The following is a 57,471-nucleotide window of genomic DNA, read 5'->3' on the forward strand; positions in this document are numbered from 1 at the left end:
ATATTTTAGGGTATATGCTGAATCCCGGGTATGCCGATGAGGTAAAAGAGTGGCATAAATCCCATCCCGATCAGGAGGCTCACTTCTTTTGGGACAAGAAAACTGCTCCTCCGGTTTTTCGGGTAAACGATCGTTTAACTTTCCACCGGATTAATGATGTCAAGTTTTTGGAGTATATGCAAGGCTGTTCGGGATATGTCACGACCGCCGGGTTTGAATCCGTCTGTGAGGCAATGTATTTGGGAAAACCGGTGATGATGATTCCTACCCACGTGGAGCAGGAAATCAATGCCGCCGATGCAGTTGGAGCCGGGGCGGGAATCGAGAGTACGACTTTCGATGTTTCCCGCCTCGTGGAATATATTCCGAGCCATAATACAGATTCTGGGGCTTTTCGAGATTGGGTACAATCTGCTGAAGAGTTGTTTATCCGGCATTTGACGACGCTGGTGTGAAAAGTTACAAGGGAGAAATTATTCTCTTGCTTTCTGTTTGTCCTTTTCTGTAGATTTTTTCTTTGTTGTTCTTTTAAAAAATTACTTTTTTAATGTGTCCCAAGTTATTTTCTTGATTCTCTTTTTTCTCTCATTTTTCTTCGGTTTTGTTCATCGATGTAAAATTCTTTACTTAATTCTTTCATTTCTTTCTCCCGTTTAAATAGTTCCTTTTGGGTGCCGAAGAATGAAACATTCTTCATAGCATATATATAGTCTTCATTGAAACTTTCAGGATCGGCTAATTTTATTTTCTTTTTAATCTCTTGCTCTATCATGTAGAACGTGTCAGGAGGAATAGTTTGCCAAGCAGGATGATCCCAGATTGAAAAACTAATTTCTACAATGTCGCCCTGTCTGTTTGCAAGCATATGAATAAATATAGTCAATTTTGCATCAACTAATTCTTCCATTTCTTGTTTCAAATGTCGATATATAATTTCTGCGGTAGTCATTGGATATTCGAGTAACCTTCGTCCATTTTTTCGTTGGAATTTTTTGTTGTCAAATAAATCATGTTTGTTGTTTATATTTTGTAATCGAACTGGCTTCATAATGGGGTGCCCTTCAATTTTTTCCATTATGACGAATAATGAATCTTGAGAGACGTGATAACTTGTTTTTTTCCCGTGTGTAGTTTCGCCATATTTGTAATAGGGTTGTTGGCCCAAGAGTTTTCCTACAGAGAGGAAAAATAGTAATAATAAAAGTAAAGCTTTCATTGTAATATATCTTTTAATGTTTTGAATCCACGCAATGTCCATTCTTCTGTTCTTCCGCCGTATTTAGGCATTTTCTTTAATAGTTCAACTGCTTCTAAATAAAGTCGTTCAAGATTTTTTGTATCTTTAGGATTCTTTAAGTTTAAATTTGAGTCGAGCATCTCTAACATACTGTATATAACATCAAAAAAAGGTTGTGTTTCTGAATCACCAACAAAACTTCCAAGACTTAATTGTGCCATAAAAGCGTCAATTTCATGATTTATTGGAGACGTGTCCGTGGAATGTTGAAATATATGGACAAATTCATGCATTAGAATACCAGCCCAAGTTAAACTAATATTGTTAATATCATTTTCAAGTAATAGAGCGCAGTTGCGGCTTACATATATTGTCGTTCCATCTGTCTCGAAATCGTAGTTTTGAAGGTCGACATCAACACTAATATAGAATATTCATTTACTTGCCTTTCAGTTGTTCTGCGATTTTCTCTCGTAAGGCATCATCTCGGAGATTCTTGGCGACAATTACATTATTTTCGTCTAGCAAGAGAGAATGAGGGAGGTTTTTCACGAAAAACAGGCGAGCGATTTCAGACTGTTGGCCTTTCAAGTCCGAGCCGTTTTCCCATATCATTCCATCCTCTCCTACGGCTTTAAGCCATTCCATCCTATTGTTGTCTAGAGAAATACTAATAATTTCCAGACCTTTTGTATGATATTTCTGATAGATTTTTAACAGGCTTATATTTTCTTGGCGGCAAGGAATACTCCATGATGCCCAGAAATGAATTAATTTTACTTTTCCTTTAGTATTTCTGAGAACAATAGAGTTTCCATCGGTTTTTTTTATTGTAAAATCGGGGGCAACATTTCCTTCCGTGAGTTTTTCCTGTTGAGCAATAAGATTTGCTATTGCTTGTCCGGGGATTGTTGATTTAGCATTCTCTCCTAGCAAAGAATACCTACCTTTCAGTGTTTCTAATTCCATTTGTTGCATACTGGAAAATATCACATAGGCAGCGACATAAGTATCGGCATATTCTTGTAATAGTTTTTTTTCTTTTGCTTGTGCATTTTCCAAAAACTGATTGAATTGATTGATTAATGTTTGTACTTTCGAGTTATTCCCTTTTTGTTCTGTAAGTTGAAGTTCTGTTTGTGTTTGCTGTTGTATGATCTCTGTATTGATTTTACAGAACCGATTATAGATTTCTTGTTGAAAACCTCCTTGTATTATTACTCCTGAGGTCCCTGCAAATATGGTGAAATTTGCATTTTCAAGGATGAGAGGAATGATTCCTTGTTGATCGGTTGTTGTGATGTAAGCCCCGATCGGTTTGTCGGTCGTACCGGTGAATTCGAAAGCCTCGTTTATTATTGGAGTTATTCCTAGTGTATCTACCATCCCTCGTTCTTCACTTATTAATAAAAGGGTTCCGTCGGCCATCCCCTCGATTTTTCCGCTTATTTTGTAATTTTCTTGAGCTATGGTGGTAATAGAAGTCCCTATTACCAATACAATTAGTAATAAAAGTTTCATCTTTTCTGTGTTTTATGGGATTTCTTTGATTTGTAAATGTACATGGAAAAGGAATATCCGGGCTAAACCGGATAATCCTTTTCTAATGAAAATAGTGCGTGTTTTTTACTTGATAAAGTTAAAATACCCCGATTTCTGCTAGGGATACCGAGAAATTTTGTCCATAAACTTGGTCATTAACAATGAATTTGAAGTATCGGACATCGGGCGAATTGGGGAAATAGAGAATAGTTGTTTCTCCATTCGTTGCCCCGATCGTGTTTTCTTCCACGTATGTAGCATCCTCCCAAGAGATCTTGTTTGTTGAGACTTTAACTTTTATCATGCCAGGCATTAGGCTCGCACTTTGAGAATCTGCTTTGTCAAAAGCTTTTTGCACAATTTTAATGCCGTGTATGGTTTGAACTTGTTTCATGTCTACCGTGATTTCGTAAGTACGAGCTAAAGTTGAAATTAATTCTGGTTGCCACCAGTTATTGAGTTGTCCATCAAATAGATTTTCAAGATTTGAGTTGTAGGGATATTTATCCTCTTCCGAACAAGTATATTCCCAAGTGCTGGCATCCAAACACGTTAATGCTGGTTGCGTGGGATTACTTTTTTTCGTTACATAAGCAGGTAAATTTTCATCCGGAATATAATGCTTGTTATAACGATCGACAGCTAGTCCACAGACCGTGTTGGCTACATCCAGAACAAAAAGACTACGTTCCAGATCATATAATTCGGATTGAGGAACTTGGTCTGCCATGTCTGTTCGCAAGTAACGATTTTTTCCTAGAACTAATTTTTCTAGATTAGGAAGATTCAAGATGTCTTCAAAAGAAGAGAGCGAATAATCATATTCAAGTTCTCTTAAAGATTCAATGAACTCTTCCGAGATCTCACTTTGTCCGTATTTTGCTTTAAGCCAATGCTTGAAATCACTGGTGTATAATTTATCCCGGGAAAGTTGATACGGGTCAAAAACAATTAGGTCATCACATCCTTCGACTTGACCTTCCCGATTTAGAATTACCGGCTTGTCGGGGTCAATTTCTTCTGGTAACAAGTAATACTTTTTTTGCATTAATTCGGATGTTAATTCCAGGGTTTTGACATTCCCGTCTGCAGTATAATAATTCAATTGGGCGGAAGAAATGTTCTCTTGCCAAGTTGAAAAGAAAAGCACTAAACGTTTCTTTACAAAGTAATGTTTGGAAATCAATCGAGTAAAGGATATTATTGTTTCATGCGTGGGTGTATAAGGACGTCCAAAAATTGGGTTGGCTAAAGACTCATTGCCATTTTTGTCAATAGCACATACTGTAACCTCGTAATTTCCATCTTCTAAATCGGGAATACTATACTCTGTTGTATTTGGGGCTAGAAGAATAGAATCTTTCATATCATTTACTTGCCAGCGGACTTTAATTTTATCGATAACGGGATCCACATTATTTACCCATTTCACGATTAATCTTTTCCATCCCGGAGCTACCGATACTTTGGTACATTTCCCTAGATAACGAATGGCTCCATCACCTGCATAATCACTATATGTATCTTCCAAACTCTCGCAACCAGCGACAAGGACGAGAGATATAAGTATCCATAAATATTTTTTTATTGCCATAACTTAGTCTTTTTTGGTATAAACCTCGAATTCATGAAATGTTACATATTGGCTTGCGTTAATATCTCCAGCCCAGCCGGAAAATAGTCCGAAGGTATCGTTTATCACAACCTTAATGAAACGATAGGAACTTCCGGTTGCGGCAAATGGGATTGAAATGTATTGGGGTTTGGCCGCTTTGATTTCTTCCAAGCTATTGAGTTCGTCTACTGTGTTCAACAAAGGACACTTGGAACACCAGCGGAGATTGTTAACAAGTTCCCTGTATTGTTCAAAATGGCCAAGTTCTTTCCACGAGTTTTCGTCATCTTTATTATTAGATGCGTAAATGGTGACATTGCAAGGAAGCTTGTTGAAAATTCTTCCTGCCCACACGTAACCGTATTTCCCCGGATTAGGGTCCCATGCTGAAGGTGCTGATGGGAAACTTTTCTTCGTGTATAGCATGCTGTATAGTCGAACTTCCGATATTAGTTTGTCCTCTTGAAGGTCAAGAATAAATAGTGGCTTACCGAAACAATCTGGTCCGGCTAGATAAGTTCCATAGGTATTCTTGTCTGTCCCGAAAGATGTTTCCCCTTTCGTGTCCCCATCGAATAAATATGATTTACTCAATTTTGCCTCTGCGTCTTCTATGGCTAGTCCTTCTGGATCTAAAAAGTCAAATTTTGAAGGAGATAATAAAGCTGTATTGTAGGCTTCGATATTTTCCCAAACTTGCTGTTTTACCATGTAACCTCGAAAATCTTCCGTACGAATTACAACCGTGTTCGTGGCGGCGGATTGTTCAAGGGGGAATGCTAAGGTGTCTGCTCCGGCCGTGATTTGAAAACTATTTATCAATAATGTGTCCGGTTCTTGTGTTTTTGGATCTTTACCGATATAAAATACGTGAGCCATACCGTTTGCATTTTGGGGGACATCGTATGTGAGCATGAATCCGTTCCAACTTGGTTTTACTTCCAGTTGTTCAAAAAAGGCAACAGGGCCAGAATCTTTCGTGTCAAAAGCGATCTCCAACGGGGCCGATTCCACGTTATTTCGATTGCAAAGAGTGATCGACGCCAGAACTCCTTGCCGGGCTTCGTTGAATCCGACTAAAAATAAAGAATCACAAGCATAACTACCCGTTCGTAGTATTTCTTTACCGAACGCATCTTGATAACGGACTCTGATGGATAGAATGTCCGGATCTGCTGGTAATCGATAACGCATAATAGCCCCCCCGGCCGTGGGTTGAAAAGAAATATTTTCTTGTGGTATGGTAATGTCAAAACCGACTTCTTTGTCTTCTTGACAGCCATAAAATATGCTTAATGTCAATAGTATATAAATAAGTTTTTTCATAATTCTATATTTATGTATTAGACTATTTGTTACCAACCTGGATTTTGAACACAACCGGCAACCATAACTTCCTCGCTACGAATGGGGAAAAGATAATCTCTAGGAGCGACGAATTCCCGTTTTGACCATACAACGACAGGTCCATCAAAGTTATTATAGAATTGATGTGCTGTTTCTCCTAAAATATTCCATCCATAAAGATCTGTATTTAATTCATCAGCAGCGGTTAACCAACGGCGTAAATTCCAGAAACGACGCCCTTCAAATGCAAATTCAATGTTCCATTCTTGACGAATGATCTCTCGCATTCCTGTTTTCGTTTTTACCTTGTCTGGGGTTTTTGAGTAATTAGTCCATGCGGATTCTACGTCTGGAATTCCTGCGCGTTCTCGTACTGCATTTAGAGGATTATAGACGTGTTCGGCATCAGGTGTTTCTAAATATTCATTCCAAGCTTCTGCTTTCATCAGGTATAGTTCTGCTAAACGGAAAATAATAGCACCTTCTTCACGATTATCGATAGCTGAAGAATAATCACGTGTTGAGACATTAGAGTAGCTTCCCTTTTTCAACCAGTAACCACTTAAGTTTTGCGGATAGGAGTTATTGATGATGGGGGTGTGCGTACCGAATTGTTCTCCCCGATAAGCTTTCACGATAAGATTCTGCGCTGCATCTTTTCCTCTTTGCCAGTAACAGCGGTCGGCGGCGATACTTGCATAGAAACGAGGTTCTCTGCGAAGATGTAGTCCCAGTACATCAGAGTTTAACGGAATGACATCTCGATATAGAGGACTACTTTCTTTTCCCATTTGGTAGCGGGAAGAATAATCCCATTCTTTGTCAGCATCAATTGGTAATCCATGTTCCGTGTAATACATTTCGACCATTTTTATGCTTGGAGAGATACAACCTTTCATTGATGCATTATAATTAGCATAATCAGTACTTTTGAAATAGGGTAACGTCCAAGAATACCAGAAGTGTAAGCTCTGACCTTGTGGGCGAATCATGTATATAGCCTCGTTGTTGGCATAACCTGGCGCTACCACTGAGTTTTCAATATCCATCATGGTATTGAGCAATTCTGTACTTTTAGACATATTTCCCGTGACAAGTTGTCTTCCTCCATCTAAACAAAGTTGTATCGCCTCGTCTGTCGCTTCTGCTGCACGTTTCCACTTTTCATGATCATATGTTGTGTTAAACAGTTGTTCTCCCTTTTTATTTTTGAAATTGGTATATGCAGGATTCCCGTTAAAAAGGGGTGATGCGGCATATAGCAGAACTTGTGCTTTTAATGTTGCTGCGGATTCTAAACTATGATATGTCCAACGAGATTGATCTTTTTGCATGAAAGGAGGTAATACTTTCATCGCTTCATCCAATAGCCTGACAATCGTGTTTACACAAGTGTCAATAGGAGAACGTGGTTGTTGCATAATCTCAATATCTGAATTTACTTCAATATTTTCAGGAACTAAAATGATTGGTCCATACCGGCGCATGAGTTCGAAATACAGTTGTGCTTTTAAGGCTTTTAATTCGGCTACCCATAAAGCTTTTTCGTTGTCAGGCATATTGTAAACTCCACCGATCTTTTCGAAAAAGATATTACAATAACGAATGGCAGCATAAAATAAGTCTTTTTTCCAAATATTGGCATATGGTTCTTGAACCATTTGTAGACCGTCGCCGATAAATAAACCGTACCATTGCCATCTATGTTGAGTTGTGAGAAGTTGTCGCGTATATTCTCCGGCAACGACTTCGTCTGTCCCGGTAAAAGCGGGATTTACGATGACGGAAGAAACCGGATCGGTCATGAGAACATAACAGCTTTTTAACCATAGTTCGGCTTGTTCTCGTTTTTCAAAAATGGTCTCGATTGTCTCAATATCATTCTCGGGTACTATATCCAGATAGTTACTACAACTAGAAAAGAATATTGATGTGACAATCGTGCTATATATAATTAAATGCTTCATAATAGTAATTTATTAGAATTAGAAACTGAAATTTAAACCGATAGCATATGTCTTTTGTATGGGATAATTAAAACCGTCTTCACCTAATTCTACATCCCATACTTTAAAGTTGGTGATTAAGAATGGATTATTTGCCCGGACGAAGAGTTTGACATTCTGCAATTTCCATTTATCCATCAATTTTCGAGGCATATTGTAAGCTAATTCCAACGAGGTACAACGTAAAAAACTACATTCTCGCATAAAGTAGGTACTTTTACGAATTTCTGCATTATTTTCATTATACCAATCTTCTTGTGGATTGTGTTGTGTTAAGTTGTAAGTTGATAATCGTGGCCAGAACGGTTTGTTTGACATATTGTCTTCTGACCAATGGTCGTTGTAAATAGCCTTTAGCATGGCGTGGTCATTATCAAATGGAGATATTTTTTTAGGATCCATAAAGAATCCTCGTTTCCCGGAACCTTGGAATGCAAAACTGAATTCGAAACTCTTGTAGTTGATAAAGCCTTGGAAACCATAAATTAATCGAGGAGTTTCTGGGAATCCGATGTAAGTCGCATCTTCCACGTCAATCACTCCATCACCATTCAGGTCGCGATAACGGATATCTCCGGGCATTACATCCCCACCTTGAACCGGAGAGTTGTCTATTTCTGCCTGGTCGCGGAACAAACCTTCTGCAATATATCCTACTTGTTGAGAGATTTCATGACCAACCTTACGTTGCCATACTGGTTTATCCGTTGCCTCTTCAATTTCCAAATATTTTGATTCGGAATAAGTGGCCGTGGCGTTTAAGATGACCCACAAGTCATTTGTGAAAGCGTGTTGGATTTTGCCAGAAAAGTCTAACCCGCGCGTTCGTGCTTTACCAATGTTATCTAAGGGGGCAAGCTCTACACCCATGGAAGAGGGGATTGTGGTACGATTGGCCAAAATGTTATGGCGTACTTCTTGAAAAGCATCTAAAGTAAATTCAACAACACCTTTGAATAACTTAGCCTCTAGTCCCAAATTTACTTGTTCTGCAATCTCCCATTTTATATTTTCATTAGCATAGGAAGAAACTCGGAAACGATTAATATTTTGTCCATAGGGCATTGGATCTTTATATTGAAGGCTATTAGGTTTTTCGATGAGTGGCAGAAAAACAAAACGAGGGGTTGAAATGATTCCGTCGTTTCCAACCTTCCCATATGAAGCTCTGAATTTTAAAAAGGGTAGCCACTCTGAAGTGGATTGCATGAATGGTTCGCTGGATATAACCCAGGCAATTCCTCCGGCTGGAAAAAAGCCCATTCGGTTCTTGTCCGCGAAACGTTCGGAGCCATTGTACCCGAAACTACCTTCTATGAAGTACCGATCTTTGAATCCATAACTTCCGCGCATGGAGAATGTCATGTTGCGTCGGGGCATACCGTCTAGGACGGATTGGATGGGAGTGTAGGTTCGTTCTTGCATTTGAAAGACTCCTGTTAATGAAGTCTGGTGATCTCCCCATGCTGCGGTATGTAATGCCCGCCCTTCGTAAGTCACTTGCGTGTTGGTTGTAGAACTGTTAGATGCGACTTCTAGTGTTCTACGGGCAGATACCGGGTTTATAGCATGTAGGGTATGCTTACCTGTTTCGAAGTTGTAGTTTTCAAGAGAATATAAAAAAGGTGCAGTTTTAAAACCAGTTGTGTAGTATCCGGATTGAACAATGGATACGCTGGCTCTAATCTCAAGACCTTTGATTAGAGAGGAAAGATTATGGATGTATTCTGCTTTGTTTGTGGTAGAATACCGGGTGCGTTTCATGTATCCTTTTTGAATCTCCATGTATGGATTTGTCGTGTATTCATCTACTGCTCCAAAACGAAGATGGGGCCAGTTGTATGTATCATCTCCCGGATAGGTAGGTGCAAAATCGACAGGGGAAGCATTAAAGGCTAATTGGTACGCTTGGGTTACATCATACAACGGTCCATTATATTTATCTAAAGTGGTGGACGAGTTGATTAATAATTTGATACCCGCCTTTAAATCAATGTTCAGGTTTGCCCGGAAAGAGGTTTGATTGTTTATGATGTTACAATCATAATCATTTAATTTATCTGTTTTTAGCATACCTTGATCTCGGTTGTAATTTACAGAAGCGTAATATTGTACAACCTTTGAACCACCCCTAATACTGATCCCGGCATGGTGGTTTACGTTAAAACGTTTAAATAAAACATCGTACCAGTCGTTTTGAGGGTATAGCCAAGAAGGATATTTTCCCGAGAGGGTTCTGTTGATTGTTTCCTCGCTGTATTTGGGTGTTGAAGCTTGTGAGCGTCCCATTAATGCTTGGTTGTACATTCGCATATAAGTGATGGGATCTACCACGTCAATTTCTTTGGTGGGCATGGAGAATATGGATTCATAACGTAAAGATGCATACACGCTGCCTTCTTCCCCCTTTTTCGTGGTAATCATGATTACTCCATTTGCCCCGCGAGCCCCGTACATCGCTGTTGCCGAGGCGTCTTTTAATACCGAAAAAGTCTCGATGTCTTCGGGTGCAATTCTGGCTAGTTCCAATTTTGACGATTCTACCCCGTCGATCAAGATTAATGGGTCAATATTTGCTCCTGTCTGGAAAGACGTGATCCCGCGAATATAGAACTTCGTATTCATCTCTTCTTCGGTCAACGCTCCCGGAATTCCTCCCGTTTGCCAACCGATAATACCGGGGACACGTCCCGCTAGGCTTGTTGTTAAGTCACTGTTAGAGGATTTTAAATCCATGGGGCGTACCGTGGAGATTGCAGATACTACACTTTCTTTCTTCTGTGTACCAAAGGCAACAACGGCAACTTCTTCAATGTTTTCGGCTGTTGGATTTAATGTTACATTCACGGTCTTTTTTCCTTTGATAGCAACGATTTCCGGTTTGTAACCGATGAAAGAAACTCGTAAAACATCGTCAGGTCTAACAGGAATCGTGTACCGTCCATTGGCATCTGTGGCAACTCCTTGGGTTGTCCCGTGGATAATTACTGTGGCTCCGGGAATAGGATTTCCTTTCTCATCTGTAACTTTACCACTAAGTCTGATTAATTCTACGATCTTTTTCTCTCGAATGGAGATCAAGCTTTGTGAAATGGCGTATTCTAATCCCAGCTTGGGAAGAATCTCGTCTAAAAGTTGTTTTACCTCCTTGTTTTTAGCCTCTACTGAAATTTTTCCTTTGGATTTGGCCAACTCACTGTTGTAGAAAAAGTCATAGTCGGTTTGCTTTTTTAATTCCTCGATGACTTCGTTTAACGTGACATCTTTCAAATCTAAAGTAACCTTTGTTTTCTTTTGGGCCTGTGCATTTGTCGGGAGGGCAAAGCACACACCTAGCAACAAGATTACTAGAAAATTTTTAAAGATTAACATCTTCTGCCATGAATTCCAGCATCTTGGCAATGCATAGTCTCGCTTTTTTTTCATAAATTTGTAAATTAATTTATTAAACATCTATACTTCCGATTCTTGCAAGGACTCCGGAAAGTATTGAGAATAGGAACAGGTTGAGGATTGATCAAGTCTTCAACCTGTTATATTTTTATTTTCTTTGTATTATAATCTTGTCTTCAGCAATGATGAAATTGACGTCACGAGTGTATTCCAGCATCTCGAATAATGGACGGAGATCCTCGTAACGTTTCAATCGTCCACTGAATTTTATCTCTTTGACTTTTGGGTCTGCGAACTCGATATTAAGATTGTACCATCGGGTAAAAATTTGCATTAATTCCTCCAAGGACATATCCTCAAATTCATAGTAACCCTCCTTCCAAGAGATGAATTGTTGTACATTTACCGGAAAATAGTCCGATTCTTGTGTAGTTTTATTGTAAGCAACTTGCGTACCGGGAGCCATGATGATATTTTTATTTCCACAATGGGCCTCCACCCGCCCTTCTACCAAGGTCGTTTTTACCCACGCCCCTTCAGCATAAGCGTTTACATTGAAAGAAGTTCCCAATACCCGAATTGCAACATCCGATGCATGAACGATAAATGGGTGGAGGGAATCAGATTTAACCTCGAAATAGGCCTCTCCGGTTAAAAATACTTCTCTCTTATCCCCGATAAATTGATCCGGATAGCGCAATGTGCTACCTGCGTTGAGATATATCTTCGATCCGTCCGAAAGTACTAGATTGTATTCTGCCCCGTAGGGTATGTTTATAGTGTAATACTCGGTCTCTCTCGTTTTAATGGTATTGGATTCAACAATTAGAGTTTGTTGGTCCGTGCGCATTTCCCTGTTACTGTCAGAGACAATAACCGCTTTTTTCTCTTGGCTAAGTAATCGCTTTCTGCCATCAGGTAAAATCAATTCTGCCGCGGGTCTTTTAAGTGCTAAACCGGAGATATACGTTTGATTGATCGTTTGTGTTCTCGTGACGGTGTTCTCCGGACGGAGAAGGAAGAAAAAACCGATAAATAGGATAATTCCTGCTGCACAGGATGACCAAAAGATCAATTGACGTTTTCTTTTGCTTTGTTGGACTTGGTGTTGAACTTTGTTAAATACGACTTGATGTGATTGATGCCGGGCTAATATCTGTTTTTGTTTCTCTAATTTCACTATCAGTTTTCCTACTTTCTTGTTATGGACGGAAGAATTCTTCCATACCTCGAATTCCTGTCTTTCCTCCTCGGTCAATGGAGCTTTATTTAGGTAGGCAGCTAGGATGTCATCAATGTCTTTTTTCATATCTCTCCCTTTGTTTTTTTATATATTGCTAAAAGGAAGAAAAAGGGTGATAAGAAATTAATCTTTTTTTGTTAAAAAAAGTAAAAGCGTGAAAAACAATTCTTCTTGTAAGTTTTCCCGTAAAAATTTGAGTGCTGTCTTCATTTGAGTCTTCACGGTATTAATGCTTGTGCCTAGTTCATCGGCCACTTCTTGGTAGGTTTTGTCATTCAGACAGGCCATGAGGAAGACTTTCCGGCATTTTTCGGGGAGCTTGTCTATTGTTTGGTATAATAATTCGATCTCTTTGGAGGACTCGTCAAGCGTGTCATAATGAGAGATTTCACTTTCTTGGGAGAATGAAACTTGTATATTGTATCTTTTCTTGTATTCCCGGAGAAAAAGGAAAGCTTGATTTTTAACCATTTTGAAAATGAATCGGTCCAGATCGCCCGAGAATGAATGAAGGCGCTTGCTATTCCACAGGTTGACGAAACAATCCTGTACAATGTCTTCGGCTGTTTCCAAATCATCCAATATATGATAACAATATAATAATAGATTATCATAGTACCGGTCAAAAAGAAGTCGGAATGCACCGCTTTCGTCTTTTTTGAGTAAATCTAATATGGATTCTGACGGATTCATGCACACTTTTTTGTACTTACAAATATAATGAACTCCAAGACGGATGCAAATTTTAAAAGAAATTATTGTTTGAAATGTTTGTTTCCGTGAATATAATTAAAGGAGATTAGAGGAAAACCTAAAGAGAATTAGAGGAGATAATCCTCCTTGTTCGAAACTTTCTCGATGATTCCACGGAGCTTATTCATCCCGTGTTGGATGAGTCACGAGTGATCTTCGAATGATCTCTGAAGGTGGGGGATTATTTGGGTTAGATCACTTCTTTATCACGGTAGGATTTGGTAATAAACAGGGGAGAAGTATGGTCAAAAAGAAAGGGAGCCCCGTGGACTCCCTTCTTCTGCCTGATGGCATTTTATTATTTCTTAGCCAAGTCGATCAAAATTTCAAGAACTTGGATAGCACTTGTCGGAACTTTGGTACCGGGACCGAATACGGCGATGGCACCTGCGTCGAACAAGAATTGGTAGTCTTGGTGAGGAATAACACCACCCACGTAAACGAGAATATCTTCACGTCCCAATTTCTTCAATTCTGCGATAACGGCAGGTACAAGCGTTTTATGACCGGCTGCCAGAGAAGATACTCCGACAACATGAACGTCGTTTTCAACGGCTTGTTTAGCGGTTTCTTCCGGGGTTTGGAACAACGGTCCCATATCCACGTCGAAGCCAAGGTCTGCGTAACCCGTAGCAACAACTTTAGCACCACGATCGTGTCCGTCCTGACCCATTTTAGCGATCATGATACGCGGACGACGTCCTGTCATTTCTGCAAACTGGTCTGCCAGTTCTTTCGCTTTCTTGAAGTCTTCGTCTTCTTTAGCGACACTTGAATATACTCCACTCACGGTTCTGATAACTGCTTTATAACGTCCGGCAACTTTTTCACATGCATCTGAAATTTCACCTAAAGATGCTCTCTTCTTAGCTGCATCAACAGCTAATTCAAGTAAGTTTCCTTCTCCTGTTTCTGCACATTTGGTGATTGCAGCTAATGCAGCGTCAACCTCAGCTTGGTTACGGTTAGCTTTCAATTCTTGCAAACGACGGATTTGGGCTTCACGTACAGCGGTGTTGTCAACCTCAAGAATATCGATCGGGTCTTCTTTTTCCAAACGATATTTGTTGGTTCCCACGATCGTTTGAGCTCCACTGTCGATACGTGCTTGTGTACGGGCAGCAGCTTCTTCGATACGGAGTTTTGGAATACCGGATTCGATAGCGGCAGCCATACCACCCAATTTCTCAACTTCTTGGATATGAGCCCATGCTTTCTCAACCAATTCTTGAGTTAAGCTCTCAACATAGTAAGAACCTCCCCATGGGTCGATTGATTTACATACGGTAGTTTCATCTTGAATATAGATCTGGGTATTACGAGCGATACGAGCAGAGAAGTCAGTCGGAAGAGCGATAGCCTCATCCAATGCGTTGGTGTGCAAAGATTGTGTGTGTCCCAAAGCAGCTCCCATAGCCTCTATACAAGTACGACCCACGTTGTTGAACGGATCTTGTTCGGTTAATGACCAACCTGAAGTCTGGCTGTGTGTACGTAATGCCAAAGATTTCGGGTTTTTCGGGTTGAATTGTTTAACGATCTTAGCCCACAATAAACGTCCGGCTCTCATCTTGGCAATTTCCATGAAGTGGTTCATACCGATAGCCCAGAAGAATGACAGACGAGGTGCGAACGCATCGATATCCATTCCGGCATTAACTCCGGCACGTAAGTATTCCAAACCGTCAGCCAAGGTGTATGCCAACTCGATATCAGCGGTAGCACCTGCTTCTTGCATGTGGTATCCGGAGATAGAGATAGAGTTGAACTTCGGCATATTCTTGGAAGTGTATTCGAAGATGTCAGCGATAATCTTCATAGAGAACTTCGGCGGGTAGATATAAGTGTTACGCACCATGAACTCTTTCAAGATATCATTCTGGATTGTTCCTTGTAATTGATCAAGAGTAGCACCTTGTTCCAATCCGGCAACGATATAGAATGCCAAGATAGGAAGTACGGCACCGTTCATCGTCATAGATACAGACATTTTGTCCAATGGAATTTGATCGAACAAGATCTTCATGTCCATGATAGAGTCTACGGCAACACCGGCTTTACCCACGTCACCGATTACACGCGGGTGGTCTGAGTCATATCCGCGGTGAGTAGCCAAGTCGAATGCTACAGACAAACCTTTTTGTCCGGCAGCCAAGTTACGACGATAGAATGCATTTGATTCCTCTGCGGTAGAGAATCCGGCATATTGACGGATTGTCCAAGGACGCATCGGGTACATCATGGAGTACGGACCACGTAAATATGGAGGGATACCGGCAACATAATCCAAGTGCTCCATCCCTTTTAAATCTTCAGCCGTGTACACGGGTTTTACCGGTATCAGCTCGGGTGTCAACCAGTTTTTCTCGATGTGATTAGCTTTTTCCCATTCTGCAGCGGCAGTGGTAGCTTTCTCTGTTGACTTGATATTTATATCTTTGAAATTTGGTTTCATCTTTCAATTTTTGATCGTCAATTACTTAATTCCCAATTTTTGTTGGTATGCTTTCAAGTCTTCCAGCACGTTACATTTCACGTGAACATAGTTCTTGATGCCAATTTCTTCTAGTTGGGGTCTGCATTCTGGGTTACCGGCAACAACGATGATTGCTTTGTCCTTCATTGCTGCATATACTTCCGGTGCGATAGTAGCGTACTCGTCATCCGAGCTACAGATTACCACGATATCAGCCTTGTTGTCCATACATGCTTTAGCACCTTCTTCAACAGTCTTGAATCCGTTGTTATCCATTACTTGGAATCCGGCACAAGCGAAGAAGTTACAAGCGAATTGAGCTCTTGCTTTACGCATAGCCAAATTACCCATCGGGAACATGTAAACTACCGGGCGACGACCTTGTTCTTTAGCGAACAAGTCAGTTCTGATACGCATAGCTTCGAAAGCTTGAGTTCCACGGTAAGGTTTCAACGTTTCAACAACAGCGTCGGGAGCGGTTTTGTCTTCCGGCTCTAAGATGCAAGCGCAAAGCTCTTTATCCATTTTTTCGTTGAAGTTCGGGAATTGGTTTGTACCCAAGAAGTTTTCTTTCCGGTTAGCGATGTCTTGATCTCTCTTCTGTGCGGTAGCTTTCACGGCAGCCTGTACGAATCCTGATTCAAGAGCTTTCACCATACCACCTTGTTCTTGTACTTCCAAGAACAGTTTCCAAGCAGCCTCGGCGATGAATTGGGTTAATTCCTCGATATAATATGAACCACCGGCAGGGTCAACGATTTTGCTAAAGTGTGATTCTTCTTTCAATAACAATTGTTGGTTACGAGCCACGCGTTCTCCTAGTTCTGAAGGATGGCACTCGTAGATATAATCGTACGGGTGAACCGTGAACGAGTCAACACCACCGATCGTTGCGGACATGGTTTCCGTTTGAGTACGGAGCATGTTCACGTTCGGGTCGTATACTGTCTTGTTCCATTCTGATGTTTCAGCATGGATGTTCATCTTGCAAACACAGTCACAGCAAGGATTGTAAGCTTTCACGATGTGAGCCCACAAATAACGAGCTGCTCTTAATTTAGCAATTTCCATGAAATATTTGGAACCGGTAGCAAAGTGGAAACGCATACGGGGAGCGATGTCCTTCACGTCCATTCCTGCATCGGTTAATTTGTCAAGATATTCAACTCCGGCAGCCAAGCTGAAACCTAATTCCTGAACGATGGATGCTCCTGAGTTATTGAAAACATATCCACCCACTTCAATGGTTTTGAAGTTTTTCAGTTCGGCAGTACTCTCCGTGGTAGCCTTTACCACGCTGAACGGGTTCGGGTCACAGAATTTTCCTTCTAAAACGAGTTTGCTGATCGGATCGATATTGATACCTCCCTGTATTTTTTCAGGGTTGAATCCTTTCTCTGCAACGTACTCTTTGAACATATTCAAGATGGCAACCTTGTTGCAGCATACAACGAAGTTAATCTCGATACATTCCAAGCAAATATCTTTCAACAAGGTGGCCATGTCGGCTTTCGTGAAGTTCTTGCAATTTGTAAGCACGAATCCGAGTGAGTCAACACCCTTGTTCAGAACATCCAACGCTTTCTTGTTCGCCTCAGCCACATCCTCTACCACGATGTCCTGACGAACGAACCATTCGTTGTTATTTTTCTTGTTACCTCTCACGAAAGGATATTCTCCCGGGAAGCATTCTAAGTTCTTGAGGTCTTTCATATCTTCCAACCGGTACATCGGTTGTACGTTGAATCCCTCGTTTGTTCTCCAAACCAGCTTTTTATCGAAGTCAGCCCCTTTTAGGTCTGCAATGACTTTGTCCTTCCACTCTTGGGTGGTGTTGGGAGCAAATTCACTGAAAAGCTTTTCGTTTACATTCTCTGCCATAATAGATTTTTATGTATTTATTCTGTAACTGTTTGTTATTAAAAACGAAAGGCAAAATTAGCCGTTTTTGACAATAAAAAAAAGAAATTCTTCTTTATTTCGCCTCGTGAATCGGAATATAAGTCTTTTTAAGGATTTTGTGAATAGAATGTTCTATGGGTTATCGGGGGATGATGGAATGACAGATATTTAAAGAAATATTGCAGGAATGTTGTCTTGCATAGAAAAATAGATAATGAATTGATATTCAATAGATAGTTTTACATCCGGCTGTTGTCCTTTCGTTATGGTTTCGATATATGTTTATTCCAGGGAACGAAGAGATAATGAAGGGATAAAACGAGTTGGGTAGGATCGATGTAAAAGAAGGTAAAAAGATGCAGTGGTGTATGTTGTATTTTAATGGCAAGGAAAAAATAGATGTTGAAAGTTTAACAAATAGGTGAAAACGTTACGCTTACGTTTTGTAAGAAAAAAATTTATTTCGTAATTTGCGATGTTAATTTAAAAAGCAAAAACAGATGAAGAAAATTAGAGCAGCCATCGTCGGGTATGGAAATATAGGTAGTTACGTGCTTGAGGCACTGCAAGCTGCCCCCGACTTTGAAGTAGCAGGAGTAGTACGCCGGGATGCGACGAACGTGCCGGCCGAATTGAAGGACTATGTTGTCGTGTCGGATATTGCTCAAATCAAGGATGTAGACGTGGCAATTTTGTGTACCCCAACCCGTAGTGTGGAGTCGTATGCCTCGAAAATACTGGCTATGGGGATTAACACGGTGGATAGTTTCGATATTCACACGGAGATTTCCGGTTTGCATAAACGTCTGGGAGAGGTTGCCAAAAAGCATGGGAAAGTATCTGTTATTTCCGCCGGATGGGATCCGGGAAGTGATTCTGTCGTTCGTGCCTTGCTAGAGGCTTGCGCCCCGAAAGGGATTACTTATACAAATTTTGGCCCCGGTATGAGCATGGGACACACGGTTGCCGTGAAAGCCGTTGAAGGCGTGAAAGCCGCGTTATCCATGACGATCCCGGTGGGAACGGGAATCCATCGCCGGATGGTGTACGTGGAGCTGAAAGAGGGGTATGATTTTAAACAAGTGGCCGAGGCAATCAAGACCGATCCTTATTTCGTGCATGACGAGACGCACGTGATGCAGGTGGAGTGTGTTGATAACCTGAAGGATATGGGGCACGGCGTGAATCTTGTGCGTAAGGGAGTTTCCGGCAAAACGCAGAACCAGTTGTTCGAATTTGACATGAAAATCAATAACCCGGCTTTAACGGGACAAATCCTCGTGGCAACAGCCCGTGCCTCCATGAAGCAACAACCGGGATGCTACACGTTGATCGAGATCCCGGTGATCGATATGCTGTATGGAGATCGGGAGGAATTGATCAAGCATTTGGTATAGAGAGAATAGCGGACTTTTTATAAGATTCGTTTGAATTTATATTACGACTTTATTGCTGTTTTGTTCGGTGATAAAGTCGTATTTGTGTAAGCGATTGTTGGTAAGGTGATTTGTAAATCCTTTGATGATTTTATACCCAAAGGTATTATACCGGAAGGTATAATAGTTTGGCTCGATTGAAAATTTGTAAGCATTGGGAGGATGAAATGGGTGAAGGTAAGTCAATAGAGGGATCATTGTTGTCCCGGCTTCATTATGGTTTGCTTATCCGATGATCATGCGTGTATCGTAGGATAGGTATATTTTTCCAAGTGGTTAATATACAATATGAAATACTCGATCTGCAAATATAATTAAATCAAAAACCAATTCTATCGAGGATAAATACAGGATGAATGCTCCGTGGTCTAAATGAACTATAAGGTGACTTTCAAGAGAATAATTGGTGAGCATTGCTTAATGCCAAGGTAATATCAGCCTTTAGCCGGAGTAATAATCTCCCTCGGACCTTTCCTCTTCCTTTCTCCGACCATTCACGGACCTTTGGCAATATACCGAGAAGGACGAGGTGAGGTCGTTTCAAGGGGAATGGGGGATTATTACGGATATAAATCTATGGGATAATAGTTACATAAACTTGGGAGAGCTTGTGATTAATTGATAAGGTCATTCGTAAATCTTTGGATCGTTTTATACCGAATGTGAATGGATAATAAAATAGATACACGAATTTGATATATAAAATAAGATTCAAGTGTTTTGCTTGAATCTTATTTTTATTTTTTGAAGATCAGAGTTTTTATTTTACATCACCACCAGTAGCAGTTCCTGTTCCCCACTCGGTGATCGTTGCTGTAGGCGTGATTTCTGTTCCTTTAAAAGTTAATGTGATGGTGTATGCTTTACCTGCTTTGAATGAATTGTCATCAGTTCCTGCAATTGGAACAATTGTTGATGTGTATCCAGTAGCAGATACTGTGACGTTGATTGATGATAAGTTTGGTTCCAACATAATTCCTGCTGTAGGTGTTGAAGCTGTTGTAGAAGCTGTTCCAGTAGATATTGCTTCAGAGCTAAAGGTTGGAGTACCCCAATTGCTCAGAGTTCCATTTGCTAAAGCTAAATCGCACGTTGTATTCATGTTTTCTAACTTTACAGAGACATTTGTAATGTCAGTATTTGTTGTAGCGCCATCTCTAATTATGACAAATTTGAATTGCGTAAGTAAATGATTGAATGCTAAATTAGACATGGGGGTTCCTTTCGTGCCGAAAACAGGCTGTGCGTAAATCAAATCTTTTTCCCCGTCTATAGTCATGCTGGCTACTCCATTCGTAATACTAGTTGCTACAGGGAAAAAGCCTAGTATGTTAGCATTGCTTCCATCTGTTGGGTAGTATTGTTTTGTGGTAAGTGAAATTGTGCCAGTGCTTTCCGCAATTGATCCGGTTGTTGAAATATCACTTACTGTTGTCCAACTTGGCGTGGCGCCATCAACTCGAACAAATTGTACATCTGTTGCTCCTGTTATTTTGGTAATTTCTGCACGGGCCATTCCCTCGATCCCCGCGTTCAATTTAATTTCCACCGGGGCATTCGGTTCAACACCTTCTTCGTTTTCTTTACTACAGCTTGCAAGTGCTACACATGCAAGTGCTAATGTTATTAGTTTTTTCATGATTATAAATTTAAATGATTAATTTCTTGTTTATCTAATTTTCTACTATAGTTCCTGATGCCGAGCCTTCCAGCCAAGGGGTTACCGTTGCCGTGACTCCTATACCTGAGCTGTTGAAGTTAAGCGTGACGGTGTAGGCTTTTCCGGCTTGGTAGTTTGTATCCGTGGTCGTGGCGGTTATTTTTGTTGTTCCGCTATCGCTAACGATGGTTAACGGGAGGGCGTTTCCGTTGATTGGAGCAATCATCACGGGGACTCCGGCCGGGGTAGCCGTGGTGGTAACCGTTTGACCGGAGAGGTCGGGGATTACAAGAGGCGCTATGGTTGCATAGGTAACGACGCCTGTGCCGATGTTTAAGGAAATAGGTAATTGTGCTTGATCGATCGTGATCGATTGAAGCTTGTTCGTGGTTTCCCAACCCTTCCCGATGATGACGAATTTAATTTGTGTTAGTAAATGGTTGAATGTTAATGTTTGTTTTATCTTATTATCTAGTGAACCGGATATGGCCCCGGCGTACATCACGTCAATATCTCCGGACGTTGATGTGATTGAAACCATGTCGTTACTAGGTATCCCTGCGGGGTACCATCCGGTAACATAGGTCTTGATTGAAGTTTCCAGGTTGTATTCGGGGTTATTCTTTAGTTCGAGGGCATCAGTCGATCCGATTGTAATTCGGGTAGGAGTGCTGGTCCAGGTCGCTGCTTGCGTGTAATTTGGGGTTGAGCTGGTTTCCCATCCGGCCACTGTGGCTTCGAATGACTCTGTGGTGATGGCAGCCTTTGAAAGTGGGGCAGTTATAACGGTAGAGACGCCTGCATCCAGTTTGATTAGCCTGTCGTTATCGTTGTCATTTCCTTCCTGTTTTGAACAGGAAGTCGTGATAAATAGTATTGTGCTGATGATTATAATTATTTTCATAATGATGTGTTTCGATTTTTTGTTATTTGTTAATGGAACCTGACGCTGTTCCTGGTTTCCAGCCGGAAACTGCAACATAGATACCCATGTCTTTAAGTCCGATCACGGCTTGATTCAGGTTTTCTTCTTCTCGGATGTTTTCGAGGACGGTTGTTACGTCCGCGGTAATGGTCTTTCGTGTATTATTTTTATACGTGGTGTTGATTTCGATTACGCTGGTTACTTCGCTCGTGGAAGAACTTTTATCGTTGGCAGGGCCAAAAGTGGTGCAAGTCATGGTGAGGTTCCCGTCAAGTTGCACTTGCGTGTTCATCAAGGTTTCGGCCGGAATGTTTTCGAGAACAGACCGTCTCGCTGAAAGAAGGACGGATGAGCTTATACCTTTTAATTGAGCCGTTATGGTGTTTACCTGAGGCCGTTCTTTTTCGGGTATATTGATATTCGCAACGATGTTTTTCGTGTACGGGTAGATTTTCACCTTGTTCTCAACGGATTTTCCTTCTTCGATAATAATCTCGTCAATAGCCGTTCCATAAAGCATATCTGGCTGGTTGACCGTTATGCCGGCTTTTGAAACTGGCATGACAGAAGCGGTTGCGAATTCGTATCGGTCAATGTTTTGGAATAGAATGTTTTTTGTATCGTTATTAAAAAACAGGACTTTATATTTTCCTTGTGGGAGATTAAAAGTATAGATTCCTGATTTTATCGTGTAATTGATGGGCCGTTCTCCATTGTCCGGGTAGAATATGAAACGCATGTCATCGCATTTTGGCAGATTTCCCCAATCTGCGGTAATCATGATCGTACCACAATCCTGCCCTTTCTCTTTTATGCAGGAAAAGGAGGAGATGAGTAATGCCGATAACAAAATTGTTTTTTTCATTTTAACAACCCGTTGATTTTGCAGTTAATGTTTATGCAAATGTTTGCATTCGGGAGATAAAATGATGCCGAAATAGTAAAATTCTGTTATAATTTTACCTTTTCGGTCGTGACTTGTACGAATTCCAAAGTTTTTACGTATTCGAAATTGTTAAAGGATGTCCACGTAACGTTGTTTCCATTGTTTTGGGGTGATGCCCTCGTTGAGCTTGAAGGAGGAGATGAACGAGGAAAGGGAGTTGAAACCGGAAAGGCTGGCTACTTCCTGGATTTGCATATCCGGGTGTTGAATTAATAAAATGGTGGCTTTTTGAATCCGATATTTGTTGACGAACTGGTAGAAACTGAAACCAAACTCGTTGTTGATAACGTTCGAGACGTACGTGCGGTTTGTTCCCAGCAAGGCGGCGACGTCGGCTATGGTCAGGTTCCCGTTGGTGTATATTTCTTTTTCATCGAAAAGGTGGACGAGTTCATCTTTCATCTTTTCTCTTTTGATCCCGAGATTTTTCAGATACTTCTCGGGTAGGGCGGGAAAAACAGGGGATAATTCCGTTTCGCTTGTGGGAGCGGTAACGGGTGGTTCCGGGCAGGAATTAGGGGAAATGATTTCCTCTTCATGAATCTCCGCGTGTTGCTCCGTGTAACAGATATAAGGTTCGTTGAGAGCGTGGATAAACAAGTAAAAAGTGAATAATATGGAACTGATGTGGAATAGATAATCGCTCCAGATGGCTTGAAAACAAGATGCGAAAAGAGCTACAAATGCGAAAAATGCAGCTAGAGGGATGGCTTGGTTTAGCCAGTGTAAATCGATGTCTTCCACGGAAGAATAATTCTCTTCCAGTCGTTGCATGTGTTCTCGTTTCAAATGCAGAATGCGAAACGTGTATATCGTGATCATGATGGCTTGAAGGATCAGGCTGGCGCAACGGAAAATAATTAAAGGTAAGTTGGCGTTTAAGAACACGCCGTTTCCTGCAACTTTTTCTTGCAGAGGGGACAGAAAGAAACTGGTGATCAGCACCGAAATTCCCGGCATCAAGTGTGGCCAGATTCTTCGGGATGTCAGTTTTTCCGGTTTCGTGAGCTTACGGAAATAGAAAAAATACAGGGGAACCAGGAACAAATTAATGGCAATATCAAAGATCGGTAAGCCCAGTTCACCCGTGATATATTTATGGATATCTTGTATCATGTTCGGGATGAAGATCAACCCCGAGAATGTGAAAATAATTCCCAGTAGCCGCCGCGGATGCATTCCGGCTTGTTCGCTAGGGACGGCCCCTTTGACCGTTAATAGCGTGAGGCCGCAAAATAGGGGAATGATAAAAGAAAGGACGTACGAAAAATACATCCAAAATATTGGAGAAGATATACTGTCATTCATCATATTCTTAGAATTTGAAATGCCGTCCTTTTATTTCACGGGACAAATATAATGAAATTATAACTATATGGATACGATCTTGATATTTTGAATAAAAGTTTGGAAGAATAAAAATAGATACCTTAAAAATTGACATCCTGCCATAAACTTTGTACTTTCGTCCCCACTATAGATGACTTATAATGAATGATGAAAAGCTAAAGGAAGAAGTTCGCAAGGCTTGCGAAATTCTTAAAAATGGGGGGATAATTCTTTATCCCACGGACACGATATGGGGCATCGGGTGTGACGCCACGAACGAGGCTGCCGTGAAACGGGTGTACGAGCTGAAACACCGGGAAGATAGTAAGGCCATGTTGGTATTACTGGACGACGTGGGTAAGCTTGCATCCTACGTGGAGGTTCCGGACGTGGCTTACGAGCTGCTGGAAGTGAACGATAAACCCATGACAATCATTTATCCGAATGCGAAGAATCTGGCGAAGAATCTGATAGCACAAGATCGGACTATCGGCATTCGGATTACCTCTGAGATTTTCACGAAATCCTTGCTTTACCGTTTCCGTAAACCCATTGTCTCTACCTCTGCCAACATCAGTGGAGAACCTTCTCCCCGGTGTTTTGCCGAAATCAGTGATGCTGTGAAAACTGCTGTCGATTACGTGGTCGATTTCCGTCAGGAAGAAACAACGAATCCCGCACCCTCCAGTATTATCAAACTAGGTGTTGGCGGCGAAATTCAAATCATCAGAAAGTAATAATCCGAAGATTGAAGTCGAGAGTGTCCCCACATTTTCAATTTTCAATTTTCAATTTTCAATTTTCAATTGTATTATGGCTCTTATTCTAAATATAGATACTTCAACAGATGTATGTTCCGTGGCGATAGCCCGGGATGGAAATGTGATTGCTTTAAAAGAGAATGACGAGGGATTTAATCATTCTACTTTACTGGGTGTGTACGTGGATGATTTATTAAAAGAGAATAACTTGACGGCGAATGATTTGGATGCCGTGGCCGTAAGTATGGGTCCCGGCTCCTACACGGGCTTGCGTATCGGGGTATCTTTAGCCAAAGGAATATGCTTTGGTGCCGGGAAACCTTTGATTGCTGTTAGTACATTGGCAGCATTGGCAAATGCCGTGGCCCGGAGAGAAGGCGAAGAAGCTTTTTATTGCCCGATGATTGATGCCCGTCGCATGGAAGTCTATACAGCAATATATGATCGGGAGGGAAATGTTGTACGGGATATTCATGCAGAAGTGATTGAAGAAAATTCTTTTGCCGATTTATTATCTACCCGGAAAGTTTTGTTCTTTGGAAATGGGAGTGATAAGGTGAAAGAAGTCTTGAAACATCCGAATGCCGTGTTCATTAACGGGGTCTCGACTTCTGCAGCAAACATGATTGGGCTTGCTGAACAATACTTTAAAGCCAGTAAGTTTGAAGATGTAGCCTATTTTGAACCGTTTTATCTGAAAGATTTTGTGGCTACCGTGCCTAAACGAAAAGTTTTGTGAGATTAATTTATCGATGGTAACAGGACTCGATAAATTTTGTTTTAGAAATACATAAAACGGAACAACCGAAAATGAAATGATCTTCGGTTGTTTCGTTTCTTTTTTCCTGTATTTAGGTATGTTAATTATATCTCAATAGGTATCTTGGAATAGAGGTTAATTAGCGTGATAATAACTCCTGAAGTTTCTTTTCTAGTTTTTCACCTCTAAGATTTATCCCTACAATCTTGCCTTTGGGATCAATCAGTAAAATATGTGGAATTCCTCGGACATTATATTGATCTGCAACCTTACCTTCTCTACCATTCAGTTGAGTCCAGGGCATTTGTTCTTCAGCCAAGGCCTTTCGCCAATCTTGTTCCTTCTTATCTAGGGTAATACTGATGATTTCGAGACCTTTCCGGTGATAGTTGTCCCAGGCTTTTTTGAGATTGGGAATTTCTCCTCTACAAGGTCCGCACCAGGAAGCCCAAAAGTCTAGAAGAACATATTTACCACGGAAATTCTTCAATGAAATTTTTTCCCCTTTCTCTGATGGTAAAACAAAATCCGGAGCCGTCGCATTGATGGCTAACTCACGACGTTTGGCAATTTGCTTCTCAACATCTTTATAAGCGACATGTTCTGATAAACTTTTGTCCATCATGTTTAGCCATTTCTCTACTACATCGGGTGAAAACCTTTCAGTCCATGCGTTTGCTAATCTCATTAAGGTTAGCATGTCGGAGGGGTGACTTGCAATCCAATTTTCAATGTCTTGTTGTTCTGAAAGAGAAGAAATGTATTGAGCTTCCTCTTCTGCGTGGCTACCGTATACTTGTCCTTGGAGAGATTTCATAGATATGCTTTCTCCATTTCGGGTATGGGTACTTTGACTAATTTTGATATTTAGTTCTATCGGAGAATTTTCCAGGTAAAAACCAACAGGAAAAGATGTTCCTCGAATCCCAACATTGCAATATTGAGGATAAGGTACTTGTCCGCAGAACGTGAAATGGCCATTCTTGATTACGGCACTATCAACGACTTCCGGTACTCCTAATGTTCCTTGTTTGGCTAAAACTAATTCTGCAATCCCTTCTGTAAGTCCTTCTACATAGCCATTGATTGTAAAACCTTTATTAGGTTTTGTTTGAGTGATATTCTTTTGATTATAAGCATCACGTATTTGTTGGTAATAAGGTAAATTTTGTTTATCGGCAGGAATAGTTTCCAGAATCTCTTGAATATCTCTATCCTTTAGTATTTGTTTGACAATGTAGAAATAGGCTGTAGCAAAGAGGCCGATATCTTCTGATGCGTGCCTTTTTATCCACTCAACCCCCTCTCTACGTCCGAATGGATTCAACATGTTATCATCCAATATTTTGAAAATATCTTCCAACAATATTCGTACGTGTCCTCCGGTGATAGTTTCATTAACTAATCCGAAAAGAGTTGCCCATCCTTCAAAAGTGATGTTTTCGTCTTTGTTAAAATAGTATTTTAAATAATTTTTATCACTACGTAATAACCACAGACGCCCATATGTGGCGTCTGGCACATTGAATTCAAAGTTACCATTTTTAACAATAGTGCTATCTATTTTGTGGCTGAGAACCCATTTATGTTCTATTGTGTCATTAGGATGAGTTAACAAGTAGATAGTTGTTCCATCTTTTAAACCTGTGATTTTTCCTTTTATCGTGTGTGCGTTTGCACTTAAGCTGAAGAATAGAGTGCAAAGAATAACTAAGTATTTCATATTTCTGTAAAAGTTAAGGTTTTATTTTCTAGGAGCTATTTTTGTGATACGATTGAATTTATCGTAGCAATTGACATACTTGTCCGGAGCGATTCCTCCGGTTCCACTATATTGAATGGGAAGCGTATACACTCTTCCTTCGTTACCATCCCAAGTAGCTATACAAAGTACATTATTTTTTGAATTACGCCATACAGGAGTTTCTTCTCCGGTTTCGGGGTCAATATTCTCACTCCAAGTGGTATAACCATTTCCCCGGTATACTAAGATATGGGTAATTTGTTCCGTTGAACCGAATTTGTTATAAGAAATTTGGCGTTCTGGTTTTTCTTTAGCTAGAGGAACTGCGTAAAGAATATTATCTACGCAATAGTAAAACTCGTCATTATTCGAGAATGCGTAACAAGGACTTTTCTCTATACCCGGACAGTTTCCTAAGTCATAGACATTTACTCCTACAAAGTTTGTCTCGTCTTTATCCCAGTTGTGAGTACAATCTAATACATAGACATAGTATTGTCCGTCTTTTTTCATTAACCATTTGGTTCTATCATTTCCAGTTGTTTCTCCATAGATACATTCACAACCTTGCATGTTATCTGGATTGAATTTCTCAGCAATAGTATTGTCTAAATCTATGACATCTCCGGTGGAACTAGGCTTCTGAACAAATTTTCCAACATTTTTATCCCATAATATAGCATCTGCCCAATTTAATTCGGCAGCATATGTTGTGGCTAAATCGTATTTAGTATCAGGATAGTATGAATATTTTGTGCCGCTAATTGGATTGTAATATTGCAGTTGACCATTATTTATTAGTATACTTTTTGACCAGCATGTTATGACTAATTGCGGATTAAAAACCGGAGGCGTGTAGAAGAAACACTCTAAATTTTGGTCTATCACTTTCATTGTCACGGGATCAATTCTAACTAATGATTTACCTTTAGCGAGAGCTACTATGGCAGCATGTTCATTTTGTGAGATGTAAGCTAGAGAACTGATTTCTCCTTCTACTAATGTATTGTTATGCTTGCTGAATATATTACGATTAATGACATCTGCGCTGTAATCTTTTAAACTCGTGTTAAATGTACGTGACATGATCAAAGAAATATCAGAGCTTATTCCATCTGTTGTTTCCGCTATCAATAAGCCACTTCCATAAGTACCTAGGACTTTTACTTCCCAAATCAAATTCTTTTTTGTGTTACTAGCTTTATGAGTAACTTGAAGGGTTAATGTGTAATATGAGTATCCGTCATTGGTGGGTGTAAGTTCAATGAGCGTTTTTAGTATCCGTTCATTAGAAATGATTTGTTTGGTTGTGTCATTACCATTAGAGAGTAAAGATAGACTCCATTGGTACCCATAATCGTCAAATTCACTTTCTGTTAAGGGGATACTATCTCTTCCCTGTATTTTGCATAATCGGGGTTCATAAGTAAATTCTTCACCTAATGTAGCAATCAAATATTCTTCTTCCCCTTGTCGATCACTAACAATTGTAGGAAAATCGAATTGTGGAAGAGTACTTTTATCGTCATAACAGGCATATAACAAACATATTGCCAGTAACGTAAATAATATATTTTTCATCATCTTTCAGATTAGTTTGGGTAATATTTGCCAATAACGATTTCTTTGTCTTTTGCCGTACCGTCATCGTGTAAAAGAGGAGTTTTTTCCCGTTCGTTTCTAGCTTTTAATTCCTGTTTCAAGTTTGCAATAAAGGCCTCCGTGTAAGCGGAACTCCACTTCTCTCCGTTATTGTATCCGGGGATCGCTGATTGTATCGGAAATTCTGTTTCTCCTGTTACTTCAATAATAAACTGATAATAGGCAGTGCTATAATTCCCTAATTTATAACGTTCAATCCAACTTGTCCAACTATTAGGTCTTACCAGTTTATTTGTAAGATAAAGAAAACAATTCTTTTGGGTGTCGACACCCGGAATGAGGTCTTTCCCTTGTGCAATTTCTAGATATATGCGAACATCTTGGAAATTGTCTCCTTTCTCATTTTTAACTTCGACTCTTAAATAACCAAGATATTCATCGGGTTTTAATATCGCATCTATAATACGATATTCATTAGTAGTAGCGGTTGTACTGTCGGCTATGACTAGGAATTCTGCATTTCTTTCCCAATTTTCCGGATAACCAACCAAATTGAAAGGAATATCAACGGTGTCTATTGCCTGAGAAGTCTGTTTGAAAGAGTAGGTATATGAATTCCCTTTAAATTCAATTGCGGCTCTCTCTCGATCGTATCTCATTATATCTTCTTTGTCACAGGCAACCCATAACAAAGAGAATAATGTGCAACTTAGTATATAAGATAATTTTCTGTTCATAAAAGTTTTTTTAATCATTCTGTTATTGTCTTTGGCCAAGTTCATTCTCAATATCCGGGTAAGGTAATTGATATTGTACGTCGGTCATTGCTTCATGTTGAATGCCTGGGAAAGTTTGTAATCCTAACCTTTTGTAACAGAAGAATAGTTGGCCTTCTTGAGCAAATTCCCTTCGATAATCTTGAATGATTTCTTGTTGTAATTCTTCTACTGAAATATCTTCAGGTAAGAAAGAGCTCGTGGGAATGTTTCTTTTCGTTTTTAAGAAATTCATGTATTCTACGGCTTGTTTCTTGTTACTTTCTTTTAAACATTCACTTGCGATTAAGTAAGCTTCGGATATTCGCATTAGTGGTAAATAATTCGTGAACCAATTTCCTTCAGTCTTTCGGATCTTTATCGTTAAAAAGTTATTTCCCGTGATTTGCCATTGTTTCCGAAATCTCAGGTCGGAAGTGGATAAAGAGGTGAATAACTCTTCGACAAATTGTCCTGATTGTATCAAGCGGTCATTGTTATAATTACCGTTTACATGTTCTGAATAAGCATTTTCAATATATTCATTTAATTTTTGTACATCCAATGCGAAAAGAAGTTCTCCTTGGAATACATAATCGCGGTTGTCTCCTTCGCTAGAAACATAACTGCTTTCCGTGGCCCATTGCATATCTCCTTGTGCAACGTATTGTTCATAGGACTTGATGAGCTTTTCCGCATATTCTAATGCTTTTTCTTGATTGCCCTCCCACAGATACACGCGTGCATTTAAGAGTAATACTGCAGGGTAGGAGAGTCGTGTCTCTCGCCCTTTGTAATAGGTCCCATTGAAGAAAATGTTATCTGTTACGTCTTCATAATCTTCTGGGCGTTCCTCGGTACCTGTATAAAGGGGATCACTTTTTAAATAGGAAAGAGCATCATTTAAATCTTGATGTAACAATTGTAAAGTTGCTTCATAGGTTTGTTGATCGGTAATTTCTTTCGAATATTCGGTTACATAAGGAATACAAGGTTCGGTTAGAATTTCCCGGCGTTCAGCAAGATTACCTTTAGCGAATAAGCGTATCAGGTCGAAGTGGCACATTGCACGAATCGCTAGGGCCTCTCCTTTTATGACGTTATAAAGAGTTGGATTCAGGATATTTCCTTTTTTCTCCAATGATTCTAATAGTAAATTTGTTTCCGAGATGATATTATACTCTTTAGCCCATACCGCCTGGATAAAATTCTTCGAAGAGTTGTGTTCGAAATTGTATTTCTGTAATTCAATATAAGAGCTTTTCCCTCCATCATATTGTCCGGCCATAAATTCGATGGCTTGCCAAGATAGATTAGCCCCATATACATCTTTTGAGGTCATATTGATATATAATCCTGTCAAGGCGTCTTTAAAACCAGCTTCCGTATCGAATAACTTATCTGCTTTAATTTCTGATTTAGGATTAACATCTAACCATTTTTCGCAGGAAGTAATACATAGAAGCATTAAAACCGAGATGCCATATAATATTATTCTTTTCATAATCGATTTATTTAGAATTCAACTGCTAACGAGAATGACATGGTACGGGCAAAAGGATAGGAGGTTCCTCGTTCCATTTTGATTGTCGATATTGTGCAGACATCATTCATGTTAAATGCTAACTTTAAACGACTGATTCCGGCTTTGTCCAGCCATTCCCTATCCCGCCAGTCGTACCATGCACTGATGGAAGAGATTGTCATTTCGTTTTTGCGTTGTACAAAACGGGAGGTTGGTTCTGTTTTTGGGGCAGATATATAGTTCCCATTAGCATCATTATAAGGTTGTAAGGTTTTGAATGGGGCATCTTTATTCTTTTCCGACCATCGGCCATATAAAAGACGTTTGTCGACATTTTGTTTTAGATCTGCATTTTCTACTTTGTCGACTAATGTTTGGTTATAATAATCACCTCCGGCAGTAAATCGGGCAATTACACTTAGACCGAAACCTTGATACTCACCATTGAAACCGAAATTTCCCCTGAATTTTTCTTGACTATTACCCACGATTTGTTGATCACTGGCCTGCCAAGTATAAGTGGTCGTTCCATCCGGTCTTACGTATATTTCTCTACCGTTGGCAGGATTAATTCCTAAAGAAGGCACAGCCCAGATAGAATTTAATGATCCTCCTTCAACATAACGCAGTACAGGTTTTGAACGTCCTCCATCCTCTTTGGTGCTTACCAGTTCGTCTTGGCGCTCGTTGAAAGCACGCATGGCATCAGAGAGTTTCATGATTTTGTTTTTATTGGTTGTCAGAGAACCTGTCAGATTTAGAAAACCAGTCCCTTTAGAAAAAATGTTATAGGTAAAGGCAATATCAAAACCGCTGTTTTTAACTTTCCCGATATTTTCTTTCACAGAACTGAAACCGACAGAAGTCGGTAGAGAGAGGTCTACAATTAGATTATCGGTGATCGACTCGTAGTAATCGAATGTGAAAGAGAATTTCCATATACGGGCATCAATACCGGCATTATAATCCATTTTTTCCTGCCATTTTAAGTTGTCATTGGCTAATCGCATCACGTAAGCTCCTAACATTCCGGTGTAAGAAACATCGGTATAATATTTGTAGGTCGCTATTGCCTGGTAACTTTCAAAAGACTGACTACCACTTGTCCCGATTGATCCTCTGATTTTAAGTTGTTTTACCCAATCTAGCTCCCGCATGAATTTTTCGTTGTGTATGTTCCAACCTATACCGGCACTCCAAAATAATCCCCAACGATTGTCGGCTCCGAATTGAGAAGAGGCATTTTCTCGTATAGTCAGATCGGCTAGAAATCGATCATCATAAGTATATCCCAGTACTCCGGTGAAACCGATATCTCTGGTTATACTTTCATTTCCATAAGGTGTTTTATTTTCTGCATATTGTAATGCAAAAGTGATATCATCCATCCGGTCAGAAGGAAAACCTTCCGCATAATGTACGACTTCGCTGTTTTTCTTTTCGCTTATAGAGAAAGCAAAGTTCGCCATCAATAAATGTTTATCAAAAGTTTTTGAATATTGTATAGTTAAATCTCCGTTTAGATTCGTGTATTTCCCGGTATTTTGTTGATAAGAACCTCTACGTAGGAACCTGTCATCTGTCCAATCAGAAAACTTGGTGTGATTGGCAGGATAAAAAATATCCCCGGTGCTATTTTGACTTGTAATTCCTATTCTTGCAACGGCTTTTAGTCCATCCAATATGCTGTATTCCGTGTAAAAATTGTTCGTGAACTCCAGATAGCCGGAGGTACGTTTGGTATTTAATGTTGCATTATACATCGGGTTGTTATTATCCTTGGTGATCTCGCCTGATTTGTCGTATGGGGAGAAATAAGGATTCATGGTAGCATATTCACTAAAATCTCCATAAGGAGAATCGTCTGAACGGTTTGAGGTAATACTCATGATGTTCCGGAAAAGGAACTTGGTATTCAATCTGTAAGCCAAATTGACATCACCGGCAATGACTTCCCGATAAGATCCTTTCATTACACCATTTACTTTATTGTAAGAAACGTCTACAATCGCAGTCAGATTCTGATTCCCCATTTCAAAGGATAGAGCATGCTTGGTCCCGATCCCGGTACGTAAAGGTTTTGAGAGCCAATCTGTGTCTAGACCTTCTAAAGCTGCTTTCATCCTCTCATTGTACAAGTCCTGCAAGTTTTGATGAGAAGGGAGATAATCGCTTTCGTATATTCCGGCGATTCTTTCTATCTCTAATTTTTCCAGTGCATTAGCTAGATTGTAACTACTTAAATCTGGCATCGTGACATCGAGGCTACCTTTATAATTCACTCGGAATTCTCCTCCTACGGGGCGTTTGGTCTCGATGACAACCACTCCGTTTGCCGCTTTAGAACCATAAATAGCTTTAGCTGCAGCATCTTTTAGGATTGTAACACTCTGGATTCGGTTCATATCCAAGTCGAAAATTTTCGTGGCACTGGCCTCGAAACCATCCAAAATGAATAAAGGTTGGTTAGGATCGTCTTGATAATTACTTCTTAAATCCGTGTTACTTTCTACCGGGAAAGTGGAGGTTCCTCGTAACTGCATGTTGGGTAATTTGTTGGGGTCAGACCCGAATTCCAGGTTGTCCATGATGTTTAATGACGGATCAAGATTCCTCAGGCTTTGAAAGAGATTTCCGTTTCCTACTCGTTCTAGCTCTTTGGCCGTAATGGTCTTGGCTGATCCGGTAAAGCTTTCGGCTTTACGGGTAAACATTCCGGTGACAATAACCTCTTCCATGGCCTTGACATCAGATTTCAATGTGATCAGTAATTGGTCTGTGGATTGTGTAACATGGTATTTTTGTGGTTGCATACCCAAAAAGGAGATTTGCAAGGTTTCTCCGGCTGAAACTTCCAGTTGGAATTCTCCATTTACATCGGTGGCCGTTCCTACACTTGTACCTTCGATTAGAATGGTTGCTCCGATTACAGCTTCCCCGCTTTCATCGGTGATTTTACCTTTTACACGACATTTGTTTTCTTGGTTTTTTGTATTTTTTTTGACAATGGCAATTGTTTTACCATTGATTTCATAGATATAAGGTGTTTGTTCGAAGAGTTTGTCCAAACAAGCTTTTAGTGTGGTATTGACTAGGTTTATGCTTTTTTTGATTTTACCTAGTTCTTCCTGTTCGAACATAAAACTGTAACCGGTTTTCCGTTGTATTTCATAAAGGATTTCCTTTATGGTTGAATTTTTTACATTTACGGAAAAGGTTGAATCTTGTTGAAGATTCTGTTTGTGTTCCGGAATAGTCTGATCTGCATATACTCCATTGGAATAACCTAAGAGTAATGTGAGAAAAATTGCCATGAAAAATACCATTGAAAATTTCTTGGCTTTTATTTGGCAGTGTATGACATTATTCATAATTTTAACTGATTAATATTAAGACATTTTCTGTCCATCCGACGGCAATCTGCGATGGCAGAACAAAAAAAGAATATTAGTTAGAGAGGGTATCCCTGGGATGCTCTCTTCTGCATTTTAGGATATTTATTGAGTGATGATGTACCTCCTTTCTATCAAATGAAATTTTATTTTTGCGGTTGTTTGAATCATGGCTAATACTTCTTCAAGGGGAGTATCCTTGTTGATAGAAGCCGAGATTCTGATGTTTTTCAGTTTGTTATCTTTGAAGTCGAAGTCGGCACCATACCATCGACTAAGATCTTCGATTAGTAGTTCCAGTGAGTCATTGTCATATCTTAAGAAGCCTGTCGTCCATGCAATGTATTTTTGAACATCGACATCCACAATTTCTTGTTCTCCTGTCAATAAATTAAGGCGACTAAGCTGATTGGGTTTTAATATTTTTTCTTGATAGGTAGAGTCTTGGATTGAGACCCCTACTTTCCCTTCAACTAATACCGTTTCAATATTGGTTTCTTGATAAGCATTTATGTTGAAGTGGGTTCCATATACTCGTATGGAGGCTTGACGGACTTCGACCATAAAAGGACGTCCGTCATGCTTGATTTCAAAATAAGCCTCCCCGGTTAAGCGTACTTTCCGTTCATGGGAAGGAAAACTATTGGGATATTCTAATCGACTTCCAGCATTTAACCGAACTACCGAACCATCGCATAGGGTGACTTGATAGTTACATTGGTTGGGAATAATTAGTTGGTTATACCCTTCCTCTTCGATATCAACGGCAGGAGGTTGATAAGTATATTTGATTTCTTCGGTACTTTTATAAGCAATATTTAAATTGTGAGTTGTATCGGTTAGGACTTTTGAAAGATCATAGTGTTGTCCGTTAGGGGTAATAATTACGGGAGATAGCTTGGAGGAAATAGTAGATGCTAATGTCTGATGTTTTTCCTGTTGTGATAATTTGTGATATAGTAGACCACACCCTATGAGAAGTACGATTACAGCAGCAACACGACTGATACGGATAATCACTCGGTGGCGCTGGTGTTTTTGAATTTTTGTTCGGAGAGATAAAATTGCCTGTTCTTTGTCTTGTTGACGGTAGAGTTCAATCTTTTTTGATAGTTCAGAGTCATCCATTAATGACTTGATAATTTCTATTGCAGTATTGTTATGTTCCAGCCATTCTTTTAGTTCTCCTATATCTTTTAGTTCATGCTGTTGCATGATATCACAGAGTTGACGTGCGATAGTCTGGATTTGTATATATCTTTTTGTTTCTTTCATATTGTATCTTTTTCTTCCAACACGGTTTTAATATTGATTTTTGCTACCCGTGAAGAAAAAAAAGATAAATTTTAACATTTTGTCGGATTGACTAATGACGTTTGTTTCTGTAATGCATTAATAAAGAGTTGTATAGAATTAACGAGAATAACTCTCGTTTCATCAGTTTTTTTAAAATCACGATAATTTCTTGGCGTTGAGTGTAGATTGTACTGGGTGATTTATCTAATTTTTCAGCAATATCTTTGATGTCCCAACCTTCCAGGTATAATTTTAATACTTTTGCACATTCTTTGGGGAAGAGTTCCGGATGACGGCTTAATTCAGAGATAACTTCTGTCTCAACAAGATATGATGTGAATCGGTCGTCTTCGTTTTGTAGGGTTTGTTCGTATTTACTTTTTACTTTTTGATGCGAATAGTATTCTCGAAAACTATTCCGGATACTTGTGTACATATAGGCCTTTATGTGTTCTAAAGAATTGAATGATATATGTTTCCCGATCCATAATTTCATAAAAAGATCTTGAATTGTATCTTGGGGAACTAAATCGGAATTGTGGAAAAGTTTAATCGAAAAGTAGAGTAAATCTTGATAAAGTAAACCATATATATACTCAAAAGCAGATTCTTCCCGGCGGTTAAATCGTTGGATTAGTTCTTCTGTTTCTATGGAATCTGATATTTGCTTTTTCACCATATGTTGCTTAAGCCTATTTCACTATACAATAATATGGTTTAATTTTCGATATTCCAATTTTTTGGAAAATGAAAAGGGTTATCTAGGGATAGTTATTACCTTTGCATTTGATTGGAGTTTAAAAAGGATGATATGGATATAAAATTACTAAGTCCCTCATGCTGGGCTGATTACGAGTTAATTGATAGTGGTGCTTTCGAGAAATTGGAACGTTTCGGGCGTTACGTGATTGCCCGGCCGGAGCCGCAGGCGATATGGAATAAATCGCTTCCCGACGTGGAGTGGCAGCAACGGGCGGATGCTTATTTCAAGAAGGATAAGAAGAGCGAGGATCGTGGAGAATGGATTTGCAAGCCTAAAATGCCACAGCAATGGTTCGTGAATTATCGGTACGGGGAGATGAATATTCGAATGCGTTTGGGATTGACTTCTTTCAAGCACGTGGGGATATTCCCGGAGCAGGCGGAGAATTGGAATTTTATATTCGATCAGGTGAAACGAATTGGTTCAGAGGCAAAAGTGTTGAACCTGTTTGCTTACACCGGGGGAGCTACTCTTGCGGCGAAGAGTGCCGGTGCGGATGTTACCCACGTGGATTCGGTAAAGCCGGTTGTTTCTTGGGCCAGGGAAAACATGGAAGCATCGAAATTGGATGGTGTTCGCTGGATCGTGGATGATGCTTTAAAATTTGTGCAAAGGGAAGTACGTCGGGGTAAAAAATATAACGGGATCATTCTGGACCCACCGGCTTACGGGCGCGGTGCGAATGGCGAGAAATGGGTATTGGAGGAAAATATTAACGAGTTGATCACCTTGTGTGGGCAATTGTTGGAAGGTTCCAATAGTTTCCTCGTGCTTAACCTGTATTCCATGGGACTCTCCGCACTGTTAGCCCGGAGTATCGTGCGACAGCTAGTCGGTGATTGTACCGGGGAACAATTCGGAGAGTTGTATTTTACCGATTCATACGGGAAATCGTTACCGTTAGGAGTTTATTATCGGTTGTGGCGTAAGTAGTGTGGTTTTATATTATTACTTTTGTATTTATAAAAGCAATAATATGACACAAAAGGATGCAATAAAGCTATTTGAAGAAAGAAAGATTCGTACAGTTTGGGATGGAGACCAAGAAAAGTGGTATTTTTCAGTTGTAGATATTGTTTCTGTATTGACAGATAGTGCTAATCCGACTGATTACTTGAAAAAAGTAAGAAAACGTGATTCCGAATTGGGATTGTTCATGGGGACAAATTGTCCCCAGGTAATGATGATGACCGAAACGGGTAAGAGGCGTAAAACACTTGCTGCAGATACGGAATCCCTTTTTCGAATTATTCAGTCGATCCCCTCTCCTAAAGCGGAACCTTTTAAATTGTGGATGGCACAAGTAGCTAAAGAACGTCTGGATCAACTGGAGGATCCTGAGTTGTCGATCGAGCAAGCCTTGTTAGACTATAAACGATTGGGTTATTCGGATAATTGGATAAACCAACGTCTAAAAAGTATAGAAGTGCGAAAGGAGCTTACTGATGAATGGAAATGTCGGGGAGTGAAGGAAGGTGTACAATTTGCTGCATTGACAGATATAATAACGCAAGCTTGGGCTGGACTGACGACTCGAGAATATAAACAATTAAAGGGTTTAAAGAAAGAAAATCTTCGAGATAACATGACCAATATGGAGTTGATTCTGAATATGCTTGCAGAAGCGACGACAACCGAAATATCGAAAGAACGTGAACCGAAAACATTTGAAGAAAATCGACATATTGCGAATCAAGGAGGTCAAATCGCAGGTAATACTCGGAAAGAAATTGAAATTCAGACAGGTAAAAGTATAATTTCTCCATTAAATGCAAAAGATTATTTGCAACTTGGAAATTCGGAGAAGGATGATTAGTTTATTATTTGGGCTGGATTAAAAATCGGCTTACTTGTGTGATAATAGACGGATCATATAAGAAAATAAAATCCTCATTTGGTGATTTGTGCTGATTTCCTTATCTTTGCACCCTCAATGAAAAATATTAAATCTAAAAAATAAAATAAATGGCAACAACGGCTGATTTTAGGAATGGATTATGTATCGTTTTCAAAGACGATTTATACAGAATTGTACAGTTTCAACACGTGAAACCCGGTAAAGGTCCCGCTTTCGTGAGAACGAAGATGCAGAACATCAAAACCGGTCGTACCTTGGAAAATACCTTTACTTCAGGGGTGAAGATTGATGTGGTGCGTATCGAGAGACGTCCGTATCAATTCCTGTATATGGAAGGAGAGGACTATATCATGATGCACACGGAATCTTTCGAGCAAATTCCTATCGCGAAAGATTTGATCAATGCTCCCCAGTTCTTGAAAGAGGGTGATGCTGTTGAAATGGTTGTACATGCCGACACGGAAACCCCGTTATATGTTGAATTGTTGCCGACTGTTGTTTTGGAAGTAACTTACACGGAACCGGGATTGAAAGGTGATACCGCTTCTTCTACGGCTTTGAAACCGGCAGAAGTAGAAACCGGTGCAAGAGTGATGGTTCCTCTTTTTATCAATACCGGTGAGAAAATTCGTATCAAAACGGAAGACGGTACTTACGTAGAACGTGTGAAAGAATAAAAAGATTGAGTGATTTATGATTGGCGATTCTGTGATTATGTTCACTGAAAGAAATCACGGAATCGGCAATCGTGGAATCATGGAATAATATTAGATTTCAATTTCTCCTTGGGCCTCGACCTGGAGTTTTTGAATAACTTTTTCAGCGGAGTTTTGCTCCGCTTCTTTTTTTGATGCACCTATGCCTTGGGCCATGATGTCCTCGCCGATAGAGATTGTACAGACGAATTTAGAGCGACGGGCATTACTTTCAATCGTTTCGATATTCAGGTCAATCTTTTGTTTTTGGGCCCATTCAATCAGGCGGCTCTTGTAGTTTTTGTCAACGTACACGAGGTCTTCCAGGTTCACGTAGTGGGGGAAGATGTAATTCTCGATAAACGCTTTGGTTTTGTCGTATCCTTGATCCAGGTAGATGGCTCCTGTAAAAGCCTCGAATACATCACCGTAGATATGTTTGTTTTTGGAAATATCCGATTTGGCAATTACTTCCTCGCTCAACCCCATTTTGATGGCAATGATATTCAATGATTCGCGACTCACGATCTTGGAGCGTAAGCGGGTCATGAATCCCTCGTCCTTGTTGGGGAAAAATTTGTACAGGATTTCAGCGACAATAGCTCCCAACACGGCATCGCCCAAGAATTCGAGACGCTCGTAATTCAAGACGGTTCCGCTTTTCGTGTATCTGGACGCCGATTTATGTAACAATGCCAAGGTGTATAAACCTTTGTTACCGGGAACAAATCCCCATTCCGAAATAGACAATCCATAAAACTTTTCCTTCCTGTGAAGGTAAAGTTTTATGGATTGAATTATTTTACTAATCACTTCCCCAAAATTTTAGTTAGTGATTACTTTTTGAATACAACGCAAGCATTGTGACCTCCGAAACCGAAAGTGTTACTGATGGCTACATTGATTTCTTTCTCTTGAGCCTTATTGAACGTGAAATTCAGCTTGGGATCCAGTTCCGGATCAAGGTTGCTGAAATTAATGGTAGGGGGTACAATGTTGTTTTTCACAGCCAGAACACAAGCGATCGCTTCTAAGGCACCGGCGGCACCTAGTAAATGTCCTGTCATTGATTTGGTGGAACTGATGTTCAGATCATAAGCGTGTTCACCAAATGCTCTCTGAATGGCCTTAGGTTCTGCCACATCTCCGAGTCCGGTAGACGTTCCGTGAACGTTGATATAATCAACGTCTTTCGGGGTCAGTCCGGCGTCTTCCAACGCGAGTAACATAACATCGGCTGCACCTTCTCCTTCCGGGTCCGGGGCTGTCATGTGGTAAGCATCGCAATTGGCTCCGCCTCCCGCGAGTTCCGCGTAGATGTGAGCACCTCTTTTTACTGCATGTTCGTACTCTTCTACGACTAAGCAAGCACCGCCCTCGCCGATAACGAATCCGTCACGGTCAACGTCGAAAGGACGCGAGGCTGTTTTCGGGTCATCATTACGAGTGGATAAAGCTTTCATGGAATTGAAACCACCTACACCCGGGGGGGTGATGGCTGCTTCAGATCCACCGGCAAGTATCACGTCTGCTTTTCCTAATCGGATCAGATTTAATGCATCTACTAACGAGTGTGCGGATGATGCACAGGCTGAAACCGTCGTGTAGTTCGGACCCTTTAGGCCTTCTTCTATGGCGATCATGGCTCCACCCATGTTGGCAATCATCTTGGGTATAAAGAACGGGTTGAATCTGGGAGTTCCGTCTCCTAATGCAAAAGTTTTGCATTCTTCGTAGAACGTATCCAAACCACCGATACCTGCACCCCAGATTACACCGATTCTCTTTCTGTCCTCTTGCGAGAAATCGAGTCCGGCATCTTTTACGGCCTCCCTGGAACAAATCAGGGCAAATTGGCTGTAAAGATCCATTTTACGGACTTCTTTCTTGTCGAAATATTCCGTGGGCTCGTAGTTTTTAACTTCGCAAGCGAATTGCGTGCGAAATTTAGATGCATCAAAACGAGTAATAGGACCGGCGCCGCTGACGCCACCTTTCAAGTTCTCCCAAAATTCGGCCACGTTATGACCCAAGGGATTAATAGTTCCAAGACCAGTTATTACTACTCGTTTGAAATTCATAGATAAAATATTAAATTATTGAGCGTTAGCTTCAACGTATGCAATAGCATCGCCCACGGTAGCGATTTTCTCTGCTTGATCGTCCGGAATAGTGATGTTGAATTCTTTTTCCAATTCCATGATCAACTCTACCGTATCCAAAGAGTCAGCTCCTAAGTCGTTAGTAAACGTTGCTTCAGGTTTAACTTCACTTTCGTCAACTCCTAATTTATCAACAATGATAGCTTTAACTCTGTTTTGAATGTCAGACATAACTTTAAATTTTAATTAGACATTTTTTAAATTCACACTTGCGTCTACAAGAGACGCGCATAACTCTCTAAGTTCGGGGGCAAAGTTAGAGAATTTATTTTTCCTAGAAAATTTTTTGGCATGAATAAAGTTTTCTTATCTTTATGCGTTTGATTTTTAATAGATTACAGGATGAAAAAAATAGCAATATTTGCCTCTGGTTCAGGTTCTAACGCTGAAAATATCATTAATTATTTTAAAAATGACACCGAAAATGTCGTGAAAATCGTGTTTTGTAACAAACCCGATGCCTATGTTTTGGAACGGGCAAAACGTTTAAGCGTGCCGACGTTTGTTTTCGGACGGGAAGAGTTCTCTCATTCTGACCTGGTTTTGAATGAATTGAAACGATTGGATATTGATCTGATCGTGTTGGCGGGCTTTCTCTGGAAGGTGCCGGATGCTATCATCGACGCTTATCCGGACCGGGTAATTAACATTCATCCGGCCCTGTTACCATCTTACGGGGGCAAGGGTATGTACGGCATGAAAGTACACGAGGCGGTGATCGCTGCCGGGGAAAAGGAAAGTGGTATTACGATTCATCACGTGAATAATCATTACGACGAGGGGGCAATCATCTTTCAGGCTAAATGTGAAATCGTGCCGGGAGACACTCCGGAATCTTTGGCAACGAAAGTCCATGCCTTGGAATACGAGTATTTTCCTCGTGTGATCAAGGAATTATTAGAAAAGGGTTTATAAAGTTCATAAAGTCCATAAAGTTCATAAGGTGAATAGATTCTGTGGATTTGCGATTTTGCGACGTCAATGTCATTGGTTCGTTTTTATGCCTGAATCAACTTTGTGAACTTTACGGTTTTGTAAACTTTATAGACCTTATGAACTTTATAAACTTTATGAACTAATTTGTTATGAGGAGGTTTATTCTTTTACTAGGTGTGTTGTTAGCCGGTTTGTGGGTACAGGCCGGGGAGGCAAGGTTATTAAGGTTCCCGCATAGCGTGGGGGACAAGTTGGTATTCTCGTATGCCGGGGATCTTTACCTGGTTTCAGCCGGGGGAGGAACGGCCCGTCGGTTGACCTCGCACGTGGGGTACGAGATGTTTCCTCGTATTTCCCCGGATGGAAAATACATCGCTTTCACCGGGCAATATGATGGTAACACGGAAGTATTTGTCATCCCCGTGGAGGGGGGCGAACCTCGTCGCTTGACTTACACGGCCACGCTGAAACGGGATGATCTAGGGGATCGCATGGGGCCGAACAACGTGGTGATCGGTTGGACCCCGGATAGTAAACGGATTCTTTATCGTTCCCGGAGATATACTTTTAACGATTTTACCGGGCAACTGTTCACGGTCCCGGTGGAGGGAGGGATGTCCGAGGAAGTACCTTTAAAGAATGGCGGCTTTGCCTCTTATTCTCCGGATGGAAAGAAATTAGCTTACAATTATATTTTCCGGGAATTCCGGGCGTGGAAACGTTATCAAGGTGGTATGGCGGATGACATCCGGGTGTTTGATTTCAACACGAAGAAATCAGAACGGATTACCGACAACGTGCGGCAAGATGTGTTCCCTATGTGGTCCCCGGACGGGAATACTATATATTATATATCCGATCGGGGTGACATCATGAATCTTTACGCCTATGACGTGAACACGAAAGAGGATAAACAATTGACTTCTTATAAAGAATACGATATAAAATTTCCTGCGATTGGTGACAAGCTAATCGTGTACGAGCAAGGGGGATATATTTACGGGTACGATTTGCAGAGTGGCAAGGAATCCAAGATCACGATAAACATTGATAACGATCAGGTTTATTCTCGTCCGACGTTGACTGATGTAAGCGGCCAGATTTCGAGTATCGCGGTTGCTCCCGGTGGGGAGAGGGTGGTTGTGGCTGCCCGTGGGGATATTTTCTCGCTGCCCGTGAAAGAGGGTATTACCTATAACTTAACCAATTCTTCCGATGCTAACGATATGCAGGCAGGTTGGTCTCCGGACGGGAAATACATCAGTTACGTTTCCGACAAGGACGGGGAATTCAATATTTATCTCCGAGACGTGGCGACGGGAAAAGAACGGAAACTGATCAAGAATCTGAAAAGTTATATCTTCAATTATAAATGGTCCCCGGATTCCAAGAAAATTCTCTGGAGCGAGAAGGGGAACACGTTGAATATATCTGACGTGGAAAGTGGGAACCGGAAGATCGTGGAAAAATCGGGTATCCGTTCCATGACGTCCTACAACTGGTCTCCTGATAGCAAATATATCACTTACGTTCGTCCGGAAACGACGATGGATAACATCATCGTGTATCATGTTGAAAGTGGCGAGAAACACCAAGTTACCGACGGGTGGTTCGGTTCCAGTTCACCGAATTTCAGCGAGGACGGGAAATACCTGGTGTTTGTTTCTGCCCGCACATTCTCCCCGACGTATGGACGGACGGAATGGAATCACGTGTATAATGATATGAATAAGGTGTACATCCTGCCTTTGGCGAAAGATGCCCCGGTATTGTTCGCCCCTAAAAATGATGTTGTCCGGGTGGAGACAATCGTGAAAGAAAAGGATAAGAAGAAAGAGAGTGAAGACAAAGGTGTCGTGTATGATTTCACGAATTTGGAAAGTCGTCTTGTAGAATTGCCCGTGTTGGCATCGAATTACTATGGTAACGTGCATATGCTGGGAAACCGGGTATATTATAACCGGGGAGGCCGCACGCTGATTTATGACCTGAACGGGAAGAAAGAAACCGACACGGGTGGGGACGTCGAATTTTCTCCCGGTTACAAAAAGGCTATCGTTTCTTCGGGTTCCGCGTTCCAGGTGGAGGACCTTCCGGTACTTTCCGCTAACGTGACTTCTCCCGTTCCCACGAAAGGGGTGAAACGGGTGATTGACTACCATCAGGAATGGATACAGATCTATAACGAGAGCTGGCGGCAGATGCGTGATTTCTTCTATGCCAAGAATATGCACGGCGTGGACTGGGATCACGTGTACGAAAAATATAAAGTGCTGGTGCCTTACGTGAATCATCGTACGGACTTGACTTATATTATCGGGGAGATGATCGCGGAATTGAGTGTCGGACACGCTTACTCCATTAACGGGCGGGTTCCGATGCCCGAGAGAATTGATATGGGGCTGCTGGGTGCTAAATTCGTGAAAGATAAATCCGGTTATTTTAAAGTAACCGAGGTAATCGAGGGAGCCAACTGGGATGCCTCCACCCGCTCGCCTTTGACCATGCCGGGCGTGGAGGTGAAAGAGGGTGACTATATTCTGGCCATTAACGGGAAATCGTTGAAAGAGGTAGATAACCTGTTCTCCGAGTTGATCGATATGGCTGGCAAGACGGTTGAATTGACCGTGAACACGACCCCGACCGAGAAGGAGGCCCGTAACGTGTTGGTTGTTCCGTTGGCTGACGAATCGAAATTGTATTATTATAATTGGGTACAGAATAATATCCGTAAGGTAAACGAGGCCACGAACGGAGAGGTCGGGTATATTCATATCCCGGATATGGGTGTTGACGGTTTGAACGAGTTTGTGAAACATTATTATCCGCAGTTGAATAAGAAAGCCTTGATCATTGATGATCGGGGAAATGGTGGGGGAAACGTGTCCCCGATGATTACCGAACGTTTGATGCGTACGCCGACTTTCTACACGATGCACACGAACCAAACTTCCGGGTCGGTAAGTCCGGTTGGTACGTTCTTGGGGCCGAAGGTGTTGCTGGTAAACGAGTATTCCGCCTCTGACGGGGATCTTTTCCCGTATCGTTTCAAGTATAATCATTTGGGAACGATTATAGGTCGTCGCACGTGGGGCGGTGTTGTTGGATATAGCGGTTCGATCCGGGTGGTTGATGGCGGTTCCATCGTGACGCCGTCATACGCGCCGTTTGCGGCAGATGGCAGCGAGTTTATTATCGAGGGAACGGGAGTTACTCCTCACGTTGATATTGAAAACGATCCTTATTTAGAGTATAATGGTGAGGATCAACAGTTAAATAGAGCGATTCAAGTGATTCTGGAGAAGTTAAAGACCGAGAAGAAGGAGATTCCATCTATTCCCGCTTTCCCGAATAAAGCGGCAAAGAAGAAATAGTACCGATCATACGTGAGGATATAAAGAGTGTTTGGCTGTGATGCCAGGCACTCTTCTTTTTTTTAGTGTGTTTTTGTGATTTAACAAGGGGGATTAACCTTGAATAAATCCTTGTTAATACCTTGTGTGTGAATATAAAATGAATGTTTCATGATCACTTCTAGATCACTACCAGATAAACTAGTTTGAACATCCTATTAAAATTCTAATAGAACGCTATTATATATAGCGCTTTAATAGGGATTTAATAGCGTTCTAATAGCGCTTTACACGATAGTGATCCGCTAGATTTCAAGATGTGATCATAAAATATGTATGATTATCAGTTTGTTTACCATTTATATACCGACAGACAACCGATAAGGTAGTTTTTAAAATTTTCGTACGGTGGGTGAAATGGGAATTTTATATTTCGTATTTTTGCACGATAAAATTGGACTGGGAAAATGAGTACGAAAGAGGTAGAGTGGGACGGGTTGCCTGTCCCGAAACGATACTGGGCGATTCTTGCCATTGCCATGGGAATTACGGTTTCCGTGTTGGACGGCACGATTGCCAACGTGGCGTTACCGTCTATTGCGGAGGATTTGCAGGCGACACCGTCTATGTCGATCTGGATCGTGAATGCCTACCAGTTGGCGATCGTGGTTTCCTTGTTGTCCTTGTCTTCGTTGGGTGATATTTTGGGCTATCGACGGGTGTATATCGGGGGATTACTCATATTTAGCGTGACTTCATTGGCTTGTGCGCTTTCCAATTCTTTGCTGACGTTGACGGTAGCCCGTGTATTTCAAGGTTTTGGTGCGGCTGCTTTGGCAAGCGTGAATACTTCTTTGATCCGGATTATTTATCCCAAACGACATTTGGGGCGGGGAATGGGTATCAATGCGCTAGTGGTTGCCGTGTCGGCGGCAGGGGGGCCGACGATTGCGGCAGGAATTTTGTCTGTCGCCTCTTGGCAGTGGTTGTTCGCGATAAATGTTCCCATTGTTATCGTGGCTTTGATTTTATCTTTCCGTTTTTTGCCCGTGAATCCGGTAAAAAGAAGTGGGCGGAAGTTTGATTGGATTAGCGGGTTGATGAACGCTTTTACATTCGGGTTATTGATTTTCTCGATCGAGGGATTCACTCACGGGGTGAGTTTGTCCGTGTTGCTCCCGGGGATTGGGGTGGTTCTGTTGGTTGGTTACTTTTTCGTGCGTCGCCAGTTGTCGCAGGAATATCCCCTGTTGCCTGTCGATTTGTTGAAGATACCGATTTTTTCGTTGTCTGTCGGGACGTCCGTGTGTTCTTTCGTGGCACAGATGCTGGCCATGGTTTCTTTGCCCTTCTTTTTGCAGCACACGTTGGGACTGGATGAGGTGGCGACGGGATTGTTGCTGACCCCTTGGCCGTTGGCGACGATGATTGCGGCTCCTTTGGCCGGGAGGTTGATCGAACGGGTTCATGCCGGGTTGTTGGGGGGCGTGGGATTGTCGATATTTTCCGCGGGATTATTTTTATTAGCTGTCTTCGCGGATCAGGTTTCCAACGCTGGGATTGCTTTGTTTATGGCTATGTGTGGATTCGGGTTTGGGTTATTCCAGACTCCGAATAATAGTATATTAATTTCTTCCGCGCCACAGAACAGGAGTGGCGGGGCTAGCGGTATGCTGGGTATGGCCCGTTTGACCGGACAGACCACGGGAGCCTCGTTGGTGGCATTAATGTTTGTTGTTTTTCCGGTGGACGGGACGTATGCTTCCCTCTATTTTGCAGGAGGGTTTGCCACGCTTGCCGCTATCGTGAGTTTCACCCGGGTTTCCTTGCCGGAACCGGAATTATTGAGGGGAAAGGCAAAGAGTGGTTAACCGGATTATTTTATGAATGGAGTTTGTATGGATGGTATAAAAAGGATTTTGAGAGTTTTCGTTTTGCTGGGGATTATATTCGTCGGGAGTGTGTTGTGCGTGGCTGGGCAGGGGAATGATAGTTTGGTGGACGTGTCTCTGCGAAAGTTCGTGCATGGTTTGCGTGTGGAGGGACGGCCGGAGTATATTTTCCCGACAAGTTCTTTTTTGAAAGGGGCGAATGCCGAGGGGAGGATTATCCGGGGAGCTTTTTCCACGCATGTGAAATATTTGTTCCGTTATCGCCCGGGGAGTGTTGATGAGCAAATTTACGGCGATGTTTATCAAGGGGTTGGGCTCGGGTTTTATGATTTTGGGGAATCCCGGCAGTTGGGAAACCCGGTTGCATTTTATTTGTTCCAAGGGGCTCGTATCTCTAGTTTGGCTCCCTGGTTGTCTTTACATTACGAGTGGAATTTTGGGTTGTCCGCGGGGTGGAAACCTTATGATTCGTATTATAATTCGTACAATACGATGATCGGTTCGAAGGTGAACGCTTATATTAATGCTAATTTTTATTTGCGCTGGAGGTTGTCCCCGAGGGTTAGCCTGCTTTCGGGATTGACGGTATCACATTTTTCCAACGGGAACACGAAGATTCCTAATGCCGGGTTGAACACGATCGGGGGAAATATCGGGTTAGAGTGTAATTTTTACCGGAAGGATGATTTGAAGGCGTTGGAGAGGAAAGTAGCTTTGACCACACAACCTTTTCGGCGACATTTCACGTATGATTTTGTTTTCTTCGGCTCGTGGCACGATCGGCTGGTGAAGACTTCCGACGGGTTTTCCCCTTCTCCTGAGGCTTACCCCGTGTTCGGGTTTAATTTTACCCCGATGTATAATTTGAATTATAAACTCCGGTTAGGCGTGTCTCTAGATGGGACATTTGACGGAGGAGCCAATTTATACACGGATGGGAACGTGTACGGGAGTGTGGATAAGTCGGACATTGTCCGCCCTCCTCTGGGTGATCAGTTTGCATTGGGACTTTCCGGGCGGGCGGAGTACGTGATGCCCTTTTTTGTCGTCGGAGTCGGGATCGGGGCGAACGTGATCGGGAAGAATGATCTGAATATGTTCTACCAATTGTTGACGTTGAAAATAGCTTTGTCCCGTGCCGTGTTTTTGCACGTGGGGTATCGTCTACAAAATTTCAACGAACCTAATTTCTTGATGCTGGGGATTGGTTTCCGGTTTAACGGGAAATATACCGCTTTTTAGAATTGTTTGTATTATACGGGGTGGTAGTGTCGGGATTTTTGGCTAAATTTGTGATATGCCTTTTAGGGGTGTGTTAATATTTAATTAAGTGTATATATGGCATTTACGCATTTTCATGTACATTCTCAGTATTCTATTCTCGACGGGGCGGCGAGTGTGCCCGGTTTGGTGGAGAAGGCGATTGCCGACGGGATGAAGGCAATTTCGTTGACGGATCACGGGAATATGTTCGGGATAAAATTATTCTACGATACTTGTCGCAAAAAGGGGATAAAACCTATTTTGGGGGTGGAGGCCTACGTGGCCCGGGTGTCTTTGTATAACAAGGAGAAACCGGTGGACCGTTCGGGAGAGCATTTGATTATCCTGGCCAAGAATCTGAAAGGGTATTTGAATTTGATCAAGCTTTGTTCGGCGGCGTTTGTGGACGGGTATTATTATCGTCCGCGTATTGATAAGGCTTTGCTGGAGAAGCATCACGAGGGGTTGATTATTTCGTCGGCTTGTTTGGGAGGTGAGATTTGCCAGAAGATTATGGCCGGGGATATCGAGGGGGCGGAGGCGGCTGCCTTGTGGTACAAGAATTTAGTGGGGGAGGATTATTACCTGGAGGTGATGAGGCATCCGGCAGAATCGGCTAAAGAAAGAGCGGAGGTTTACGATAACCAAGTGAGATGTAATGCGGAGATTCTGCGTATGGGTGAGAAGTTAGGAATCAAGGTGATTGCCACGAACGACGTGCATTTCTTGAACGCGGAGGATGCGGAGGCGCATGACCTGTTGATCTGTCTGAATACTCGTAAGGATTTGGATGATCCTAACCGGATGCGGTACACGCGGCAGGAGTGGTTCAAGACAACGGCCGAGATGGAAGAGTTGTTCAAGGATATTCCGCAGGTAATCGAGAATACGCAGGAGATTGTTGATAAAGTTGAAGATTATAAACTGGATTCTGATCCGTTGATGCCGGTTTTCCCGATCCCGCCGGAGATCGGTACGGAGGATGAGTACCGGAAGAAATACACGGAAGAGGATTTGTTCAACGAGTTTACCCGTAACGAGAAAGGTGAGGTCGTTATGAGCGAGGAGGATGCCCAAAAGAAAGTGAAGAAGTTGGGGGGATATGATCGACTTTACCGTATCAAGTTGGAGGCGGATTATTTGAAGGAGTTGGCGATGAAGGGAGCCGTGCGGCGATATGGTGAGAATATTCCACCGGATATTATGGAGCGTTTGATTTTCGAGTTGCATATCATGAAGACGATGGGTTTCCCGGGGTACTTCTTGATCGTGCAGGATTTTATCCAAGCGGCTCGTGATATGGGGGTGATCGTGGGACCGGGGCGTGGTTCTGCCGCGGGAAGTGCCGTGGCGTATAGTCTGGGTATCACGAATATTGACCCGGTGAAGTATGATTTGCTGTTCGAGCGTTTTTTGAATCCCGATCGTATCTCACTGCCGGATATTGACGTTGACTTTGATGATGACGGGCGTCAGCGGGTGTTGGAGTGGGTTACACAGAAATACGGGGCGGATAAGGTGTCGCACATCGTGACTTTCGGTAGTATGGCTGCCAAGATGGCGATTAAGGATGTGGCACGGGTGCTGAAGTTGGATTTGTCGGAGGCAAACCGGTTGGCAAAGATGGTGCCGGAAACCCCGAAAATCACGTTGAAGAAGGCTTACAAGGAGAATCCTGATTTGGAAAAAGAACGGGAGTCCTCGAACCCGCTGGTAGCAAAAACGCTCCATTTGGCGGAAATTTTGGAAGGTTCCGTGCGGCAGACGGGGGTACACGCTTGTGGTATTTTGATCAGTCGTGACCCGTTGACGGAACATATCCCAATTATGCCAACGGAAGGGGAAAGTTTGATGACGACTCAATATGACGGTCACTTCGTGGAGCCGATCGGATTGATCAAGATGGACTTTCTGGGGTTGAGGACGCTTTCGATTATAAAAACCTGTTTGGATAATATAAAGAAATCCCGCCACGAGACGCTGGATGTGGATGCGATTTCGTTGGAGGATAAAGAGACATTCGAATTGTTTTCAAGAGGGGAGACTACCGGTCTGTTCCAGTTTGAGTCGCCGGGAATGAAAAAGCATTTGAGGGCGTTGAAACCGAACCGTTTTGAGGATTTGGTGGCCATGAATGCCTTGTATCGTCCCGGGCCTATGGAGTATATCCCGGATTTTATCAAGCGTAAGCACGGGGAGGCTCCTATCGAGTACGATCACCCGATGATGGAGCCTTACTTGAAGGACACGTATGGTATTACCGTTTACCAAGAGCAGGTGATGTTGCAGTCCCGCGCATTGGGTAATTTTACCCGGGGTATGTCTGATACTCTTCGTAAGGCGATGGGTAAGAAACAGATAGACACGATGAACCAGTTGAAGACGCAGTTCATCGAGGGGTGTAATAAAAATGAGGAGTTCGTGAAAGGATGCAAGGAGATGGGGAAGGAGGTCAACCCGTTGGTTGATAAGATTTGGGGTGACTGGGAAGCGTTTGCATCGTATGCGTTCAATAAATCACATTCGGTTTGCTACGCTTATATTGCTTACCAGACGGGATTTTTGAAAGCTCATTATCCTGCCGAGTTTATGGCGGCCAACTTGAGTTGTAACTTATCACAGATTGAGAAGGTTACGGTTTTTATGGACGAGTGTAAGCGAATGGGCTTGAGCGTGCTGGCTCCGGATGTGAATGAGTCGGATGATGATTTCACGGTGAACCACAAGGGAGATATTCGTTTCGGGATGGCTGGAATCAAGGGGGTTGGCGAGGCTGCCGTACATTCGATTATTCGGGAACGGAATACTAACGGGGTTTACAAGGATCTTTTCGATTTCTTCGAGCGTTTGGATTACAAGACGGTGAACAAGAAGACGTTGGAAAATCTGATTACTGCGGGAGGGTTGGATAGTTTCGGTTTGGATCGGTCGCAGTATTTCTATATGCCTGACGGCCACACGACATTTCTAGAAAATCTGGTGAATTACGGGCAGAAAAAGCAACAGGATAGTTTAATGATGCAGGCGACGCTGTTCGGGGGAATGGATGAATATGACGTGAAAAAGCCTACTGTTCCTTTGTGTGAACCTTGGACGGACGTGGAGAAGGCACGTAAAGAGAAGGAATTGATCGGTATATACCTAACTTCTCACCCTTTGGATTCGTATAAACTAGAGATCAAGGCGATTTGTACTCCTTTGGAGAGTCTGAGCGGTGATTTGAGTTCTTACAAAGACCGGGACGTGACGATTGCGGGAATTATTGTTGCCATGCGAGAGGGGAAGACGAAGAAAGGGAATGATTTTGGTATTTTGACGATCGAGGATTTCACGGGTTCTTACGAATTACCTTTCTTCGGGGAGGACTATATCAAGTTCCGGAATTATTTTATTCTGGAGACGTCGATCTACATCAAGGGTAGAGTGCAGGAAAAGAAGTGGGGAGGGGCCGGAGAGCTGACTTTTAACGTACAGAGCATGGATTTGCTAAGCGTTATCAGTGAGAACCTGATTCGCTCGATCACGTTGCAGGTAGACGTGGAAAAGCTGACACACGAGCTTGTGTTAGAGATACATAACCAGTTCGTGAACGAGAAGGGTGATCTCCCGTTGAATTTTATTTTGTATGACGGGACGGGACACCGGGTAAAGATGTTTTCAAGAACCTGTAAGATAGGGCGTTCGAGAGAATTATATGAATATTTTGAAAATAATGATGCTATTAAAATGAAAATTAATTAATTTCGCCATGTCAAAGCGTTGGATCATGGCGGAACTTAATCCAACGCTTTTAGCATGAATATTATTATAAACTTTAAAGATAGAAGTATGGCTATTGCAGTTAATGATTCAAATTTCGAGGAAGTTGTGCTAAAAGCAGAAGTTCCTGTTCTTGTAGATTTCTGGGCAGAATGGTGTGGACCATGTAAAATGATGTTACCCATCGTGGAAGAGATCTCTAAAGAGTTCGAAGGTAAGTTAGTGGTTGCTAAAGTGAACGTGGATGAAGGTTCTGCTGCCGCTAAGTATGGTATTCGTAACATCCCGACAATTCTTTTCTTTAAGAATGGCGAGGTTGCTGACAAACAAGTAGGTGCAGTACCTAAGACGACTTTGGTTTCTAAAATCAATGCACTGCTTTAAAATATAAAACCGCCGATCGGCGGTTTTTTTGTTTGTATTCCCTGTAACTTGTAGAGCCGTAATCTCAACTTGTAACGGTTGCCGTAAGCGACGACCTAATAGAGAAGATATCCGGCCACTCCTGCTGCTATGATCATCAGAATCGGGTCCATTTTGAATTTGAAGGTGGCAATGAAGGCTATGGCGAAGATAATATAGCTTTTGTAGTCCACAAAGTTTTGTTTGTTCATCAATAACAACGCTGCTGCCCCGATAAGTCCTAAAACAGTGATTTTTAAACCTTGCATGGCCATTTCCACGTATTTGTTGTCCCGGAACATGAAAAAGAACTTGGAGATCGTGATCATGATGATCAGGGAGGGAAGACTGACGGCTATCGTGCAGATGGCTGATCCCCAGATGCTGCCTGTTGCCGTGTAGCCGATGTAAGTGGCGGTGTTGAAGGCAATAGGGCCGGGCGTGCTTTGTGAAATAGCCACAATGTCCGTGAAATCGGCCACGCTGATCCAGTTGTGGGTTTCCACGACATCATGTTGTATTAACGAGAGCATGGCGTAACCGCCCCCAAAACCGAATAGGCCGATTTTGAAGAAGGTGATAAAGAGGCTGATATAGAGATCGAGTTCTGACATGTTAATTGAAAATTGAGAATTGGAAATTGAAAAACGGACTTTGTTTCATGACATTTTTAGAGTTTGTGGGTGATTTTACCGTAAAGGAGGCCACCTAGGATGGCGGCGATGATGATATATATCGGCGAGAGGTTGAGTAACCAGACGAGTAGGGCGGCAATGACCGGGAAAATGATGGTTTTACGGGTGACTCCTGCCGACTTACCCATTTTGTATAAAGGAGCAGCGATGAGGGCCACGACTGCCGGGCGGATGCCTTTGAATACTCGTTCTACTCCGGGGTTGTTTTTGAAATCTGTGAAAATGATGGCGATTAACAGGATTACGATGAAAGAGGGGAGGATGGTTCCGAGGCTGGAAAAAATGACCCCTTTAATTCCTCGTGCCTTGTAACCCACGAAAATGGCCGTGTTCAGTGCAATCGGTCCGGGGGCGGATTGGGCTATTGCCATCATCTCCACGAATTCGCTCTCTTTTAGCCAACCTTTTTTATCCACGACTTCTTGCTGGATGAGTGGTATCATCGCGTAACCACCTCCTAGCGTGAAAGAACCGATCTTGAAAAACGAGATAAATATTTGCCAGTATGAAGCCATAATTTTGCGTTATATATCAGTGGCAAAGTTACTACAAAAAAGTGAAATGCGGAAAGATATAGTGATAGAATTGAGTTACAAGGGTTTTAGTTGAAGTGGCTATAATTCGTGAAGCCAGTACAATCACAGCAAAAGCCAAATCCTGACGCCACAACGTTACTTGTTCGTAACCATGCCCGATAATGCGACAAACGGGTATGGATGGCGAAACAAGACACTAAGGAATAGTGAGTTACCTACAACTCACGCAAAAAATTTGGTTACAGAAAAAGATTGCGCCGTTCCTCCCCGTTTTGCGTACCGACATCGGACTCTTCACCAACTAATTTTGAAACCAAAAAATTAAGGACGATGAAGAGTACATTTTCAGTCATCTACTACCTCAAAAGAGCTTGACACCAAATTATGTGCTGACGTTGAGTAATTTACATTAATGTTACGCTCTGTCGGGTTACGATTTGCCAACTTGCAGATTTCATCGGATTTCTCAGTTTTGCTTTTTTCAAATAACGCTTTAACTGTGCAAAAATACAAAATGTAATCAAAAAATTCTTTCAGTCAGCTAAACTTTGACTGTATTTAACTGTTTCGAATTCCCTATTATTTGTTTCTCACTATTTGCTGGATGGATTTTGTTATCCAATAATTAACTGTTTTTTTATAATTGGATATATCATTCAATTGGCACGATGATTCTTTTATCAGATTCTTGAGACCATTGCACTTGGTATGTTTTTCCATTAATTTGGTCAAGCATGATGAAATTATAATTATTGGTTGTTGGATATAAAATAAAGCGTCCATTGACTTCTTCGTCTTTCCATACAACTGAATATAAAGATAGTGCTGTTTCAAAACGTTTGTCATCTTCAAACGACCATTGCACTTGCCAAATACGACCATTCCTTGTATCAAGTTTCAGAAATGTCCACATATTAGTTGTCGGATATAGTTTATATCTTGCAACTTCATCAACACTTCTAACAACTGTTGCAGAGTCTGTAACAGTTTGTGCGTATAATGTGTAAAACATCATCAAGAAAGCACTTATGATAAATAGTCTTTTCATATCATGTCTATTAACAATAATCATCTATTCCGTCTTCACCTTCCCATTTAAGTCCCTGAGCCAAAGTAAGAGCCTTTTGCGCACCTTGTTCCTCAAAGAACGTTGTTCCTTCATGCACGTATTTCCCGTCCTCAAATGTTATAGTAATCATTGAGAACTTCTTTATTCCATCATCTGCATGTGTGATTATCACAAGGCGATTATCATTACATGATGCAAAATCATCTATAAAATGTGTGGCATATTGATTTTTAGTTATGACAGCACCTTTTTTCAAATTGTTCAGATAAGTGGTCAGTGGCCTATCTCCAACTTCAGAAGGACAGAGTGGGAATTCTGTTGGTGTACGCCAATATCTTTGCATGGCATTAGGTGTTAATGATTCGGTCAGGCTATCTGCTGTGTGCGAATCAATACTAATCATATTGCCAATTTGTTCCGAAGTTACATTTATATTATGTTGTTCTCTCTCAAAAGGAGATTTCTTCTCTTCCCTTCCATAAGGAGTATAAATCCATTCTCCAATAGCTCCGCCTAAAGATTTCTCATTATTTTTTGTTTCTGCCCAGGCGCACAATCTTTCGTAAGAGGCTTTTGCTTCTTCCGGTGTTACGGTTCTCATCCATTCATAATTTGGATTGTCATCGACAAACTCCTGTATTATTGAAGGGTCATTCACAAAAGCCTCAATGCTCCCACAAAGATATTCTATTTTCTTTCTTGTTATCGGATTGTTCAACGCATTTTCTAACTTTGTCAGCCATCTGAGGTTTTGAGGTCTGTTGTTCCTGCGGTTGGTATCAATGTGATCAACGATGTGCTGAGGTGTGGGAGGTTCGCCAAGAAAAGCGAAAGCCACAATGCGATGTACCCGTTCTGTCCCAATTTCCATATATCCAGTATTCTCATTTGGCTTTCCGAAAGTCCACGTATTATCATCTTTCCTTATACGCTTTCCTTCTCGTACATGGCGTAATACAGCTCCGTTATCACGAACGGAATAATGTTCTCCTTTATAAGAACATTCTTTTATTTCCGTATAATCATTCAGAATAGAATGTATATTCATTGTTTATTTCCTCCCAAATCTTGTATAAGTTTCAAATGCAAAAGCTAAAAATTTGTACCATTCATCGGCTGTTTTATAATCCAATTTTACATTTACACATACTGACCTATAAACAACATTAGTGCATACTTCTACCATACAGCCATCATCGCTAAAGGCAGGAGCTATCGGAAGTGCAGCGCAATTACCTATACGCTCTTTTAGGGTTTCACCTATAGTGAAAGTAATAAAATAGTCAGACAATCCAAAATCAGGTGTAGGGCAATCCTCATATCCAGGTTCATCTAATTTACTGAAAACTATAGCTGAAGACTTTCCTAATTTGCGCAGTATATCTGGTACGACATTTAAGAACTGCGATACAGCTTTTTGCTTCATTACCTCTTCTTCAGATTCTTTGCTGTCGTTTATCAGTTCCACATCCTCGGCAAGTTCCTTAAAGAAATTGCGGTTCAGTACTTTTGAAATTTGCTTCAACTGAGCAATATCCATTTTGCTGCGTTTAAAAATGTCATAAACATTATTTCTTTGGCAGCAAATCATCTTAGCAAATTCAGTAATCGGAATTTGTTGTTTGCGAACTTCATTTTCTATGAGTTCTCCTATAGTTCTTTTGTTTGTCATATTAACAGTTTTGATTTTACAATGCAAAGTTATATGACATCCGACAAAACATCGTAAAACGTGTGTATCATCTTATTGTACAACTTTTATTCTTCCAATACTTCGTCATCATCGAAATTTTCGCCCTCAATCTGAACATCTTCGCCAAGCATCTGCTTATAAACAATTTGCACGGTCTTATATTCATCATCATCCATGTCGTATGATGCTACAATCTTGTTCATGTCCTTGTCAAACAGATACTTCATTTCCCCGAAAACGATTTGCCCAGCATTGTTGTTGGCACGAAAACGATGTCGAGCTTTAAAACCTATAAACAACTGTTCTTTATCCAGCATGGTTTTCAGTTCGTCTGCAAGTTTCTTTGCTTTTTTCTCCGCATTTTTTTTATTCTGTGCGTTCTCGTCATATTCATCTTTTGCTTCTTGATATTCATTCTTGCTATAAGCAGATTGGTATGGTCCGCTCCAAATAGACATTGAAGATTTTGCACTCTTCATCTTTCTGTCATATTCATCAATAGACATCCCTATTTTGCATAATTGTATTGTTTTTTCATAAAATACAGGATCATCAAAAGGAGTAAATGCGCTATCAACCTGAGTTTCCGCCGGGTCGTACGTTTCAGGATGATACAATGTTTTCTTTATATCCTCTTCTATCAATGTGTTCGCCTTATCTTCCAGCGATTTGCTGGAAAATATAAAGTCACTTGACCCACTATTATACTCTAAATTGACCCATCAAAAAAATATTAGAATTAAGTAGAGA

At 41.3% G+C, this 57,471-nt stretch carries 44 protein-coding genes (1 of these 44 only partly in view); 13 read left to right on the forward strand and 31 right to left on the reverse strand.

Features of this window, described 5'->3' with window-relative positions; genetic code table 11:
• Positions 1-455, forward strand: partial view of a glycosyltransferase family protein gene (locus tag I2I33_RS02410; protein WP_087419342.1) — the 3' portion only. Its footprint begins 628 nt before the window's first position; the window shows 455 of its 1,083 coding nt (coding positions 629-1,083); its start codon lies beyond the left edge, outside the window; its stop codon occupies positions 453-455.
• 104 nt (positions 456-559) lie between these two features.
• Here the strand turns inward: I2I33_RS02410 and I2I33_RS02415 are convergent, their stop codons facing one another.
• The 11 genes from I2I33_RS02415 to mutA form a co-directional block, all read right to left on the reverse strand.
• A complete protein-coding gene (locus tag I2I33_RS02415) occupies positions 560-1,216 on the reverse strand; it encodes a hypothetical protein (RefSeq protein WP_087419343.1) in 657 nt (218 codons plus the stop codon).
• Positions 1,213-1,458 (reverse strand): hypothetical protein, encoded by a 246-nt coding sequence (locus I2I33_RS02420; RefSeq protein WP_087419344.1) that lies wholly within the window; start codon positions 1,456-1,458, stop codon positions 1,213-1,215. The genes I2I33_RS02415 and I2I33_RS02420 overlap by 4 nt, the downstream gene beginning before the upstream one ends.
• Positions 1,459-1,675: 217 nt before the next feature.
• Positions 1,676-2,758: a TlpA disulfide reductase family protein gene (locus I2I33_RS02425; protein ID WP_087419345.1), complete on the reverse strand. Its 1,083-nt coding sequence runs from the start codon at positions 2,756-2,758 to the stop codon at positions 1,676-1,678.
• A 118-nt stretch (positions 2,759-2,876) separates the two neighbouring features.
• Positions 2,877-4,373, reverse strand: a complete 1,497-nt coding sequence (locus tag I2I33_RS02430) for a DUF4998 domain-containing protein (RefSeq protein ID WP_087419346.1) — start codon at positions 4,371-4,373, stop codon at positions 2,877-2,879.
• A gap of 3 nt (positions 4,374-4,376) precedes the next feature.
• Positions 4,377-5,720, reverse strand: coding sequence for a DUF4959 domain-containing protein (locus I2I33_RS02435; RefSeq protein ID WP_087419347.1), 1,344 nt, complete (start codon positions 5,718-5,720; stop codon positions 4,377-4,379).
• 29 nt (positions 5,721-5,749) lie between these two features.
• Positions 5,750-7,708, reverse strand: a complete 1,959-nt coding sequence (locus I2I33_RS02440) for a RagB/SusD family nutrient uptake outer membrane protein (RefSeq protein ID WP_087419348.1) — start codon at positions 7,706-7,708, stop codon at positions 5,750-5,752.
• An 18-nt stretch (positions 7,709-7,726) separates the two neighbouring features.
• Complete coding sequence (locus I2I33_RS02445; protein ID WP_087419774.1) at positions 7,727-11,173, reverse strand: TonB-dependent receptor; 3,447 nt, start codon at positions 11,171-11,173, stop codon at positions 7,727-7,729.
• Positions 11,174-11,288: 115 nt separating this feature from the next.
• Complete coding sequence (locus I2I33_RS02450) at positions 11,289-12,449, reverse strand: FecR family protein (RefSeq protein WP_087419349.1); 1,161 nt, start codon at positions 12,447-12,449, stop codon at positions 11,289-11,291.
• A 57-nt stretch (positions 12,450-12,506) separates the two neighbouring features.
• Positions 12,507-13,076 carry an RNA polymerase sigma-70 factor gene (locus I2I33_RS02455; protein ID WP_087419350.1) on the reverse strand — a complete coding sequence of 190 codons (570 nt, stop codon included), beginning with the start codon at positions 13,074-13,076 and terminating at the stop codon, positions 12,507-12,509.
• A gap of 358 nt (positions 13,077-13,434) precedes the next feature.
• Positions 13,435-15,591 carry a methylmalonyl-CoA mutase gene (gene scpA, locus I2I33_RS02460; protein WP_087419351.1) on the reverse strand — a complete coding sequence of 719 codons (2,157 nt, stop codon included), beginning with the start codon at positions 15,589-15,591 and terminating at the stop codon, positions 13,435-13,437.
• 21 nt (positions 15,592-15,612) lie between these two features.
• Positions 15,613-17,493: a methylmalonyl-CoA mutase small subunit gene (gene mutA / locus I2I33_RS02465; protein ID WP_087419352.1), complete on the reverse strand. Its 1,881-nt coding sequence runs from the start codon at positions 17,491-17,493 to the stop codon at positions 15,613-15,615.
• Between the two features lie 521 nt (positions 17,494-18,014).
• On the opposite strand from mutA, the gene I2I33_RS02470 reads away from it, so the two are divergent.
• The gene (locus I2I33_RS02470) at positions 18,015-18,911 is read left to right on the forward strand and encodes a diaminopimelate dehydrogenase (protein WP_087419353.1); all 897 of its coding nucleotides are present in this window, start codon (positions 18,015-18,017) and stop codon (positions 18,909-18,911) included.
• A 799-nt stretch (positions 18,912-19,710) separates the two neighbouring features.
• Here I2I33_RS02470 and I2I33_RS02475 read toward each other — a convergent pair.
• From I2I33_RS02475 to I2I33_RS02490, 4 genes are all read right to left on the reverse strand, one after another.
• Entirely contained in the window at positions 19,711-20,589 is an 879-nt protein-coding gene (locus I2I33_RS02475) for a fimbrillin family protein (RefSeq protein WP_087419354.1), read from the reverse strand.
• A 34-nt stretch (positions 20,590-20,623) separates the two neighbouring features.
• Positions 20,624-21,514 carry a fimbrillin family protein gene (locus I2I33_RS02480; protein WP_162613680.1) on the reverse strand — a complete coding sequence of 297 codons (891 nt, stop codon included), beginning with the start codon at positions 21,512-21,514 and terminating at the stop codon, positions 20,624-20,626.
• 22 nt (positions 21,515-21,536) lie between these two features.
• Positions 21,537-22,400, reverse strand: a complete 864-nt coding sequence (locus tag I2I33_RS02485; protein WP_087419356.1) for a DUF5119 domain-containing protein — start codon at positions 22,398-22,400, stop codon at positions 21,537-21,539.
• Between the two features lie 150 nt (positions 22,401-22,550).
• Positions 22,551-23,792: an AraC family transcriptional regulator gene (locus tag I2I33_RS02490; RefSeq protein WP_087419357.1), complete on the reverse strand. Its 1,242-nt coding sequence runs from the start codon at positions 23,790-23,792 to the stop codon at positions 22,551-22,553.
• 179 nt (positions 23,793-23,971) lie between these two features.
• Here I2I33_RS02490 and I2I33_RS02495 point away from each other — a divergent pair, with 179 nt between their 5' ends.
• Together I2I33_RS02495 and tsaB are read left to right on the forward strand one after the other, a co-directional pair.
• Positions 23,972-24,547 (forward strand): L-threonylcarbamoyladenylate synthase, encoded by a 576-nt coding sequence (locus I2I33_RS02495; protein ID WP_087419358.1) that lies wholly within the window; start codon positions 23,972-23,974, stop codon positions 24,545-24,547.
• Positions 24,548-24,623: 76 nt separating this feature from the next.
• Positions 24,624-25,310 (forward strand): tRNA (adenosine(37)-N6)-threonylcarbamoyltransferase complex dimerization subunit type 1 TsaB, encoded by a 687-nt coding sequence (gene tsaB, locus I2I33_RS02500; protein WP_087419775.1) that lies wholly within the window; start codon positions 24,624-24,626, stop codon positions 25,308-25,310.
• A gap of 160 nt (positions 25,311-25,470) precedes the next feature.
• Here tsaB and I2I33_RS02505 read toward each other — a convergent pair whose 3' ends face one another.
• The 7 genes from I2I33_RS02505 to I2I33_RS02535 form a co-directional block, all read right to left on the reverse strand.
• Positions 25,471-27,054: a TlpA disulfide reductase family protein gene (locus I2I33_RS02505; RefSeq protein ID WP_087419359.1), complete on the reverse strand. Its 1,584-nt coding sequence runs from the start codon at positions 27,052-27,054 to the stop codon at positions 25,471-25,473.
• A gap of 21 nt (positions 27,055-27,075) precedes the next feature.
• Positions 27,076-28,656, reverse strand: coding sequence for a hypothetical protein (locus I2I33_RS02510; protein ID WP_229128157.1), 1,581 nt, complete (start codon positions 28,654-28,656; stop codon positions 27,076-27,078).
• Between the two features lie 11 nt (positions 28,657-28,667).
• Positions 28,668-29,414 carry a DUF4843 domain-containing protein gene (locus tag I2I33_RS02515; RefSeq protein WP_162613681.1) on the reverse strand — a complete coding sequence of 249 codons (747 nt, stop codon included), beginning with the start codon at positions 29,412-29,414 and terminating at the stop codon, positions 28,668-28,670.
• A 22-nt stretch (positions 29,415-29,436) separates the two neighbouring features.
• Positions 29,437-30,936 (reverse strand): RagB/SusD family nutrient uptake outer membrane protein, encoded by a 1,500-nt coding sequence (locus I2I33_RS02520; RefSeq protein WP_087419362.1) that lies wholly within the window; start codon positions 30,934-30,936, stop codon positions 29,437-29,439.
• 11 nt (positions 30,937-30,947) lie between these two features.
• Positions 30,948-34,271 carry a SusC/RagA family TonB-linked outer membrane protein gene (locus I2I33_RS02525; RefSeq protein ID WP_162613682.1) on the reverse strand — a complete coding sequence of 1,108 codons (3,324 nt, stop codon included), beginning with the start codon at positions 34,269-34,271 and terminating at the stop codon, positions 30,948-30,950.
• 183 nt (positions 34,272-34,454) lie between these two features.
• Positions 34,455-35,624, reverse strand: coding sequence for a FecR family protein (locus I2I33_RS02530; protein ID WP_087419364.1), 1,170 nt, complete (start codon positions 35,622-35,624; stop codon positions 34,455-34,457).
• A 91-nt stretch (positions 35,625-35,715) separates the two neighbouring features.
• A complete protein-coding gene (locus I2I33_RS02535) occupies positions 35,716-36,321 on the reverse strand; it encodes an RNA polymerase sigma factor (RefSeq protein WP_162613683.1) in 606 nt (201 codons plus the stop codon).
• 135 nt (positions 36,322-36,456) lie between these two features.
• On the opposite strand from I2I33_RS02535, the gene I2I33_RS02540 reads away from it, so the two are divergent.
• The 3 genes from I2I33_RS02540 (at position 36,457) to efp (ending at position 38,943) form a co-directional block, all read left to right on the forward strand.
• Entirely contained in the window at positions 36,457-37,341 is an 885-nt protein-coding gene (locus I2I33_RS02540; RefSeq protein WP_087419366.1) for a class I SAM-dependent methyltransferase, read from the forward strand.
• A 43-nt stretch (positions 37,342-37,384) separates the two neighbouring features.
• Entirely contained in the window at positions 37,385-38,224 is an 840-nt protein-coding gene (locus I2I33_RS02545) for a Bro-N domain-containing protein (RefSeq protein ID WP_087419367.1), read from the forward strand.
• A 149-nt stretch (positions 38,225-38,373) separates the two neighbouring features.
• Positions 38,374-38,943, forward strand: a complete 570-nt coding sequence (gene efp / locus I2I33_RS02550; protein WP_087419368.1) for an elongation factor P — start codon at positions 38,374-38,376, stop codon at positions 38,941-38,943.
• A gap of 90 nt (positions 38,944-39,033) precedes the next feature.
• Here the strand turns inward: efp and rnc are convergent, their stop codons facing one another.
• From rnc to I2I33_RS02565, 3 genes are read right to left on the reverse strand one after another with little or no spacing between them, the layout of a single operon-like run.
• The gene (gene rnc, locus I2I33_RS02555) at positions 39,034-39,774 is read right to left on the reverse strand and encodes a ribonuclease III (protein WP_027200890.1); all 741 of its coding nucleotides are present in this window, start codon (positions 39,772-39,774) and stop codon (positions 39,034-39,036) included.
• Between the two features lie 23 nt (positions 39,775-39,797).
• Entirely contained in the window at positions 39,798-41,042 is a 1,245-nt protein-coding gene (gene fabF / locus I2I33_RS02560; RefSeq protein WP_087419369.1) for a beta-ketoacyl-ACP synthase II, read from the reverse strand.
• Between the two features lie 15 nt (positions 41,043-41,057).
• Entirely contained in the window at positions 41,058-41,294 is a 237-nt protein-coding gene (locus tag I2I33_RS02565) for an acyl carrier protein (protein ID WP_027200888.1), read from the reverse strand.
• 171 nt (positions 41,295-41,465) lie between these two features.
• On the opposite strand from I2I33_RS02565, the gene purN reads away from it, so the two are divergent.
• From purN to trxA, 6 genes are all read left to right on the forward strand, one after another.
• Complete coding sequence (gene purN / locus I2I33_RS02570; RefSeq protein WP_087419370.1) at positions 41,466-42,038, forward strand: phosphoribosylglycinamide formyltransferase; 573 nt, start codon at positions 41,466-41,468, stop codon at positions 42,036-42,038.
• A 170-nt stretch (positions 42,039-42,208) separates the two neighbouring features.
• A complete protein-coding gene (locus I2I33_RS02575) occupies positions 42,209-45,433 on the forward strand; it encodes a S41 family peptidase (protein ID WP_195666723.1) in 3,225 nt (1,074 codons plus the stop codon).
• A 446-nt stretch (positions 45,434-45,879) separates the two neighbouring features.
• On the forward strand, positions 45,880-47,283 hold the full coding sequence (locus tag I2I33_RS02580; protein ID WP_087419371.1) for an MFS transporter: 1,404 nt from the start codon (positions 45,880-45,882) through the stop codon (positions 47,281-47,283).
• A 12-nt stretch (positions 47,284-47,295) separates the two neighbouring features.
• Entirely contained in the window at positions 47,296-48,546 is a 1,251-nt protein-coding gene (locus tag I2I33_RS02585; protein ID WP_229128158.1) for an acyloxyacyl hydrolase, read from the forward strand.
• A 96-nt stretch (positions 48,547-48,642) separates the two neighbouring features.
• On the forward strand, positions 48,643-52,308 hold the full coding sequence (gene dnaE, locus I2I33_RS02590) for a DNA polymerase III subunit alpha (protein ID WP_087419373.1): 3,666 nt from the start codon (positions 48,643-48,645) through the stop codon (positions 52,306-52,308).
• A gap of 87 nt (positions 52,309-52,395) precedes the next feature.
• Positions 52,396-52,710 carry a thioredoxin gene (trxA, locus tag I2I33_RS02595; RefSeq protein WP_027200880.1) on the forward strand — a complete coding sequence of 105 codons (315 nt, stop codon included), beginning with the start codon at positions 52,396-52,398 and terminating at the stop codon, positions 52,708-52,710.
• 95 nt (positions 52,711-52,805) lie between these two features.
• On the opposite strand, the gene I2I33_RS02600 is transcribed toward trxA, so the two are convergent.
• The 6 genes from I2I33_RS02600 to I2I33_RS02625 all read right to left on the reverse strand — a co-directional run bounded on the left by I2I33_RS02600 (position 52,806) and on the right by I2I33_RS02625 (position 57,365).
• Positions 52,806-53,342, reverse strand: coding sequence for a chromate transporter (locus I2I33_RS02600; RefSeq protein ID WP_027200879.1), 537 nt, complete (start codon positions 53,340-53,342; stop codon positions 52,806-52,808).
• Between the two features lie 56 nt (positions 53,343-53,398).
• Complete coding sequence (locus I2I33_RS02605) at positions 53,399-53,938, reverse strand: chromate transporter (protein ID WP_087419374.1); 540 nt, start codon at positions 53,936-53,938, stop codon at positions 53,399-53,401.
• A 673-nt stretch (positions 53,939-54,611) separates the two neighbouring features.
• The gene (locus tag I2I33_RS02610) at positions 54,612-55,007 is read right to left on the reverse strand and encodes a hypothetical protein (RefSeq protein WP_228767208.1); all 396 of its coding nucleotides are present in this window, start codon (positions 55,005-55,007) and stop codon (positions 54,612-54,614) included.
• Positions 55,008-55,017: 10 nt separating this feature from the next.
• Complete coding sequence (locus tag I2I33_RS02615) at positions 55,018-56,076, reverse strand: HNH endonuclease signature motif containing protein (RefSeq protein ID WP_195666724.1); 1,059 nt, start codon at positions 56,074-56,076, stop codon at positions 55,018-55,020.
• 3 nt (positions 56,077-56,079) lie between these two features.
• Complete coding sequence (locus I2I33_RS02620) at positions 56,080-56,700, reverse strand: hypothetical protein (RefSeq protein WP_117969125.1); 621 nt, start codon at positions 56,698-56,700, stop codon at positions 56,080-56,082.
• A gap of 86 nt (positions 56,701-56,786) precedes the next feature.
• Positions 56,787-57,365 (reverse strand): hypothetical protein, encoded by a 579-nt coding sequence (locus tag I2I33_RS02625; protein ID WP_229128159.1) that lies wholly within the window; start codon positions 57,363-57,365, stop codon positions 56,787-56,789.
• Positions 57,366-57,471 lie beyond the last annotated feature (106 nt).

Origin of the sequence: Butyricimonas sp. BSD2780061689_150309_C8, from assembly GCF_015560935.1 — a bacterium.
Classification (GTDB): domain Bacteria; phylum Bacteroidota; class Bacteroidia; order Bacteroidales; family Marinifilaceae; genus Butyricimonas; species Butyricimonas paravirosa.

Bases quoted from the DNA above. Each gene is read 5' to 3' on its own strand.
- I2I33_RS02415 (WP_087419343.1), bottom strand. From the start codon at position 1,216: ATGAAAGCTTTACTTTTATTATTACTATTTTTCCTCTCTGTAGGAAAA.
- I2I33_RS02420 (WP_087419344.1), bottom strand. From the start codon at position 1,458: ATGGCACAATTAAGTCTTGGAAGTTTTGTTGGTGATTCAGAAACACAA.
- I2I33_RS02425 (WP_087419345.1), bottom strand. From the start codon at position 2,758: ATGAAACTTTTATTACTAATTGTATTGGTAATAGGGACTTCTATTACC.
- I2I33_RS02430 (WP_087419346.1), bottom strand. From the start codon at position 4,373: ATGGCAATAAAAAAATATTTATGGATACTTATATCTCTCGTCCTTGTC.
- I2I33_RS02435 (WP_087419347.1), bottom strand. From the start codon at position 5,720: ATGAAAAAACTTATTTATATACTATTGACATTAAGCATATTTTATGGC.
- I2I33_RS02440 (WP_087419348.1), bottom strand. From the start codon at position 7,708: ATGAAGCATTTAATTATATATAGCACGATTGTCACATCAATATTCTTT.
- I2I33_RS02445 (WP_087419774.1), bottom strand. From the start codon at position 11,173: ATGAAAAAAAAGCGAGACTATGCATTGCCAAGATGCTGGAATTCATGG.
- I2I33_RS02450 (WP_087419349.1), bottom strand. From the start codon at position 12,449: ATGAAAAAAGACATTGATGACATCCTAGCTGCCTACCTAAATAAAGCT.
- I2I33_RS02455 (WP_087419350.1), bottom strand. From the start codon at position 13,076: ATGAATCCGTCAGAATCCATATTAGATTTACTCAAAAAAGACGAAAGC.
- scpA (WP_087419351.1), bottom strand. From the start codon at position 15,591: ATGAAACCAAATTTCAAAGATATAAATATCAAGTCAACAGAGAAAGCT.
- mutA (WP_087419352.1), bottom strand. From the start codon at position 17,493: ATGGCAGAGAATGTAAACGAAAAGCTTTTCAGTGAATTTGCTCCCAAC.
- I2I33_RS02470 (WP_087419353.1), top strand. From the start codon at position 18,015: ATGAAGAAAATTAGAGCAGCCATCGTCGGGTATGGAAATATAGGTAGT.
- I2I33_RS02475 (WP_087419354.1), bottom strand. From the start codon at position 20,589: ATGAAAAAACTAATAACATTAGCACTTGCATGTGTAGCACTTGCAAGC.
- I2I33_RS02480 (WP_162613680.1), bottom strand. From the start codon at position 21,514: ATGAAAATAATTATAATCATCAGCACAATACTATTTATCACGACTTCC.
- I2I33_RS02485 (WP_087419356.1), bottom strand. From the start codon at position 22,400: ATGAAAAAAACAATTTTGTTATCGGCATTACTCATCTCCTCCTTTTCC.
- I2I33_RS02490 (WP_087419357.1), bottom strand. From the start codon at position 23,792: ATGATGAATGACAGTATATCTTCTCCAATATTTTGGATGTATTTTTCG.
- I2I33_RS02495 (WP_087419358.1), top strand. From the start codon at position 23,972: ATGAATGATGAAAAGCTAAAGGAAGAAGTTCGCAAGGCTTGCGAAATT.
- tsaB (WP_087419775.1), top strand. From the start codon at position 24,624: ATGGCTCTTATTCTAAATATAGATACTTCAACAGATGTATGTTCCGTG.
- I2I33_RS02505 (WP_087419359.1), bottom strand. From the start codon at position 27,054: ATGAAATACTTAGTTATTCTTTGCACTCTATTCTTCAGCTTAAGTGCA.
- I2I33_RS02510 (WP_229128157.1), bottom strand. From the start codon at position 28,656: ATGAAAAATATATTATTTACGTTACTGGCAATATGTTTGTTATATGCC.
- I2I33_RS02515 (WP_162613681.1), bottom strand. From the start codon at position 29,414: ATGAACAGAAAATTATCTTATATACTAAGTTGCACATTATTCTCTTTG.
- I2I33_RS02520 (WP_087419362.1), bottom strand. From the start codon at position 30,936: ATGAAAAGAATAATATTATATGGCATCTCGGTTTTAATGCTTCTATGT.
- I2I33_RS02525 (WP_162613682.1), bottom strand. From the start codon at position 34,271: ATGGCAATTTTTCTCACATTACTCTTAGGTTATTCCAATGGAGTATAT.
- I2I33_RS02530 (WP_087419364.1), bottom strand. From the start codon at position 35,624: ATGAAAGAAACAAAAAGATATATACAAATCCAGACTATCGCACGTCAA.
- I2I33_RS02540 (WP_087419366.1), top strand. From the start codon at position 36,457: ATGGATATAAAATTACTAAGTCCCTCATGCTGGGCTGATTACGAGTTA.
- I2I33_RS02545 (WP_087419367.1), top strand. From the start codon at position 37,385: ATGACACAAAAGGATGCAATAAAGCTATTTGAAGAAAGAAAGATTCGT.
- efp (WP_087419368.1), top strand. From the start codon at position 38,374: ATGGCAACAACGGCTGATTTTAGGAATGGATTATGTATCGTTTTCAAA.
- fabF (WP_087419369.1), bottom strand. From the start codon at position 41,042: ATGAATTTCAAACGAGTAGTAATAACTGGTCTTGGAACTATTAATCCC.
- I2I33_RS02565 (WP_027200888.1), bottom strand. From the start codon at position 41,294: ATGTCTGACATTCAAAACAGAGTTAAAGCTATCATTGTTGATAAATTA.
- purN (WP_087419370.1), top strand. From the start codon at position 41,466: ATGAAAAAAATAGCAATATTTGCCTCTGGTTCAGGTTCTAACGCTGAA.
- I2I33_RS02575 (WP_195666723.1), top strand. From the start codon at position 42,209: ATGAGGAGGTTTATTCTTTTACTAGGTGTGTTGTTAGCCGGTTTGTGG.
- I2I33_RS02580 (WP_087419371.1), top strand. From the start codon at position 45,880: ATGAGTACGAAAGAGGTAGAGTGGGACGGGTTGCCTGTCCCGAAACGA.
- I2I33_RS02585 (WP_229128158.1), top strand. From the start codon at position 47,296: ATGAATGGAGTTTGTATGGATGGTATAAAAAGGATTTTGAGAGTTTTC.
- dnaE (WP_087419373.1), top strand. From the start codon at position 48,643: ATGGCATTTACGCATTTTCATGTACATTCTCAGTATTCTATTCTCGAC.
- trxA (WP_027200880.1), top strand. From the start codon at position 52,396: ATGGCTATTGCAGTTAATGATTCAAATTTCGAGGAAGTTGTGCTAAAA.
- I2I33_RS02600 (WP_027200879.1), bottom strand. From the start codon at position 53,342: ATGTCAGAACTCGATCTCTATATCAGCCTCTTTATCACCTTCTTCAAA.
- I2I33_RS02605 (WP_087419374.1), bottom strand. From the start codon at position 53,938: ATGGCTTCATACTGGCAAATATTTATCTCGTTTTTCAAGATCGGTTCT.
- I2I33_RS02610 (WP_228767208.1), bottom strand. From the start codon at position 55,007: ATGAAAAGACTATTTATCATAAGTGCTTTCTTGATGATGTTTTACACA.
- I2I33_RS02615 (WP_195666724.1), bottom strand. From the start codon at position 56,076: ATGAATATACATTCTATTCTGAATGATTATACGGAAATAAAAGAATGT.
- I2I33_RS02620 (WP_117969125.1), bottom strand. From the start codon at position 56,700: ATGACAAACAAAAGAACTATAGGAGAACTCATAGAAAATGAAGTTCGC.